At 74.3% G+C, this 57,671-nt stretch carries 47 protein-coding genes; 30 read left to right on the top strand and 17 right to left on the bottom strand.

Going from position 1 to position 57,671, the window contains the following annotated elements; translation table 11 throughout:
- Positions 1–325: 325 nt before the first annotated feature.
- Both ACWERV_RS05310 and ACWERV_RS05305 read left to right on the top strand, forming a co-directional pair.
- Entirely contained in the window at positions 326–1,228 is a 903-nt protein-coding gene (locus ACWERV_RS05310; protein ID WP_452929035.1) for a MurR/RpiR family transcriptional regulator, read from the top strand.
- A 355-nt stretch (positions 1,229–1,583) separates the two neighbouring features.
- Entirely contained in the window at positions 1,584–2,123 is a 540-nt protein-coding gene (locus tag ACWERV_RS05305; RefSeq protein WP_452929032.1) for a hypothetical protein, read from the top strand.
- Positions 2,124–2,148: 25 nt separating this feature from the next.
- Here ACWERV_RS05305 and ACWERV_RS05300 read toward each other — a convergent pair whose 3' ends face one another.
- Positions 2,149–3,498 carry a diaminopimelate decarboxylase gene (locus tag ACWERV_RS05300; protein ID WP_452929029.1) on the bottom strand — a complete coding sequence of 450 codons (1,350 nt, stop codon included), beginning with the start codon at positions 3,496–3,498 and terminating at the stop codon, positions 2,149–2,151.
- A gap of 121 nt (positions 3,499–3,619) precedes the next feature.
- On the opposite strand from ACWERV_RS05300, the gene hutU reads away from it, so the two are divergent.
- The 4 genes from hutU (at position 3,620) to hutI (ending at position 9,469) form a co-directional block, all read left to right on the top strand.
- Positions 3,620–5,281 (top strand): urocanate hydratase, encoded by a 1,662-nt coding sequence (gene hutU, locus ACWERV_RS05295; RefSeq protein ID WP_452929026.1) that lies wholly within the window; start codon positions 3,620–3,622, stop codon positions 5,279–5,281.
- Between the two features lie 131 nt (positions 5,282–5,412).
- Entirely contained in the window at positions 5,413–6,609 is a 1,197-nt protein-coding gene (locus ACWERV_RS05290; RefSeq protein WP_452929309.1) for an allantoate amidohydrolase, read from the top strand.
- On the top strand, positions 6,600–8,012 hold the full coding sequence (locus tag ACWERV_RS05285; RefSeq protein ID WP_452929023.1) for a formimidoylglutamate deiminase: 1,413 nt from the start codon (positions 6,600–6,602) through the stop codon (positions 8,010–8,012). Before ACWERV_RS05290 ends, ACWERV_RS05285 begins: the two co-directional genes overlap by 10 nt.
- Positions 8,013–8,137: 125 nt before the next feature.
- On the top strand, positions 8,138–9,469 hold the full coding sequence (hutI, locus tag ACWERV_RS05280) for an imidazolonepropionase (RefSeq protein ID WP_452929020.1): 1,332 nt from the start codon (positions 8,138–8,140) through the stop codon (positions 9,467–9,469).
- A gap of 164 nt (positions 9,470–9,633) precedes the next feature.
- Here the strand turns inward: hutI and ACWERV_RS05275 are convergent, their stop codons facing one another.
- Positions 9,634–10,494, bottom strand: coding sequence for an RNA polymerase sigma factor SigF (locus ACWERV_RS05275; protein WP_398177435.1), 861 nt, complete (start codon positions 10,492–10,494; stop codon positions 9,634–9,636).
- Positions 10,495–10,765: 271 nt separating this feature from the next.
- Here ACWERV_RS05275 and ACWERV_RS05270 point away from each other — a divergent pair, with 271 nt between their 5' ends.
- Both ACWERV_RS05270 and ACWERV_RS05265 read left to right on the top strand, forming a co-directional pair.
- The gene (locus tag ACWERV_RS05270; RefSeq protein WP_452929016.1) at positions 10,766–11,134 is read left to right on the top strand and encodes an STAS domain-containing protein; all 369 of its coding nucleotides are present in this window, start codon (positions 10,766–10,768) and stop codon (positions 11,132–11,134) included.
- A gap of 139 nt (positions 11,135–11,273) precedes the next feature.
- Positions 11,274–11,771 (top strand): ATP-binding protein, encoded by a 498-nt coding sequence (locus tag ACWERV_RS05265; protein WP_452929013.1) that lies wholly within the window; start codon positions 11,274–11,276, stop codon positions 11,769–11,771.
- A gap of 135 nt (positions 11,772–11,906) precedes the next feature.
- Here the strand turns inward: ACWERV_RS05265 and pdxR are convergent, their stop codons facing one another.
- Entirely contained in the window at positions 11,907–13,421 is a 1,515-nt protein-coding gene (gene pdxR, locus ACWERV_RS05260; protein ID WP_452929010.1) for a MocR-like pyridoxine biosynthesis transcription factor PdxR, read from the bottom strand.
- A 47-nt stretch (positions 13,422–13,468) separates the two neighbouring features.
- On the opposite strand from pdxR, the gene ACWERV_RS05255 reads away from it, so the two are divergent.
- The 3 genes from ACWERV_RS05255 to ACWERV_RS05245 all read left to right on the top strand — a co-directional run bounded on the left by ACWERV_RS05255 (position 13,469) and on the right by ACWERV_RS05245 (position 16,051).
- On the top strand, positions 13,469–13,972 hold the full coding sequence (locus tag ACWERV_RS05255; protein ID WP_452929008.1) for a carboxymuconolactone decarboxylase family protein: 504 nt from the start codon (positions 13,469–13,471) through the stop codon (positions 13,970–13,972).
- Between the two features lie 126 nt (positions 13,973–14,098).
- Positions 14,099–14,773, top strand: coding sequence for a response regulator transcription factor (locus tag ACWERV_RS05250; RefSeq protein ID WP_031519470.1), 675 nt, complete (start codon positions 14,099–14,101; stop codon positions 14,771–14,773).
- Positions 14,774–14,785: 12 nt separating this feature from the next.
- Positions 14,786–16,051 (top strand): ATP-binding protein, encoded by a 1,266-nt coding sequence (locus tag ACWERV_RS05245; protein ID WP_398177450.1) that lies wholly within the window; start codon positions 14,786–14,788, stop codon positions 16,049–16,051.
- 18 nt (positions 16,052–16,069) lie between these two features.
- Here the strand turns inward: ACWERV_RS05245 and ACWERV_RS05240 are convergent, their stop codons facing one another.
- Complete coding sequence (locus ACWERV_RS05240) at positions 16,070–16,588, bottom strand: GtrA family protein (RefSeq protein WP_398177453.1); 519 nt, start codon at positions 16,586–16,588, stop codon at positions 16,070–16,072.
- A 177-nt stretch (positions 16,589–16,765) separates the two neighbouring features.
- Between ACWERV_RS05240 and ACWERV_RS05235 the strand changes: the two genes are divergently transcribed.
- From ACWERV_RS05235 to ACWERV_RS05225, 3 genes are read left to right on the top strand one after another with little or no spacing between them, the layout of a single operon-like run.
- Positions 16,766–17,917 (top strand): 5-(carboxyamino)imidazole ribonucleotide synthase, encoded by a 1,152-nt coding sequence (locus ACWERV_RS05235; protein ID WP_452929003.1) that lies wholly within the window; start codon positions 16,766–16,768, stop codon positions 17,915–17,917.
- A complete protein-coding gene (gene purE, locus ACWERV_RS05230) occupies positions 17,910–18,467 on the top strand; it encodes a 5-(carboxyamino)imidazole ribonucleotide mutase (RefSeq protein ID WP_398177459.1) in 558 nt (185 codons plus the stop codon). Before ACWERV_RS05235 ends, purE begins: the two co-directional genes overlap by 8 nt.
- Positions 18,468–18,502: 35 nt before the next feature.
- A complete protein-coding gene (locus ACWERV_RS05225; protein ID WP_398177462.1) occupies positions 18,503–19,687 on the top strand; it encodes a dipeptidase in 1,185 nt (394 codons plus the stop codon).
- Positions 19,688–19,767: 80 nt separating this feature from the next.
- Here the strand turns inward: ACWERV_RS05225 and ACWERV_RS05220 are convergent, their stop codons facing one another.
- Positions 19,768–20,136 carry a VOC family protein gene (locus ACWERV_RS05220; protein WP_398177465.1) on the bottom strand — a complete coding sequence of 123 codons (369 nt, stop codon included), beginning with the start codon at positions 20,134–20,136 and terminating at the stop codon, positions 19,768–19,770.
- 107 nt (positions 20,137–20,243) lie between these two features.
- The gene (locus ACWERV_RS05215; protein ID WP_452928999.1) at positions 20,244–21,605 is read right to left on the bottom strand and encodes a UDP-glucose dehydrogenase family protein; all 1,362 of its coding nucleotides are present in this window, start codon (positions 21,603–21,605) and stop codon (positions 20,244–20,246) included.
- 299 nt (positions 21,606–21,904) lie between these two features.
- On the opposite strand from ACWERV_RS05215, the gene ACWERV_RS05210 reads away from it, so the two are divergent.
- The gene (locus ACWERV_RS05210; RefSeq protein WP_398177470.1) at positions 21,905–23,080 is read left to right on the top strand and encodes an acyl-CoA dehydrogenase family protein; all 1,176 of its coding nucleotides are present in this window, start codon (positions 21,905–21,907) and stop codon (positions 23,078–23,080) included.
- Positions 23,081–23,293: 213 nt separating this feature from the next.
- Entirely contained in the window at positions 23,294–24,004 is a 711-nt protein-coding gene (locus ACWERV_RS05205) for an LAETG motif-containing sortase-dependent surface protein (protein WP_452928996.1), read from the top strand.
- Between the two features lie 115 nt (positions 24,005–24,119).
- On the opposite strand, the gene ACWERV_RS05200 is transcribed toward ACWERV_RS05205, so the two are convergent.
- The gene (locus ACWERV_RS05200) at positions 24,120–25,364 is read right to left on the bottom strand and encodes an LCP family protein (RefSeq protein ID WP_452928994.1); all 1,245 of its coding nucleotides are present in this window, start codon (positions 25,362–25,364) and stop codon (positions 24,120–24,122) included.
- A 267-nt stretch (positions 25,365–25,631) separates the two neighbouring features.
- Here ACWERV_RS05200 and ACWERV_RS05195 point away from each other — a divergent pair, with 267 nt between their 5' ends.
- Complete coding sequence (locus ACWERV_RS05195) at positions 25,632–26,105, top strand: acyl-CoA thioesterase (protein ID WP_452929307.1); 474 nt, start codon at positions 25,632–25,634, stop codon at positions 26,103–26,105.
- 44 nt (positions 26,106–26,149) lie between these two features.
- Here ACWERV_RS05195 and ACWERV_RS05190 read toward each other — a convergent pair whose 3' ends face one another.
- Complete coding sequence (locus ACWERV_RS05190; protein ID WP_452929304.1) at positions 26,150–27,754, bottom strand: LCP family protein; 1,605 nt, start codon at positions 27,752–27,754, stop codon at positions 26,150–26,152.
- Positions 27,755–27,863: 109 nt separating this feature from the next.
- Here ACWERV_RS05190 and ACWERV_RS05185 point away from each other — a divergent pair, with 109 nt between their 5' ends.
- Positions 27,864–28,925, top strand: coding sequence for a glycosyltransferase family 2 protein (locus ACWERV_RS05185; RefSeq protein ID WP_452928992.1), 1,062 nt, complete (start codon positions 27,864–27,866; stop codon positions 28,923–28,925).
- Positions 28,926–28,997: 72 nt separating this feature from the next.
- On the opposite strand, the gene ACWERV_RS05180 is transcribed toward ACWERV_RS05185, so the two are convergent.
- The 5 genes from ACWERV_RS05180 to ACWERV_RS05160 all read right to left on the bottom strand — a co-directional run bounded on the left by ACWERV_RS05180 (position 28,998) and on the right by ACWERV_RS05160 (position 37,362).
- A complete protein-coding gene (locus ACWERV_RS05180; protein ID WP_452928989.1) occupies positions 28,998–30,959 on the bottom strand; it encodes an LCP family protein in 1,962 nt (653 codons plus the stop codon).
- A 177-nt stretch (positions 30,960–31,136) separates the two neighbouring features.
- Positions 31,137–32,879 (bottom strand): LCP family protein, encoded by a 1,743-nt coding sequence (locus ACWERV_RS05175; RefSeq protein WP_452928987.1) that lies wholly within the window; start codon positions 32,877–32,879, stop codon positions 31,137–31,139.
- A gap of 250 nt (positions 32,880–33,129) precedes the next feature.
- On the bottom strand, positions 33,130–34,749 hold the full coding sequence (locus ACWERV_RS05170) for an LCP family protein (protein ID WP_452928984.1): 1,620 nt from the start codon (positions 34,747–34,749) through the stop codon (positions 33,130–33,132).
- Between the two features lie 54 nt (positions 34,750–34,803).
- A complete protein-coding gene (locus ACWERV_RS05165) occupies positions 34,804–36,165 on the bottom strand; it encodes an LCP family glycopolymer transferase (RefSeq protein WP_452928983.1) in 1,362 nt (453 codons plus the stop codon).
- Positions 36,166–36,618: 453 nt separating this feature from the next.
- Complete coding sequence (locus ACWERV_RS05160) at positions 36,619–37,362, bottom strand: TIGR03089 family protein (RefSeq protein WP_452928980.1); 744 nt, start codon at positions 37,360–37,362, stop codon at positions 36,619–36,621.
- Positions 37,363–37,414: 52 nt separating this feature from the next.
- On the opposite strand from ACWERV_RS05160, the gene ACWERV_RS05155 reads away from it, so the two are divergent.
- Positions 37,415–38,386, top strand: coding sequence for a DNA-3-methyladenine glycosylase family protein (locus ACWERV_RS05155; RefSeq protein ID WP_452928976.1), 972 nt, complete (start codon positions 37,415–37,417; stop codon positions 38,384–38,386).
- Between the two features lie 103 nt (positions 38,387–38,489).
- On the opposite strand, the gene ACWERV_RS05150 is transcribed toward ACWERV_RS05155, so the two are convergent.
- The 3 genes from ACWERV_RS05150 to ACWERV_RS05140 all read right to left on the bottom strand — a co-directional run bounded on the left by ACWERV_RS05150 (position 38,490) and on the right by ACWERV_RS05140 (position 41,423).
- On the bottom strand, positions 38,490–39,797 hold the full coding sequence (locus ACWERV_RS05150) for a coenzyme F420-0:L-glutamate ligase (RefSeq protein ID WP_452928973.1): 1,308 nt from the start codon (positions 39,795–39,797) through the stop codon (positions 38,490–38,492).
- Positions 39,794–40,750, bottom strand: coding sequence for a 2-phospho-L-lactate transferase (gene cofD / locus ACWERV_RS05145; protein ID WP_398177504.1), 957 nt, complete (start codon positions 40,748–40,750; stop codon positions 39,794–39,796). The genes ACWERV_RS05150 and cofD overlap by 4 nt, the downstream gene beginning before the upstream one ends.
- A gap of 88 nt (positions 40,751–40,838) precedes the next feature.
- The gene (locus tag ACWERV_RS05140) at positions 40,839–41,423 is read right to left on the bottom strand and encodes a cysteine dioxygenase (protein WP_452928970.1); all 585 of its coding nucleotides are present in this window, start codon (positions 41,421–41,423) and stop codon (positions 40,839–40,841) included.
- Between the two features lie 734 nt (positions 41,424–42,157).
- Here ACWERV_RS05140 and ACWERV_RS05135 point away from each other — a divergent pair.
- The 3 genes from ACWERV_RS05135 to ACWERV_RS05125 all read left to right on the top strand — a co-directional run bounded on the left by ACWERV_RS05135 (position 42,158) and on the right by ACWERV_RS05125 (position 48,044).
- A complete protein-coding gene (locus ACWERV_RS05135; RefSeq protein WP_031519519.1) occupies positions 42,158–42,421 on the top strand; it encodes a WhiB family transcriptional regulator in 264 nt (87 codons plus the stop codon).
- A gap of 278 nt (positions 42,422–42,699) precedes the next feature.
- Positions 42,700–46,557 carry a glycosyltransferase gene (locus ACWERV_RS05130; protein WP_452928966.1) on the top strand — a complete coding sequence of 1,286 codons (3,858 nt, stop codon included), beginning with the start codon at positions 42,700–42,702 and terminating at the stop codon, positions 46,555–46,557.
- The gene (locus tag ACWERV_RS05125) at positions 46,554–48,044 is read left to right on the top strand and encodes a DUF5719 family protein (protein ID WP_452928963.1); all 1,491 of its coding nucleotides are present in this window, start codon (positions 46,554–46,556) and stop codon (positions 48,042–48,044) included. Before ACWERV_RS05130 ends, ACWERV_RS05125 begins: the two co-directional genes overlap by 4 nt.
- Positions 48,045–48,149: 105 nt before the next feature.
- Here the strand turns inward: ACWERV_RS05125 and ACWERV_RS05120 are convergent, their stop codons facing one another.
- Positions 48,150–48,593: a metallopeptidase family protein gene (locus ACWERV_RS05120; RefSeq protein ID WP_398441855.1), complete on the bottom strand. Its 444-nt coding sequence runs from the start codon at positions 48,591–48,593 to the stop codon at positions 48,150–48,152.
- A 333-nt stretch (positions 48,594–48,926) separates the two neighbouring features.
- Here ACWERV_RS05120 and ACWERV_RS05115 point away from each other — a divergent pair, with 333 nt between their 5' ends.
- The 8 genes from ACWERV_RS05115 (at position 48,927) to ACWERV_RS05080 (ending at position 57,240) form a co-directional block, all read left to right on the top strand.
- The gene (locus ACWERV_RS05115; protein WP_031519528.1) at positions 48,927–49,289 is read left to right on the top strand and encodes a DUF3499 domain-containing protein; all 363 of its coding nucleotides are present in this window, start codon (positions 48,927–48,929) and stop codon (positions 49,287–49,289) included.
- Positions 49,290–49,435: 146 nt separating this feature from the next.
- Positions 49,436–50,794 (top strand): phosphomannomutase/phosphoglucomutase, encoded by a 1,359-nt coding sequence (locus ACWERV_RS05110; RefSeq protein WP_452928959.1) that lies wholly within the window; start codon positions 49,436–49,438, stop codon positions 50,792–50,794.
- Positions 50,795–51,090: 296 nt separating this feature from the next.
- The gene (locus ACWERV_RS05105; protein WP_398177523.1) at positions 51,091–51,270 is read left to right on the top strand and encodes a Trm112 family protein; all 180 of its coding nucleotides are present in this window, start codon (positions 51,091–51,093) and stop codon (positions 51,268–51,270) included.
- Between the two features lie 128 nt (positions 51,271–51,398).
- Positions 51,399–52,550, top strand: coding sequence for an SIS domain-containing protein (locus tag ACWERV_RS05100; RefSeq protein WP_452928957.1), 1,152 nt, complete (start codon positions 51,399–51,401; stop codon positions 52,548–52,550).
- 5 nt (positions 52,551–52,555) lie between these two features.
- A complete protein-coding gene (gene manA, locus ACWERV_RS05095) occupies positions 52,556–53,785 on the top strand; it encodes a mannose-6-phosphate isomerase, class I (RefSeq protein ID WP_452928954.1) in 1,230 nt (409 codons plus the stop codon).
- Positions 53,786–53,883: 98 nt separating this feature from the next.
- On the top strand, positions 53,884–54,843 hold the full coding sequence (locus ACWERV_RS05090) for a cation diffusion facilitator family transporter (protein WP_398177532.1): 960 nt from the start codon (positions 53,884–53,886) through the stop codon (positions 54,841–54,843).
- 228 nt (positions 54,844–55,071) lie between these two features.
- Entirely contained in the window at positions 55,072–56,523 is a 1,452-nt protein-coding gene (ahcY, locus tag ACWERV_RS05085; protein ID WP_452928951.1) for an adenosylhomocysteinase, read from the top strand.
- Positions 56,524–56,625: 102 nt separating this feature from the next.
- The gene (locus ACWERV_RS05080) at positions 56,626–57,240 is read left to right on the top strand and encodes a hypothetical protein (RefSeq protein ID WP_452928948.1); all 615 of its coding nucleotides are present in this window, start codon (positions 56,626–56,628) and stop codon (positions 57,238–57,240) included.
- Positions 57,241–57,671 lie beyond the last annotated feature (431 nt).

The raw sequence follows: 57,671 nt of genomic DNA, 5'->3' as shown, positions 1-57,671 counted from the left end.
TCCACAGGGCCGGACAGGTGTCGATCACCTGTCCGGCCCTTTCGGTTACGCTGAGACAGCGGACAGTGACCGGTCGGTTGCGGAGAGTCGGAGCAGGGTGTCGGAGAGGGGTGGTGGGCCGTGCGGGGACGGTGAGAGAGGGGCGAGCCGGCGGCGGTACGGGCGCCGGAGCGGGAGCGGCCGGGGGGACCGGCGGGGCGGGCGCGGGCCTTGCCGGAATGCATACGGTCATGCAGAGTCAGGGATCGGTGAATAGGAGGCCTGAGAAGGGGGTCGGGGATGGGCAGTGGTGACGTGACGAGCCGCGGCAGATGAGCGGCAGCGTATGAACGGCGGTACGGCCCCGGGTGACGGCGGCCCCGCGGGCACGGCCGGCCCGGCGGGGGCGGGCGGCGAGAGCGCCGCGGGACGGCTGCTGAAGCTCTTCGAAGCGCACCGGCTGACGCCGACCCAGCGGCGGATCGCGCACTGCCTGGTGCGCCGGGCGGTGGACGCGCCCTTCCTGTCCAGCGTCGAGGTCGCCGAACTCGCGGGCGTCAGCCAGCCGTCCGTGACCCGCTTCGCGGTGGCCCTGGGCTTCGACGGCTATCCCGCGCTGCGGCGCCATCTGCGGGAGGTGCCCGCGGCCGCCTCCGCCGCGCAGGAGGCGGCGGGCGGCAACGAGTACCAGCAGGCCGTGCACGCCGAGATCGAGAACCTGCGGCACCTCGCGGCGCTGCTGGCCGACCCCGCGCCGGTCGCCCGTGCCGGGGCGCTGCTGGCCGCGTCGGTCCCGCTGCCGGTGCTGGGGCTGCGCGCCGCCGGTGCGCAGGCGGGGGGCTTCGCGTACTTCGCCGCCAAGGTGCACCCGGACGTGCGGCTGCTGGACGAGGGCGGCACGGTGCTCGCCGACCGTATCGACGCCGCGGTGCGGGCGGGGGCGAGCGCGCTGCTGTGCTTCGCGCTGCCGCGGCATCCGCGGGAGGTCGTCGAGGCGCTGGAGTACGCCCGCGGGGCGGGGCTGACCGTCGTGACGGTGGCGGACAGCGCCTTCGCGCCCGTCGCCGCGCACAGCGACCTGCTGCTGCCCGCGGCGGTCGGGACGGGGCTGGCCTTCGACACGGCGTGCGCGCCGATGCTGCTCGGCCGGGCGCTGCTGGAGGCCATGTGCGACGAGCTGCCGGACGCGCAGGCGCGGCTGGAGGAGTTCGACGCGCGGGCCGCGGCGCGCGGGGTGTTCGTGGAGTGAGCCGCGGCCGCCCGGCGGCGGGCGGAGCGGTGGCCTGGCGGTGCGCGCGGGGCCGGTGCGTGTCCGGCGCGTCGCGGGCCTGGCTGCGGGCCTGCCCCGGGCCGGTTGCCGTGGGTGCGGGGGCCGCGGGTGGCGCTTCCCGGACGCGGGCGGGCCGCCCCGGGTGGGGCTGCCGTGCGCGTCGGCTGCGGGCGCGGTCCGCGGGGGAGTGCGGGCCGGGCGCGGCGGGGGTTCGTCTTAACGAAAATCTGAGAATGCCGAAGTACCCTCCCGTCCACCTGGCATCCGACGCCGTGGGCCGGCCGCGGCGGACGGCGACGCGTGGCGGAACGGCCGGCGGAAGAGGAGGTGCGACGTGGTGCGCGGGGCCTACACATTGGCGCGGGTGGCCGTGACGGTGCGGACCGCGGGGGTGTGGCTGTGGTGGCTGGGGGTCGTCGCGGCGGCGCCCGGCACGGCCGTGACGTTCAGCCCCACCGGGCGGCGGATCGGTGTGACGGCGGGGGCGGCGCTGTTCGTCGTGGCCGCGTTCGCGGTCTTCTTCGTACGCGCCGGGCGGGCGCAGGCGCGGGCGCGGGCCGCGAGCCGGGCGGCGAAGTCGGTCTACCTCCAGGACCGCAAGGTGACCGCGCGGGCCTGGGTGCGGCGCCGCCGCTGGTGGCTGGCGCTCGCCTTCGTGGTCGCGCTGGGCTCGTCGGCGGGAATGCCGTGCGCGGGCGGGATGCTGCTGGCCGGGGCGGGCGCGGGGCTCTTCGCGCGGGCGCTGCGGATAGGCCGGATCGAGCGGAGCCGGGAGGCGCTGCTGTGGATACGCCCCGACGGCGACCCCGCCGCCTACCAGCTGACGGGCACGGGTGCGGGGGACGCGGTGCCCGGCGGCGGGCGGCGCCGCTGACGCCGGGCCGGGACCGCCGCGCGGCTCAGGGCTGGAGCGGCGGGAGGGCGGCGCCGCTCTCGGCGAGCAGTTCGCCGAGGGTCTGGGCGGCGCGCACGGGTGCGAAGACGGGCTCGGCGCCGGGCTCGCCGGTGTAGGCCCAGACGGCGGGGCGGGGCAGCGCGTTGTAGGCGAAGTGGGTCGAGAAGTAGTAGGCCCCGGTGTCCAGCAGGGCGACGTGGTCGCCCGCGGCCAGCAGCGGCAGGGCGCGGCCGCGCGCGACCAGGTCGCCCGCGAAGCAGCAGGGCCCGGCGACGTCCTGGACGACGGGTTCGCCGGTCTTGGACCGCCCCTGCGGGTCGAGGGCGAGAACGCGCAGCGGCCACGCCTCCGGCGCGAAGACGGTCCGGGTGGCGACCTGGGCGCCCGCGTGCGTGACGGCGATGGGCCGCCCCCCGGCGGACTTGGCGTACTCGACGCGGGCCAGCACCGTGCCGTGCTTGGCCAGCAGCGAGCGGCCGAACTCCGTGACGATGCCGTAGCGCCCGTCGAAGAGGCCGGGCACCTCGGCGCGCAGCAGGTCCGCGTAGGCGCCGAAGGTGGGGTCGGTCGCGTCCGAGGTGAAGTCGACGGGCAGCCCGCCGCCGATGTCGAGGGTCGTGACCTGCTGCCGTCCGGCGGCGGCGTTGACGCGCTCGGCGAGGTCGTAGGCGGCCCGCACGCCCGCGGCCATGAGCTGAAGCGGCACGCCCTGGGAGCCGGTGTGGGTGTGCAGCCGGGTCAGCCAGGGGCGTTCGGCGTAGGCGCGCAGCACCCACTCCTCGGCGCCCGGGTCGCGCAGCGCCACGCCGAACTTGGAGGTGGCGGTCGCCGTGCTCATCGCGTCGATGCTGCCGCCGCCGACCTGCGGGTTGACCCGCAGGCCCAGCGGTGAGGCGGACGGGGCGGCGGCCAGCAGGGCGTCGATGCGGGCGAGTTCCTCGGGGTTGTCGGCGTTGACGGCGACGCCGAGGGCCAGCGCCTCGCGCAGTTCGGCGGTGCTCTTGGCGGGGGAGTCCAGCACCGTCATCGCGGGCGGGATGCCCGCGGACCGGGCGAGGGCGAGCTCGCCGGGGCTGGCCACCTCCGCGCCGAGCCCGTACTCCCGCAGCAGGCCCAGGACGGGCACCAGGGACGCCGCCTTGACCGCGAAGGTGTGCTGCACGGCCACCCCGGGCGTGGCGAAGGCCGCGTGCAGGGCGGTCGCCGAGCGCCGGACGCCCACGGTGTCCAGCAGCCCGACCACCGGCTGCTCCTCGCTCACCAGCCCGCGCGCGACCGCCGCCCGCAGTGCCCCGCTCCGCCGCTGTGCCGCCTGCTCCGCCGCGCGCCCCGCCTCGTCCGTCATGGGCGCCATCCCACCACTGAGGTGCCCGCCGACGCCACTGCCCCGCCGACTTGTTGACTAGAGCTATTCAGCCCCCGAGGATGTGAATATTCGATGACGTAGGCAGTGTCGTGACGAGGAGGCCGCACCGATGACGGGACCGAGGCCGGTACGCGCGCCGCGCGGTACGGAGATGAGCGCGCTGGGCTGGCAGCAGGAGGCCGCGCTGCGCATGCTGCAGAACAACCTCGACCCGGAGGTGGCCGAGCACCCCGACCGGCTGGTGGTCTACGGCGGCAGCGGGAAGGCCGCCCGCGACTGGGCGTCCTTCGACGCGATGGTCCGCACCCTGCGCGGCCTGAAGCAGGACGAGACGATGCTCGTGCAGTCCGGCCGCCCGGTCGGCGTCATGCAGACCCACGAGTGGGCGCCGCGCGTCCTCATCGCCAACTCCAACCTGGTCGGCGACTGGGCCACCTGGGAGGAGTTCCGCCGCCTCGAAGCCCTCGGCCTGACCATGTACGGGCAGATGACGGCCGGTTCGTGGATCTACATCGGCACCCAGGGCATCCTCCAGGGCACCTACGAGACCTTCGCCGCGGTCGCCGCCAAGCGCTTCGGCGGCAGCCTCGCCGGCACGATCACCCTCACCGCCGGGCTCGGCGGCATGGGCGGCGCGCAGCCGCTCGCCGTCACCATGAACGGCGGCGTCGCCCTCTGCGTCGACTGCGACCCGCGCGCCATCGAGCGGCGCATCGCCCACCGCTACCTCGACGTCCGCGCCGACGACCTCGACCACGCGCTGCGGCTCGCCACCGAGGCCCGCGACGCCCGCCGGCCGCTGTCGATCGGCCTGCTCGGCAACGCCGCCGACGTGCTGCCGCGACTGCTCGCCATGAACGCGCCGATCGACGTCGTCACCGACCAGACCTCCGCCCACGACCCCCTCGCCTACCTGCCGCTCGGCGTGGACCTCGCCGACATGGCCGACTACGCGGCCGAGAAGCCCGCCGAGTTCACCGAGCGGGCGCGCGCCTCGATGGCCCGGCACGTCGAGGCCATGGTCGGCTTCCAGGACGCGGGCGCCGAGGTCTTCGACTACGGCAACTCGATCCGGGGGGAGGCCGAACTGGCCGGATACGAGCGGGCCTTCGCCTTCCCCGGCTTCGTCCCCGCCTACATCCGCCCGCTCTTCTGCGAGGGCAAGGGCCCCTTCCGCTGGGCGGCCCTGTCCGGCGACCCCGCCGACATCCACGCCACCGACCGCGCGATCCTCGACCTCTTCCCGGAGAACGAGTCGCTGGCCCGCTGGATCCGGCTGGCCGGCGAGCGGGTCCACTTCCAGGGCCTGCCCGCCCGTATCTGCTGGCTCGGCTACGGCGAGCGCGACAAGGCGGGCGAGCGCTTCAACGAGATGGTCGCCGACGGCACCCTCAAGGCCCCGGTCGTCATCGGCCGCGACCACCTGGACTGCGGCTCGGTCGCCTCCCCCTACCGGGAGACCGAGGCGATGCGCGACGGCTCCGACGCCATCGCCGACTGGCCGCTGCTCAACGCCATGGTCAACGTCGCCTCCGGCGCCTCCTGGGTGTCGATCCACCACGGCGGCGGCGTCGGCATCGGCCGCAGCATCCACGCCGGCCAGGTCACCGTCGCCGACGGCACCGCGCTGGCCGCAGAGAAGATCCGCCGGGTGCTCACCAACGACCCCGGCATGGGCGTCATCCGCCACGTGGACGCCGGGTACGAGCGGGCCGAGGACGTCGCCGGGCAGCGCGGCGTGCGCGTCCCGATGCGCGAGGCGTCCGCATGACCGGCGGCACGGGTCCGGACGCGGACGGCGGCACAAGTACGGGTACGGGTGCGAACGACGGCACAGGTACCAGCACGTGCCCGGACGGCGGCCCGGGTACGGCCACGGCCGCCGGTGACGGCTTCCACACCATGTGGCGCGACCTCGCCGGGATCGGCCGGCACGCCCCCTCCGGCGGCTACCGGCGGCACGCCTGGACGTCCGCCGACGCCGACTGCCGGGAGTGGTTCCGCGCGCAGGCCGCCGCGCGCGGGCTGGCGTACGAGACCGACCGCAACGGCAACCAGTGGGCCTGGCTCGGCGACCCGGCCGCGGGCGACGCCGTCGTCACCGGATCGCACCTGGACTCCGTGCCGGACGGCGGTGCCTTCGACGGCCCGCTCGGCGTCGTCTCCGCCTTCGCCGCGCTCGACGGTCTGTGTGCCCGCGGCGCCCGGCCGCGGCGCCCGCTGGGGATCGTCAACTTCACCGACGAGGAGGGCGCCCGCTTCGGGGTGGCCTGTGTCGGCTCCCGGCTGGCGGCCGGTCAGCTCGCCCCGGCCGACGCCCGTGCGCTGACCGGCGCCGACGGTGTGACGCTCGCGCGGGCGATGGAGCGCGCCGGGCAGGACCCGGACGCGATCGGGCCCGACCCCGCGCGCCTCGCCCGCATCGGCGCCTTCGTCGAACTGCACGTCGAGCAGGGCCGGGCACTGGACCTGGTCGGCGCGCCGGTCGGGGTGGCCTCGGCGATCTGGCCGCACGGCCGCTGGCGCTTCGACTTCCACGGCGAGGCCAACCACGCGGGCACCACCCGCCTGGAGGACCGCCGCGACCCGATGCTGACCTACGCCACCACCGTGCTCGCCGCGCGCAAGAAGGCCCGGCTGGCGGGCGCGCTCGCGACCTTCGGCAAGGTCGCGGTCGAGCCGAACGGGGTCAACGCCGTCGCCTCGCTCGTGCGCGGCTGGCTCGACTCGCGCGCCCCCGACGAGGACACGCTCGCCGCGGTCGTCGCCGCGATCGAGCAGGCCGCGGCCGAGCGCGGGACGCGCGACGGGGTGCGGGTGAGCGTCACCCGCGAATCGTTCACCCCCGTGGTGGAATTCGCCCACGAGCTGCGGGACCGCCTTGCCGCCCTGCTCGGAGCGGGTGCGCCGGTACCCGTTCTGCCCACCGGCGCGGGACACGACGCCGGAATCCTCTCCGCGGCCCTCCCGACCGCCATGCTGTTCGTACGCAACCCCACCGGCGTCTCGCACTCCCCGGCGGAACACGCCGCCGAGGACGACTGCGCCGCCGGAGTGTCCGCGCTCGCCGACGTATTGGAAGGTCTCGCGTGCAGGTGACGTACTGGCTGGAAAACGCGTGGCTCGGCACGCACGCCGCGCCCGGCATCCTTCTGACCCTGGCCGACGACCGGATCGCCGAGGTCCGCACCGGGGTCGAGCACCCACCGGCGGGCGCGACGGTGCTGCGCGGCCTGACCCTGCCGGGCCTGGCCAACGCCCACAGCCACGCCTTCCACCGCGCCCTGCGCGGTGTGGCCCAGATCGGCGCCCGCCCCGGCGCCCCGTCCGGCACGGGCCCGGACGGCGGTACGGGCGGCACGGGCGGGCGCTCGGCGCCCACCTCCTTCTGGAGCTGGCGCGACGTCATGTACGACGTCGCGGGCGCCCTCGACCCGGACAGCTACTTCGCCCTCGCCCGCGCCGTCTACGCCGAGATGGCGCTCGCCGGCATCACCTGCGTCGGCGAATTCCACTACCTGCACCACCAGCCGGACGGCACCCCGTACGCCGACCCCAACGCCATGGGCGAGGCGCTGATCGCCGCCGCGGGCGAGGCGGGCATCCGCATCACCCTGCTCGACACCGCCTACCTGCACGGCGGCTTCACCCGCACCGGCTACCGCCCGCTGGAGGGTGTGCAGCTGCGCTTCGGCGACGGCACCGCCGACCGCTGGTACGACCGCTGGTCGCGGCTCAAGGGCGAGGGCCACGCCAAGGTCGGCGCCGCGGTGCACTCGGTGCGCGCCTTCTCCGACCGCGACGGCTACCGGCTCTTCGCCGAACGCACCGCGGACGTGCCCGTGCACATCCACCTGTCCGAGCAGACCGCGGAGAACCGGGCCTGCACGGCGCTGCACGGCCGCACCCCGGCCCGGCTGCTCGCCGACAACGGCTTCTGGCGCCCCAACACCACCGCCGTCCACGCCACGCACCTGACCGCGGGCGACATCGCGCTGCTCGGCACGGGCGGCGGCACCGTGTGCATGTGCCCCACCACCGAGCGGGACCTCGCCGACGGCATCGGCCCGGCGCCGCAACTGCGCCGCGCGGGCGTCCGGATGAGCCTGGGCAGCGACAGCCACGCCGTGATCGACCTGTTCGAGGAGGCGCGCGCGGTCGAGCTGAACGAACGCCTCCAGGCCCGCACCCGCGGCCACTGGACCGCCGCCCAGCTGCTGCGCGCGGCGACCGACGACGGCCACGCGAGCCTCGGCTGGCCCGACGCGGGCCGTCTGGAGCCGGGCGCGCTCGCCGACTTCACGACGATCGCGCTGGACACCGTACGGACTGCGGGCCCGCCGCCCCGGCTGGCTGGCGAGACGGCCGTATTCGCGGCCACGGCCGCGGACGTGCGGCACACCGTGGTGGGCGGGCGGCAGGTCGTACGCGACGGGCGGCACCTGCTCGTCCGGGACGTGCCCGCCGCCCTGGCCACGGCGATCGGTGCCCTGCACCCCTGACCCCGGCCCGTACGCCCGGGACCCGCGGAGCCCCGGCGACCAGCGTCACGGCGACCAGCGAAACGGCCACCACGATCCCGGCCCCCCACGTCCCCCGCCCCCCGACGACCACGAGAGCACCCACGATGACGAGCAGCGGCACCGCGGAGGACCCGGCCACCCCGGCGGGCGCAGCGCACGCGACCGCTCCCGCGCCCGGCGCGGCCCCCGCCGCCTCCGCGCGCAGCCGCAGCACGCTCGTCACCGGCATCGGCAGCCTGCTCACCAACGATCCCTCCCTCGCCGCGGCCACGGGCGACGGCTCGCTCGCCGCCCTCGGACTCCTCCCGGGCCCGGCGGCGGTCGTGATCGACGGCGACCGCATCGCCTGGCTGGGTCCCTCCAGCAAAGCACCCGCCACTGACAACCGGTTCGACGCGGGCGGCCGGGCGCTGCTCCCCGGCTTCGTGGACTCCCACTCCCACCTGCTCTTCGCGGGCGACCGGAGCCCGGAGTTCGCGGCCCGGATGGCCGGCCGCCCCTACACCGCGGGCGGCATCCGCACGACCGTCGCGGCGACCCGCGCGGCCGGCGACGCCGAGCTGGCCGCGACCCTGGAGCGCTTCCTCGGGGAGGCGCTGCGGCAGGGCACGACGACCCAGGAGACCAAGTCCGGCTACGGCCTGACGACCCATGACGAGGCCCGTGCGCTCGCGGTCGCGGCCCGGCACACCGACGAGGTGACGTATCTGGGCGCGCACGTCGTCCCGCCGGAGTTCGCCGCCGACCCGGACGGCTACGTCGCCCTGGTCACCGGCGAGATGCTGGACGCGTGCGCGCCGCACGCCCGCTGGATCGACGTCTTCTGCGAGCGGGGGGCCTTCGACGGCGACCAGGCCCGTGCGGTGCTCACCGCGGGCGCGGCGCGCGGCCTGGTCCCGCGCGTGCACGCGGGTCAGCTGGGTCCCGGTCCGGGCGTGCGGCTGGCGGTGGAGCTGGGCGCGGCCTCGGCCGACCACTGCACGCACCTGACGGACGCCGACGTGGACGCGCTCGCGAGCGCCGCGGACACCACCGTGGCCACGCTGCTGCCCGGCGCCGAGTTCTCCACCCGCGCCCGCTACCCGGACGCGCGGCGGCTGCTGGACGCGGGCGCGACGGTGGCGCTGTCCACGGACTGCAATCCGGGCTCGTCCTTCACCACGTCGATGCCGTTCTGCGTCGCGGTCGCGGTGCGGGACATGGGCATGACCCCGGACGAGGCGGTGCACGCGGCCACCCACGGCGGCGCGCGCGCCCTGCGGCGTACCGACGTCGGCCGGATCGCGGTCGGCGCGCGCGCCGACCTGCTGCTGCTGGACGCGCCCAGCCACGTCCACCTCGCCTACCGCCCCGGGGTACCGCTGGCGGCGGCGGTGTGGAAGGCGGGCGCGCTGCGGTACGTCTCGCCCGCGCTGGACGGCGCGAAGCGCGGCTGAGAGCCGCGCGGCGGCCGGAAAGCCCTCAGCGGCGCCCACGGGCCGCGCGGGGCGCCCGGCGGCCCCGCGGTCACCCCCGGGCCGCCCCAGGCGCTCAGCGGCGCCCACAGGCCCCGTCAGGGCCGCGGAGCCGCGTGCCCCACTGCTCCTCGACTATTGCTCGGCTACTCCTCGACGAGCAGCCCGCGGCGCAGCCGTGACAGCGTGCGCGTGAGCAGTCGCGACACGTGCATCTGGGAGATGCCCAGCTCGTCGCCGATCTCGGCCTGCGTGAGGTTGCCGACGAAGCGCAGCGCCAGGATGGCCCGGTCGCGCTGCGGCAGCCCGGCGATCAGCGGCTTGAGGGACTCGACGTACTCGACGCCCTCCAGGTCGTGGTCCTCGTAGCCGATCCGGTCGGCGAGCGCGCCCTCCGGGTCGTCCTCGGCGGGCTGGGCGTCGAGCGAGCTGGCCGTGTAGGCGTTGCTCGCGGCCATGCCCTCGATGACCTCCTCCTCGGGGAGGTCCAGCCGCTCGGCCAGCTCGCGCACGGTGGGGGTGCGGTCCAGCCGCTGGGCCAGCTCGTCGCCCGCCTTGGCGAGGTCGAGCCGCAGTTCCTGGAGGCGCCGCGGGACGCGTACCGACCAGCTGGTGTCGCGGAAGAAGCGCTTGATCTCGCCGACGATCGTCGGCATCGCGAAGGTCGGGAACTCCACCCCGCGGCTCAGCTCGAAGCGGTCGATCGCCTTGATCAGACCGATCGTGCCGACCTGGATGATGTCCTCCATCGGCTCGCTGCGGGTGCGGAAGCGGGCCGCGGCGAACTTGACCAGCGCGAGATTGAGTTCGACCAGGGTGTTGCGTACGTATGCGTATTCCTGCGTGCCTTCTTCCAGGCCGTGCAGGCGGGCGAAGAGCGTCTTGGACAGGGCGCGCGCGTCGACCGGTCCGATCTCGTCGTAGGGGGGAATCTCCGGGAGCCCCTCAAGCCCCTCGCTTTGCTCCAGCGCTTGGTTCTCGTGATCCAGGCCGAGCCGGGGTGCCATCTGCTCCTCCTTGCGTGCGGCGGTCGGGCTGTGCCTCTGCCGTACCTCCACCCCTACGCCTGTTGTCCGGGGCGTCGCAAGTTCTCCGTCCGTCCTGGGTGTTTTGTCCGCATGTCATCGACTGCGCCGGGTAGGCGCCCGGTCATCGTGGGTGACCTCCGGCGTCCTGTCCAGGGCGGTGGTGCGCCGGTTCGCCGCGGGCGACTACCGTGCCACCCGGGAAGCGCGTAATCTCGTCAATCGCGTCACCACGAAGGGCGAAGGAGCGCACATGGACCGCGAGGCGGTCGGCACCGCAGGCCTCGGCAGGCTGCGGGTCGGGGTCGTGCAGCACGACCGCACAGCGGTCCTCACGCCTGCGGGCGAGCTGGACCACCACACCGCTGACCTGCTCAGCGAGCCGCTGGAGGCGGTCATCGACGCCGGTGCCCGGCGTCTGGTGGTCGACTGCTCGCAGTTGGAGTTCTGCGACTCGACGGGGCTCAACGTGCTGCTGGGCGCGCGGCTGCGGGCCGAGGCGCAGGGCGGCGCGGTGCACCTGGCCGCGATGCGGCCGACCGTCGCCCGGGTGCTGGAGATCACCGGCGCCGACGTGGTGTTCACGGTGCACGAGACATTGGACCAGGCACTTCGCGAGTAGCCGGAGCGGCCGGGGGGCGGACGGCGCGACGGGTGCCGTACGGGTGCCCGAGCTTTCCTGGACGCGGGACGTGTTCCGGGAGATCCTTCGGGCAGAAGACAGGACGGACCCAGACGTACATCCGTGAGGTGAGGCCTTGATGAGCACGACCCGGCCCTACGCCGCGGACGACCGTGGTCCGGAGACGGGCGCAACCGGCCGGAACGGGGGTACGGACACCGTGGACCCCGACAACGCGCGGCGGTTGCCGCTCACCGGCGAGAGCGGCATCGTGCCGAGGGCCAGGGACTTCACGCGGCAGGCACTGCACGACTGGGGGTGGCTGCCCGCAGCCAGCGGTGACCGAAGAGCGGCCGCGGAGGACGTCCTCCTCGTGGTCTCCGAACTGGTCACCAACGCCTGCCTGCACGCGGGTGGCCCGGAGGAACTGCTGCTGCGCCGCAGCCCCAAGTCGCTGCGCCTGGAGGTCGTCGACGGCGGCCCCGGCGATCCCGCCCCGCGCACCCCGCACCGCGCGGGCCGCCCCGGCGGCCACGGCATGTTCATCGTCCAGCGCCTGTGCCTCGACTGGGGCGTGGTGCGCAACGCCGACCGCCCCGGCAAGACCGTCTGGGCCGAACTCGCCGTCCCCTCCTGACCCCTGGCGTTTCTTCTTACGCGACCGGTCCGCCACCCCGCACTGCGCCGCGCTCCGCACCGCCGCCACGCCCTCCGTGCCGCGGCCGCGGACCCGGCCTCCTGCCACGGCGTGGCAATATGCCGCGCCGTCACCTCACCCCCGCAGCGCGCGGGCCAGGGCGTCGAGGGCCGCGGGGTAGCCGCCCTCGCCCGGGGTGCCGTAGCCGACCACCAGGCCCTGCGGGCGGCCCGGCACCTCCGGGGCGTGCCAGTGCCCGCCCAGCGTGCCGACGGCGAGCCCCCGCGAGGCCGCCGCCCGCAGCACCTCCGCCTCGCCGGGGCCCTCCGGCGGCAGCCCCAGCAGCGCGTGCAGGCCCGCCGCGACACCGCGGACCTCGGCGCCCCCTGCGCCCGCGAGCCGGGCCACCAGCAGATCCCGGCGGCGCCGGTAGCGCAGCCGGGCGGCGCGCACGTGCCGGTCGTAGGAATGGCTGCCGATCATGTCGGCGAGCGCCAACTGGCCGACCGCGCCGGTGTGGTAGTCGCTGTAGAGCTTGGCCTGCGCGACCGGCTCCACCAGGTGCGCGGGCAGCACCATCCAGCCGAGCCGCAGCGCGGGCCCGAGCGTCTTGGAGGCGGTGCCCAGGTACACCACCTGCTCGGGCGCCGTGCCCTGCACCGCGCCCACCGGCTGCCGGTCGTAGCGGAACTCGCCGTCGTAGTCGTCCTCCACGACCAGGCCGCCGGTCCGCCGCGCCCAGGCGGTCAGCGCGTGCCGCCGGGAGGGGTGCAGGGGGACGCCCGTCGGGTACTGGTGCGCGGGCGTGACCACGACCGCGTCCGGCCCGTCCGCCCCCGCGTCCTCCGGCGGCCGGGCGCCCGACGCGTCGACCGGCAGCGGCACGACCCGCCCGCCGGCCCGCCGCACCACCTCGCGGTGGAAGGGCAGCCCCGGGTCCTCCATGCCCACCACGGGACCGCCGGGCCGCCCGCCCCCCGCGCCCAGCACCCGCACCAGCAGCGAGAGCCCCTGCACATAGCCGGAGACGACCACGATCCGCTCCGGGTCCGCGGCCACCCCGCGGGTCCGCCCGAGGTAGCCGGCGAGCGCGCCGCGCAGTTCGGCGGTGCCCCGCGGGTCGCCGTAGTCGTAGCCCGCGGACGGGGCGGCGGCCAGCGCGCGGCGGGTCGCGCGCAGCCAGGCCGCGGTGGGGAAGGCGGTCACGTCGGGGCTGCCCGGCCGCAGGTCGTGCCGGGGGCGGGGCGCCGCCGCCGAGCGCCCGGCCGGTGCGTCCCGCGCATCCTGCGGGCGGGGCGCCACCACCGTGCCCGAGCCCTGCCGGGCGGTCAGGTAGCCCTCTGCGGTGAGCTGGTCGTACGCGGCCTTGACCGTGCCGCGCGACAGGCCCGTCTGCTCGGCCAGCCGGCGGCTCGACGGCAGCCTGCTCCCCGGCGCGAGCCGCCCGGCGCGCACCGCCTCGCGCAGCGCCCGCTCCAGCGCCGCGCGCCGCCCGTACGCCCCGCCGCCCGCCTCAGGGTCCGGGCGCGGGCCGAGGTCCGGACGCAGGTCCAGGTGCAGATCGACCCCGGCGGCACCCGCCCGGCCACGCGGCGGCACCTTTGCGCCGGGCTCCGGCTCAAACCCCGAAGTGGGCCAGGATTCATCCATGGAAGTGGACCTTATCCCGGGTCCACTGCGCCCGTACCGTCGACGGCATGAGCACTGAGACCACCCTCCCCGAAACCGCCGCCGCCCCCGCGTCCCCCCTCGTCGTCCCCACCGTCCGGCTCGCCGTCGACCGCCTCGTCCCGCACGTCAACCGCGCCATGAACGCGCTGGACGCCGCCGCTCGCCAGGTCAGCCTGGAGGCCCCGCTGCTGGAACTGGTGCGGGCCCGCGCCTCGCAGCTCAACGGCTGCGCCTACTGCGTCGACACGCACACCAGGGACGCCCGGGAGGGCGGGGAGAGCGAGCAGCGGCTGTACGCGCTGCCGGTGTGGCGCGAGACACCGTTCTTCACCGCGCGCGAGCGGGCCGCGCTGGAGCTGACCGAGGCGGTCACCCGGCTCGCCGACGGCCACGTCCCCGACGAGGTCTTCGCGCGCGCCGCCGGGGAGTTCGAGGAGGTCCAGCTCGCCGAACTGATCTGGGCGATCACCGTCATCAACGCCTGGAACAGGCTCGGCGCCACCGCCCGCCCCTGGCCGCTGGCGTCCTGACCTCGGCACGTCCGGGGCCGCCGCCGTGTCCCGCGCGCGCACCGCACGGGGGCCGCGCGCGGGGCGGCGGCAGCGGCCTGTGTACCACCACCTCGCGCCCCCGGGGCGCGGACTACCATCAAGCCCATGACCCGCGTACTTCTGGCCGAGGACGACGCATCCATCTCGGAACCCCTCGCGCGCGCCCTGCGCCGCGAGGGCTACGAGGTCGAGGTGCGCGAGGACGGACCCGGCGCGCTGGAGACGGCGCTGCTCGGCGCCGTCGACCTGGTGGTGCTCGACCTGGGCCTGCCCGGGATGGACGGCCTGGAGGTGTGCCGGCGGCTGCGCACCGAGGGCCACACCTTCCCGGTGCTGGTCCTGACCGCGCGCGCCGACGAGGTCGACACCGTGGTCGGCCTCGACGCCGGGGCGGACGACTACGTGACCAAGCCCTTCCGGCTCGCCGAACTGCTGGCCCGTGTCCGGGCCCTGCTGCGGCGCGGCACGACCGAGCCCGCGCAGGCCCCGACGCACGGCGTGCGGATCGACGTCGAGTCGCACCGCGCCTGGATGGGCGACGACGAACTCCAGCTCACCGCCAAGGAGTTCGACCTGCTGCGGGTGCTGGTGCGGGACGCCGGCCGGGTGGTGACTCGTGAGCAGCTGATGCGCGAGGTGTGGGACACCACGTGGTGGTCCTCCACCAAGACCCTCGACATGCACATCTCCTGGCTGCGCAAGAAGCTGGGCGACGACGCGGCGAACCCGCGGTACATCTCCACGGTGCGCGGGGTCGGTTTCCGGTTCGAGAAGAACTGACGCGCGGCACCCGTGCGCCGTCGTCTCATCTCCTCCACGCTCGCCGTGGTGCTGGCGGTCATCGCCGTCTTCGGGCTGTCCCTGGTGCTGGTGGAGTCGCGCACCATCGAGAGCAGCGCGCGCGACGGTGTCGAGTCCGAGGCGGTGCGGCTGGTCGGGATCGTCGAGAACCGCATACTGGCCGGTGAGAGCATCGACGCCAAGGGCCTGGACCGGCAGATCGCCGCGGACCGCTACGCCGTCGTCCGGGTGCCGGGCCGTCCGCCCGTCACCCTCGGCAAGCGCCCGCGCGGCGACGCCATCGCCTCCACCCAGCGCGGCGACCACGGCGAGTCCGTCACCGTGGAGCAGTCGCGCTCCACGGTCAGCCGGGAGATCTGGCGCAATGTGCTGGTGATACTGGCCGTCGCGCTGCTCGCCGTGCTGGCCGCGGTGGGCCTTGCGGTGTGGCAGGCGCGGCGGCTCGCCAGCCCGCTCAGCGACCTGGCGGCGACCGCCGAGCGCCTCGGCTCCGGCGACCCGCGCCCGCGCCACCGCCGCTACGGGGTGCCGGAGCTGGACCGGATCGCCGACGTGCTGGACTCCAGCGCCGAGCGCATCGGGCGGATGCTCACCGCCGAGCGGCGGCTCGCCTCCGACGCCTCGCACCAGCTGCGCACGCCGCTGACCGCGCTGTCGATGCGGCTGGAGGAGATCGTCGCCACCGACGACCAGGAGACGGTCAAGGAGGAGGCGTCGATCGCGCTCGGCCAGGTCGAGCGGCTGACCGACGTGGTGCAGCGGCTGCTGACCAACGCCCGCGACCCGCGCACCGGCTCGGCGGTCTACTTCGACCTCGACGAGGTCATCAAGCAGCAGGTCGAGGAGTGGCGCCCGGCGTACAGCAACGAGAAGCGCGCCATCGTCCGCTCCGGCACCCCGTCGCTGCGGGCGGTCGGCACGCCCGGCGCGGTGGCGCAGGTGCTCGCCACGCTCATCGAGAACTCGCTCATGCACGGCGCCGGCACGGTCGCCCTGCGCACCCGGGTGACCGGCAACCAGGCCGTCGTCGAGGTCACCGACGAGGGCCGCGGGGTGCCCCCGGACCTGGGCGCGCGGGTCTTCGAGCGCACCGTCAGCGGCCGCAACTCCACCGGACTCGGCCTCGCCCTGGCCCGCGACCTCGCCGAGGCGGACGGCGGGCGGCTCGAACTGCTCCAGCAGCGCCCGCCGGTCTTCGCGCTCTTCCTGGCCCGCGAGATGCAGCCCCCGCCGCCGCGCGAGGACATCGTGAGCTGAGGCCCGGGGCCGCGGCGGTCAGCGCGCCGAGCGCGCCCCGCCCTCGGTGCCCTCGGCCAGCAGCGACTCGGCCTCCTCCACCGTCTCGGCCATCGCCCGCTTCGCGGGCGCCACCCGGAAGACCCAGGTGCGGTAGGACCAGAAGCGGAAGAGGGTGGCCAGGCCCACGCCGAGGAACTTGAAGATGTTGCTCTGCAGCGTGCTGTCCCAGTGGAAGCCGTACGTCGCCACGTACAGGATGCCGTTCTCGATCACCAGGCCGACGCAGCTGAAGGCGAGGAAGAGCGCCATCTCGCGGGCCCGGCCCTCGCGGTCCCGGTCACGGTAGGTGAAGTACCGGAACCCCACGTAGTTGAAGACGATCGACACCAGGGTCGCGAGGACACTCGCGCGGACGGTCTGCAGGCCGGTGAGATGGCGCAGCAGGTTGTACACGCCGAAGTTCACCAGCAGGCCGGCCCCGCCCACCGCGCCGAACTTCACGATCTCGCGGTACATCAGCGCCAGCTGGGCGCGCAGCGCGTTGATTCCGCTCATGGTGATCGCTCGGCCCTGTCTGTAGGGGTCGTTGTGACGGTTGTGTGTCCTCATGCTAACGGGCCACGCCGGGCCACCGTGGAGCCGTCCGGCGTTCGGGCGCCCGTCGCACGGCGGATACCCTGGTAGGGCCCACCCCGGGGGATCCGCCCCCGCGCACCACCGGCAGGACGCATCGTGACATTCCCCGTAGTCGGCATGGTCGGCGGCGGCCAGCTCGCCCGTATGACGCACGAGGCAGGCATCCCGCTCGGCATCAGGTTCCGGATCCTCAGCGACACCCCGCAGGACTCCGCGGCGCAGGTGGTCTCCGACGTCACCGTCGGCGACTACCGCGACCTCGACACACTGCGGGCCTTCGCCCGCGGCTGCGACGTGATCACCTTCGACCACGAGCACGTCCCCGGCGAGCACCTGCGGGTGCTGGAGTCCGAGGGCGTCGTCGTACGGCCCGGGTCCGCCGCGCTGCTGCACGCGCACGACAAGGGCGTGATGCGCGCCCGGCTCGCCGAGATCGGCATCCCCTGCCCGCGCAACCGCATCGTCGCCGACCCCGCGGACGTCACCCGCTTCGCGGCCGAGGGCAGCGGCTACCCGGTGGTCCTCAAGACCGTGGTCGGCGGCTACGACGGCAAGGGCGTGTGGTTCGTGCGCTCCGAGGCCGACGCGGCGGACGCCTTCAAGGCGGGCGTCGACGTGCTCGCCGAGGAGCGCGTCGACTTCGTGCGCGAGCTGGCCGCGAACGTCGTGCGCTCCCCGCACGGGCAGGCCGTGGCCTATCCCGTGGTGGAGTCGGTGCAGGTGGACGGCGTGTGCGACACGGTGGTCGCGCCCGCGCCGGATCTGCCGGAGGAGCTGTCGGCGCAGGCCCAGCAGCTCGCCCTGACGGTGGCGCGCGAGCTGGACGTCGTCGGGCACCTCGCCGTCGAGCTGTTCGAGACCCGCGGCCCGGACGGCACACCGGGGATCCTCGTCAACGAGCTGGCGATGCGCCCGCACAACAGCGGCCACTGGACCATCGACGGCGCCGCCACCTCGCAGTTCGCCAACCACCTGCGGGCGGTGCTGGACCTGCCGCTCGGCGACCCGCGCCCGCGCGCCCGCTGGACGGTCATGGCCAATGTGCTGGGCGGCGACTACCCCGACATGTACGCGGGCTACCTGCACTGCATGGCCCGCGACCCCGGTCTGAAGATCCACATGTACGGCAAGGACGTGAAGCCCGGCCGCAAGGTGGGCCACGTCACCGCATACGGCGCCGACCTGCCCGCGGTGCGCGAGCGCGCCCGGCACGCGGCCGACTACCTGCGAGGGACGATCGATGAGTGAAGCGCCCGCCACGTCCGGTCCGAGCACCGCGGGGCCCGCGGTCGGCATCGTCATGGGCTCGGACTCCGACTGGCCGGTGATGGAGGCCGCCGCCGAGGCGCTCGGCGAGTTCGGCGTCCCCTTCGAGGTCGACGTCGTCTCGGCGCACCGCATGCCGCGCGAGATGATCGCGTACGGCGAGCAGGCCGCCGGGCGCGGGCTCAAGGCGATCATCGCGGGCGCGGGCGGCGCCGCCCACCTGCCGGGCATGCTCGCCTCCGTCACCCCGCTGCCGGTCATCGGCGTGCCGGTGCCGCTGAAGTACCTGGACGGCATGGACTCGCTGCTGTCCATCGTGCAGATGCCGGCCGGTGTGCCGGTCGCGACCGTCTCGGTGGCCGGCGCCCGCAACGCCGGACTGCTCGCCGTCCGCATCCTGGCCGCGCACGACACCGCCCTCCAGGACCGGATGCGGGACTTCCAGCAGTCGCTGAACGACCAGGCCACCGAGAAGGGCCGCCGGCTGCGCGGCAAGGTCGAGGGCACGGGCGGTTTCGGCTTCGGGCAGTAGCCGGCCGGGCGGGGCGGCCCGCATAGGGTGCGGTCATGGACTATCTCGCCCGCGCCCGTGACCTGCTCGCCGCCCATCCCGTCGTGGACGGGCACAACGACCTGCCGTGGGCGCTGCGCGAGCACGTCGCGTACGACCTGGACCGCCTCGACGTCTCCGCCGACCAGAGCGGCCTGCTGCACACCGACCTGCCCCGGCTGCGGGCGGGCGGCGTCGGCGGGCAGTTCTGGTCGGTGTACGTCTCCGTCGAGCTGTCCGGCGCGGACGCCGTCACCGCGACGCTGGAGCAGATCGACGTCGTCCGCAGGCTCGCCGAGCGCTTCCCCGACGACCTGGCGCTCGCGCTGACCGCCGACGACATGGAGCAGGCCCGCGCACAGGGCCGTATCGCGTCGCTGATGGGCGCCGAGGGCGGGCACAGCATCGACAACTCGCTGGGCGTCCTGCGGTCCCTGTACGCCCTCGGGGTGCGCTACATGACGCTCACCCACAACACCAACACCGCGTGGGCGGACTCGGCGACCGACGAGCCCGCCGCGGGGGGCCTGACCGCCTTCGGCGAGGAGGTCGTCCGGGAGATGAACCGGCTGGGCATGCTGGTGGACCTCAGCCATGTCTCGGCCGACACCATGCGCGCCGCGCTGCGCGTCACCGAGGCGCCGGTGCTCTTCTCGCACTCCTCGGCCCGCGCGGTGTGCGACCACGTCCGCAACATCCCCGACGACGTCCTCGCGGCCCTGCCCGGCAACGGCGGCGTGGCCATGGCCACGTTCGTGCCGAAGTTCGTGGCTCCCGCGGCCATCGAGTGGACGCTCGCGGCCGACGCCAACATGCGTGAGCACGGCCTGCACCACCTGGACACCACCCCCGCGGGGATGGCCGTGCAGCGGGCCTTCGAGGCCGCGCACCCGCGCCCGGTGGCCACCGCGGCGACCGTCGCCGACCACCTGGACCACATGCGCGCGGTCGCGGGCGTCGACCACATCGGCCTCGGCGGCGACTACGACGGCACCGCCTTCACCCCGCAGGACATGGCCGACGTCACCGGCTATCCGCAGCTCGTCGCCGAGCTGCTGCGGCGCGGCTGGTCCGACACCGACCTGGCCAAGCTGACCTGGGGCAACGCGGTGCGGGTGCTGCGCGACGCGGAATCCGCCGCGACCGCGATCCGGCGCCGCCGCGGCCCCTCGGCGGCGACCCCGGCCCGGCTCGACGGCTGACCGGCAGCGGCGGAGGGGATACGGGACACCGCCCCGGGCCCCTACCCGCGCCGCTCGGCCCGCATGTCCGGCCCGCGCGCTCAGCCCGCGCACAGGCAGAACGGATGCCCCGCGGGGTCGGCGTAGACGCGCCAGTTGCGCGAGCCGCCCAGGTCGTCCTCCAGCAGGGTCGCGCCGAGCGCGAGGACCTTCCGCTCCGCCTCGTCCATCTCGGCCCGCGGCACCCGCACGTCCAGGTGGAACTGCTGCGGGCGCTCGGGGTCGGGCCAGGCCGGCGGGCGGTGCCCGGTGGCGAGCTGGAAGGACAGGTCGGCGCCGTCCCCGCGCTTGAGGTCGATCCAGGTCTCGTCCTCCGCCTCCACCTCGCCGCCGAGCAGCTCGGCGTAGAAGGCGGCGAGCGCGGCGGGGTCGGGACAGTCGAGGACGACGGAGATCAGCCGGCCGATCATGGCGGGTCCTTTCAGCAGGTGTCGCCGCCCGGTCCGGGCGGCGCCGACCCGCCCCATCATGACGGGACCCACCGACAACCCGGCGGGTGGCCGGGCCGGGCTCGGCCTCAGGCGTTGGGGCGGCCCATCGCCCGGTAGGTCCAGCCCGCCTTGCGCCACAGCGCGGCGTCCAGGGCGTTGCGGCCGTCCAGCACGACGCGGCCGCGGGCGACCTCGGCGAGCGCGGCCGGGTCCAGCTCGCGGAATTCCCGCCACTCCGTCAGGTGCAGCACCACGTCGGCGCCGCGGACCGCGTCCAGCGCGGTGGGGGCGTAGCCGAGGGTGGGGAAGTGCAGCCGGGCGTTCTCCATGCCCTTGGGGTCGTAGACGGTGACCTGGCCGCCCTGGAGCTGGATCTGTCCGGCGACGTTGAGCGCGGGGGAGTCCCGTACGTCGTCGGAGTCGGGCTTGAAGGTGGCGCCGAGCACCGCGATCCGGCGGCCCAGGAAACCGGATCCCGGGCCCTGGGCGGAGACGGCGAGCGCCTCGCGGGCCATCTCCACCATCTGGGTGCGGCGGCGCATGTTGGTCGAGTCCACCTCGCGCAGGAAGGTCAGCGCCTGGTCGGCGCCCAGCTCACCGGCGCGGGCCATGAAGGCGCGGATGTCCTTGGGCAGGCAGCCGCCGCCGAAGCCGATGCCGGCCCGCAGGAACTTGGCGCCGATCCGGTCGTCGTAGCCGATCGCCTCGGCGAGCACCGCGACGTCGCCTCCGGCCGCCTCGCTGACCTCGGCCATCGCGTTGATGAAGGAGATCTTGGTGGCGAGGAAGGCGTTGGCCGCGGTCTTGACCAGTTCCGCGGTGGGGTAGTCCGCGACGACGAACGGCGTGCCTTCTGCGACGGGCGTGGCGTAAACCTCCCGCAGCAGGTTCTCCGCGTGCTCGCTGCGCACCCCGACCACGATCCGGTCCGGGTGCAGGGTGTCCTGCACGGCGAAGCCCTCGCGGAGGAATTCCGGGTTCCAGGCGAGTTCGGCGTCCGCGCCGGCCGGCGCCAGGGCGCTCAGCGTCTCCGCGAGCCGCGCCGCGCTGCCCACCGGGACCGTGGACTTGCCCACCACCAGCGCGGGCCGCCGCAGCAGCGGTGCCAGCCGCTCGAAGGCGCTCTCCACGTAGCTCATGTCGCATGCGTACTCGCCCTGCTTCTGCGGGGTGTTGACGCACACGAAGTGCACGTCGCCGAAGTCGGCGACCTCCTCCCACGACATGGTGAAGCGCAGCCGTCCGGTGGAGCCCTCGATACCGGCCACGTGCCGGGCGAGGATGTCCTCCAGGCCGGGCTCGTACATCGGCACCCGGCCCTGCGCGAGCAGCTCGATCTTGCGCGGGTCGATGTCGAGCGCGAGCACGTCGAAACCCAGCTCGGCCATGGCCGCGGCGTGCGTGGCACCGAGGTATCCGGTGCCGATCACGGTCAGCTTGAGAGGCATGGGCCGAGCATAGTCGGCACGCCCCCGGCCGAAGGAGGGGTGTGACCCGCCTTCCTGGCCGCCGCCGCGCCCCAGGTCACCACTGTGCTCACTCCCGGCGCTCACTCCCGGCTCACCCCCGTGCCCGCCCCGCACTCACCCCCGCGCTCCGAGTGGCGCGGGCCGGGAACGGGTAGGGGGCGCGGTGGTGGCCTTGTGCTGTCGTGAAGGTCACGTACGCCGGGCTGCGGAGGCGGCCCTAGGATCGTAGGATCAATCAGGTTACTTAACGGTAATTAGCACTCGGGGAGTGAGACTCTGTGGCCGGATCCTCCGACTTCGACCTTTTCCGGACCTCCGAAGAGCACGACATGCTGCGGGACGCCGTGCGCTCCCTCGCCGAGGCGAAGATCGCGCCCTTCGCCGCCGAGGTGGACGAGCAGGGCCGTTTCCCGCAGGAGGCCAGGGACGCGCTGGAGGCCAACGACCTGCACGCGATCCACGTGCCCGAGGCGTACGACGGGGCGGGCGCCGACGCGCTGTCGACCGTCATCGTGATCGAGGAGGTGGCGCGGGTCTGCGCGTCCTCCTCGCTCATCCCGGCGGTCAACAAGCTCGGCTCGCTGCCCGTGCAGCTGTCCGGCTCCGAGGAGCTGAAGGCGCGCTACCTCGGCGCGCTCGCCCGCAAGGAGGGCATGTTCTCGTACGCCCTGTCGGAGCCCGAGGCGGGCTCCGACGCGGCGGGCATGAAGACCCGCGCGGTACGCGACGGCGACACCTATGTGCTCAACGGCGTCAAGCGCTGGATCACCAACGCCGGGGTCTCCGACTTCTACACGGTCATGGCCGTGACTGACCCCGACAAGCGCTCCAAGGGCATCTCCGCCTTCGTGGTGGAGAAGGGCGACGAGGGCGTCTCCTTCGGCGCCCCGGAGAAGAAGCTCGGCATCAAGGGCTCCCCGACCCGCGAGGTCTACCTCGACAACGTCCGCATCCCCGCCGACCGCATGATCGGCGCGGAGGGCACCGGCTTCGCGACCGCGATGCGCACCCTGGACCACACCCGCATCACCATCGCCGCCCAGGCCCTCGGTATCGCCCAGGGCGCCCTCGACTACGCCAAGGGCTACGTGGCCGAGCGCAAGCAGTTCGGCAAGGCCATCGCCGAGTTCCAGGGCATCCAGTTCATGCTCGCCGACATGGCCATGAAGCTGGAGGCCGCCCGCCAGCTCACCTACTCCGCCGCCGCCCGCTCCGAGCGCGCCTCGGCCGGCAGCAAGGACGAGGACCTCACCTTCTTCGGCGCCGCGGCCAAGTGCTACGCCTCCGACGTGGCCATGTCCATCACCACCGACGCCGTCCAGCTCCTCGGCGGCTACGGGTACACGCGCGACTACCCGGTCGAGCGGATGATGCGCGACGCCAAGATCACGCAGATCTACGAGGGCACCAACCAGGTCCAGCGGATCGTCATGGCGCGGAACCTGCCCGCGTAGCAACTCTGTAACAGCCGAGGCGTGAGATGCGCGAAGAGCACCCTGCCCGGGTGCTCTTTGTGTGTCTGGGGTCGAGTTGTGGTCGGTTTGCGATCAATTGACAAGCCCGCGCGAGGACTTGTAGAGCTGTGGAAGCCATCAGCCGGACGGGGGCCGTCGTAGGAGCTGACCGGCGTCCACCACGCTTGTGATCCGATCCCGTGAAGGGAAGACGTGTCCATTAACCGCCGCACCGCCATAGCGGTGCGTTCCATAGGCGTCGCCTCCGCCGCTGCCGCTCTGGCGCTGGGCGTTGCAGGCAGCGCGTTCGCATGTTCCATCACCGAGTTCACGGCGTCCGCCGGGTGCGACAACGCCAACCACGGCTTCATCACCGTGGTCGACAAGGACAGCAGCACGGCCGTGGACATCACGGTCTCGCAGGGAACGACCCCGGTCGGCACCCAGACCGGCGTCAAGGGCACCCACAAGGGCACCGAGTTCACCTTCCCGGTGGAGTGGACGCCCAACACCGAGTACAGCGTCCACGTCGTGCGCTCCGCGGGCGGCAAGAACGCCGAGGTCGGCACCACCAAGGTGACGACCCCGGACAAGGCCTGCGCCACCGACACCCCGCCCGAGCAGGGCGGCAGCGGCGGCGACACCGGTGGCGACACGGGCGGCAGCCCGTCGCCGTCGACCAGCGCCACCGCCACGCCGACCGAGAGCGCCTCGGCCACGCCGTCCGCGAGCACCAGCGCCCCGGCCGCCCCGGTCGACGACACCAACGCGCCGAAGCCCGCCGCGGGCGGTCAGTCCAACCTGGCCGAGACCGGTGGCGGCAGCAACACCGGCATGATCGCCGGTATCGCCGCCGCGCTCGTCGTGGCCGGCGGTGGCACCGTCTTCTTCATGCGCCGCCGCAAGCCCGCCGCGCACAACTGACACCACCCGGCCGCACACACCGCAGCCCCGGACCCCCGTCGCAGGACGGGGGGCCGGGGCTGTCGGCGTACCGGGTGCCGGGCCGCTCGCGGGGCCCGGCGCGACACCGGCGGCGCTACTTGGCGGCGGTCACCTTGTCGTCGTTCTGCAGTTCGCCGAAGAGCGTCTTGGCCTTCGTCATGTCCCACTTGACGGCGTCGCCGTCGCTCGCCGTCCGGTAGTTGGCGTTGGATATCGGCACGGTCAGGGACTGGCCGTCGCCGCCGCTGACGCCCTTCATCGCGAAGAACATCGACGCGAGGTTGCGCAGGCTCATGTCCTTGTCGACGACCAGGGTGTCCAGGCCCGAGCCGATGACCGGGTAGAGCTTGAACGGGTTGAGGATCGTCCACGGCGAGGCCGCCTGGTGGGCGATGGCCGACAGGAACTGCTGCTGGTGCCGCATCCGGCCGAGGTCCTGGTCGGCCTCCTGGTGCCGCTCGCGGACGAAGGTCAGCGCCTGCTTGCCGTTCATCTTGACGTCGCCGGCCTTCGGGAAGTCCGCGCCGGACGCCTTGTCGACCAGCGGCTTGTCCAGGTGGATCGTCACACCGCCGAGCGCGTTCACCAGGTTGACGAAGCCCGCGAAGCCGATCTCCGCGTAGTGGTCGATGTGGATGCCGGTGTTGTACTCGACCGTCCGCGTCAGCAGCTCCGGGCCGCCGTCGGCGTAGGCCTTGTTGAGCTTGTGCTGCGAGGCGGGGTAGCGCTTGTGGGTGCGCGCGCCGGTGAAGGCGGGGATGGTCACGTAGGAGTCGCGCGGCAGGCTCAGCATCGTCGTGCCGTTGCTGCCGGTGTGCAGGATCATCATCGAGTCGGTGCGCTGGCCCTCGGCGGCGCCGGTGTGCAGGTCCTTCTCGTCCGCCTTGGTCAGCCCCTCCCGGCTGTCCGAGCCGACGATCAGATAGTTGGTGCCCTTGCCCGCGGCCGGGCGGTCCTCGACCTTGCTCAGATCGACCTCGCGCCGCACCTTGCCGTCGGCCCAGAAGTAGGTGGACACCGACACCACGATCAGCACCACGACCAGGCCGAGCGCGGTGTACGCGACCCGGCGCCGGGTGATCCAGCTCAGCCGGCCGCGCGGCCCGCCGGGGCCGCCGGGACCGGTGGACGGGGGGCCGTAGCCGCCGCCGTCCGGCGGTCCGGACGGCCGCGGGATCGCCCCCGGCGGCAGCCGGTCGCCGCGCTGCGGGGTGCGGGTCGGCTGCGGCGGGACCCCGCCTGCGGCGGCGGCCCGGCGCGGCGACAGTTCGGGCGGCAGCGGCGGCTCGTTGCGCCGGCGCTGCTCGGTGTCATCGCTCCAACCGTTCATCCCACTCATGTCGGCCAGTGTGCCCGGGTGCGGCGTGGGACCTTGAATCCAGGGCGGTTCTGTAGCAGACCCGATGCATTCGGCCACGAGCCGCAGCTGTTTCGTAACGGACATACAGTGGTGGTCATGATCCACGCATCCGAGGGCTCCGGAACCCCTGAGCCGCCCGCCCCGCCGCAGGTCACGCGGGGTGCCGGGAAGGCCGACGGCATACCCGCGGTCCCGGTCCTGCCCGGCAAGCCGACGTCCGCCGCCCGTATCACGCTGTCGCACATCATGAGCGCGCACGACACCAACCTGCTGGGCACCGTGCACGGCGGCGTCGTGATGAAGCTCGTCGACGACGCGGCGGGAGCGGTCGCCGGGCGGCATTCCGAGGGGCCCGCGGTCACCGGCGCGATGGACGAGATGGCCTTCCTCGAACCCGTCAGGGTCGGCGACCTGCTCCAGGTGAAGGCCCAGGTCAACTGGACGGGCAAGACCTCCATGGAGGTCGGTGTCCGGGTCGTCGCCGAACGCTGGAACGAGGCGGGACGGCCCGCCAAGCAGGTCGCGAGCGCGTATCTGGTCTTCGTGGCCGTCGACGCCGAGGGCCGCCCGCGCCTGGTGCCGCCCGTCGTCCCCGAGACGGCGGACGACCGGCGCCGCTGCCAGGAGGCGCAGATCCGGCGCACCCACCGGCTGGCCCGCCGCGAGGCCATCCTGGAGCTGCGCCGCGAGCGCGCCGCGGCCGACGCGCTGGACGACTGACCCGGCGGGCCGCGCCGGACGACCGGTCCGGCGGGCTCAGCCCGTCACGCGCACCCCACCCGGTCGCCGGTGAGCACACCGTCCTGCGGGCGCGTGCCCGGGTCCGGCGGCGGGGCGAGCACCGGCCGCACCCGGGCCAGCGCGAAGTCCGGCCCCAGCGTCACCCTCAGCACCGGGCCCAGCTTGGGAGTCGGCGCCAGTTGCGCGCCGGGCAGCGCCACCGCGAGCGCCTTCGCCGCGTCGCCGCGCTGCGGGTCGAAGCGGATGACCGTGTGGGGCACGTGGGCGTGCGCCGTCGCCGGGGTGCCGGTGGTGGCGAAGCCGGTGGCGTGCAGCGCCCGCTGGGTGTCCCCGGCGAGCCCCGGCACACCGGTGCCGTTCTCCACCGCGACCCGGACCGTCGCCGGGTCGACGGCGACGGGGGTCGCGGCGGGCGTCCCGGCAGGCGCGGCGGGGTCAGCAGGGGCGGGGGCGGCCAGCGGCCGGTCGGCGCGGACGTCCGCCCACAGCTTCCCGGCCTTCGCCGGATCCCAGCGCACCGTCGAGCCCAGGCCCGGCACCTCGACGCTGCTGCTGCTCAGCGGGACGGTGGTGTATTCCGACGAGCGCGGCGAGAAACCCTTCATGGCGCGGGCCAGGCCCAGCATGTCCCCGGTGTCCAAGCCCTGGTCGGCGCGTACCGAGCCGAGCACCGTGGAGACGACCTTGCTCAGCTTCAGCGGGTCGGTGAGCATGCCCTCGCTGGTGATCTTGCCCACGATCTGGGCGACGAAACGCTGCTGGCGCTGCATCCGCCCGAGGTCGGCGGCCGGGTCGGTGTGCCGCGAGCGCACGTACTGGAGGGCCTGCCCGCCGTTCAGGACGGTGGTGCCGGCCGGCAGGTTCAGGCCCGACCAGGGATCCTTGAGCGGCTTGGTGGTGCACACCGGGACGCCGCCGAGCACGTCCACGGTCTTCATGAAGCTCGTGAAGTCCACTTCCAGGTAGTGGTCGACGTGCACACCGGTGAGCTGCTCCACGGTCTGCACGGTGAGCTTGGGGCCGCCCTGCGCATAGGCCTGGTTGAGCTTGGCCGGGTGCGTCGCGGCGGGGGCGGCGGGCGGCCGGGGGTCGTGCCCGGCGGCGACTCGGGCGGCCCTGGCCGGGTCGCGCGGCGGGCGGGTGCCGGGCTCGGTGGCGGGGGAGGGGAGCAGGACGTAGGTGTCGCGGGGGATGCTCACCACGCTGGCCCGCGAGCGGTCCTGCGACAGGTGCACGAGCATGATCGTGTCCGTGCAGTGGCAGGGCGCTCCGCCGAGGTGGTACGCCTGCTTCTGCGCGGGTGCGAGGTCGTCGCGCCCGTCGGTGCCGACCAGCAGGAAGTTGGTGCCCTTGCTGCCGTTCGGCCGCCCCTGCATTCCGCCGAACGCGTCCACCCGGCCGATCGCGCCGCTCACCGAGGTGACGACCGTATGGCCCACCCCGCTCACCGTGATGACCAGCACCGCGAGCCCGCCCACGATCCGGGTGCTGAGCCGGACCGGCGGCCGCCGCCCCGGGCGCCCGCCCCGCGGCGCGGGCTTCGCGGGCACCGCCTGCCGCCCCCGCCCCCGCGGTGCGTGCGGCCGTACGGCGGTGGCGGGGTGTCGGCTGGTCGGCGGCACGGGAATCCCTCCCCAGCGGTACGGGCGGCTGGACCCGTTCAGGCTAGGGACAAATAGGACAGTAAGCCTTGCCCCCACGCGCTGGAGTCCCCCGTTGGCGGTAACGTTTGCCGCCATGAACGCCGTGAACACGCCCCCCGACCCCGCGCTCCCGGCCGTCTCCGTGATCATGCCGGTCCTCAACGAGGAGCGTCATCTGCGGAACTCCGTCCGGCACATCCTGGAGCAGGACTACCCGGGGGAGATGGAGGTCGTGATCGCGCTGGGCCCGTCGACCGACCGGACCGACGCCATCGCGGCGGAACTGGTCGCCGAGGACCTGCGGGTCCACACCGTGCCCAACCCCACCGGGCGTACCCCCGCCGCGCTGAACGCCGCGATCAAGGCCTCCCGGCACCCCGTCGTGGTGCGCGTGGACGGGCACGGCATGCTCTCCCCCGACTACATCGCCACCGCCGTCCGGCTGCTCGACGAGACCGGCGCGGCCAACGTCGGCGGCATCATGCACGCCGAGGGCGAGAACGCCTGGGAGGAGGCCGTCGCCGCGGCGATGACCGCGAAGATAGGGGTCGGCAACGCCGCCTTCCACACCGGCGGCGCCGCGGCCCCCGCCGACACCGTCTACCTCGGCGTCTTCCGCCGCGAGGTGCTGGAGCAGCAGGACGGCTACAACGTGGAGTTCATCCGCGCCCAGGACTGGGAGCTGAACTACCGCATCCGCGAGGCCGGCCACCTCATCTGGTTCTCGCCCGAGCTGCGTGTCTCCTACCGCCCGCGGCCCAGCGTGCGCACCCTGGCCAGGCAGTACAAGGAGTACGGGCGGTGGCGCCGGGTCGTCACCCGCTACCACCGCGGCTCGGTCAACCTGCGCTACCTGGCCGCGCCCGCCGCGCTGCTGGCCAATGCCGCCGGGATCGTCGTCGGCGCCGCGCTCACGCCGTGGGCGTTCGTGGTGCCCGTCGGCTACCTCGCCGCGATCACCGTCGGCTCGCTGCCGGCCGGGAAGGACCTGTCCGCCGCCGCCCGGCTGCGTATCCCGCTCGCGCTGGCGACCATGCACATGTGCTGGGGCTGGGGCTTCCTGACCAGCCCGCGCTCGCTGGCCCGCCGGGTCATCGCGAGCCGCCGCCCCGCGGTCCTGGCCGCCGCGCAGGAGACCGCGCCCGCGGACGCCTGACCTCGCGCTTCACACAGCAGGGGCCCGCCGGAAGCGTCCGGCGGGCCCCTGCTGCGCGTGCGCGTGCCGGGCTCAGCCCGCCCAGCGGTAGATCGGCTGGATCGGCATGCACTTGCTGTCGTCGGCGCCGTTGACCGCGTCGGCGTTGTCGGGCACCCCGCCCGCCTTCGGCAGTGTCGCGGCGTAGTCCGTGCCCTTGGTCCAGTCCGCGCCCACCGTGACGGTCACCGTCTGTGCGGTGGTGGAGGGCTTGACGTTGCTGACCGGGATCTTCAGCGCCTTGGCGACCGACGTGGCGTCCGCCTTGCCCTGGTCGCCGTCGCCCGCCGGGTAGACGACCGAGGTGCCGGGGCTGGGGGTCGTCTTCTGGCTCGGCTGGGCCTGGGTGAAGCCCGCGGTCTTCAGCGCGGTGGCGATGTCGGTCGCGCGGTGGTCGACCGCCTGCTTGCCCTCGGTGCCGGCCGTGCCGTTGACGACCGAGACCGGGATCGCCGCGGGGGCCGCGGCGGGCGGCCCGGACGCGGTGCTCGGCTTCGGGCTCGCGCTCGCGGTGCCGGGCGCCTTGGCCTTGCCGTTGGCGTCCATGGCGACGTCGTTGCGCATCAGCGACCAGACCGTGCTCGCGTTGTCGGCGGGCAGGTAGTGCGCGTCCGGGGCCTCCGGGTCGGCGATGTGCGGCATGGTCAGCATCGTCATCCGGTCCGGCGGGATGCTCTTGAGCTCCATGCCCAGGTCGTAGAGCTTCTTCGGGGTGCCGATCTCGGAGGACACCTCGAAGGCGCCCATCGCGGTGGTGGCGATCTTGTTCAGCCGGCTCGGGTTGGTGAAGAGGTTCTCACCGCGCAGCCTGCGGATGAGCGAGCTCATGTACATGTGCTGGGCCTCGGCGCGGCCGGCGTCGGAGCCGAAGGCGTCCCGCGTGCGCAGCCACTGGAGGGCCTGCTTGCCCTGGATGACGTGCTTGCCCTTGGTGAGCTTCAGGCCCGAGCCGCCGTGCTTGATGTACTTGGTGGGGCGGTCCCAGACGCTGTGCTGCACGCACACCTCGACACCGCCGAGCACGTCGGCCATCTTCACCACGCCGCCGAAGTCGATCATCAGCCAGTGGTCGATGTAGACGTTCGTCAGGTTCTGCACGGTGGCGAGCGTGCAGCCCGGTCCGCCACGGCCCAGTGAGGCGTTGATGATCGCGTTGACCGGCGGGTACGTCTTGTGGGTCTTGGGGTCCTCGCACTCCGGGATGTTGACCCGGGTGTCGCGCGGGATGCTCACGATCGACATGTTGCTGCGGTCCGCCGACAGATGGGCGATCATGATCACGTCCGCGCGGGCGCCCGAGCTGTCGGCCGCGCCGCCCAGCTTCTGGTCCTCCGCGCTCAGCCGGCTGTCGGAGCCGAGGATCATGATGTTCATCGCCGAGGTGCCGTTGGCGTTGGCCTTCGGTTTGGCGACCGTTGTCTTGCCGCTGACCCGCTCGCCCTTGCGGATCTTGCCCGACAGGTACTCGTAGTAGCCGAACGCCGCGCCCGCGGTGCCGAGCACCACGACCGCGAGGCCGATCGCCGTCCAGCGCAGCACCTTGCGCTTGCGGCTGCGCTGCTTGCGCCGCGGGCCGCCCCTGCGGTGACCCCCGGCGCGGTGGCCGGGTCCCGCGGGGGATTCCTCCGGGGCGCCGGCGGGGCTGCCGCCGTCGTCGTAGCCGTGGCGGCCGTAGCCGTCGTCGTCCCCGTCGAGGCCGCGGTAGCCGTCTTCGTAGCCGTCACGGCCGTCACGGCCGCCGGGTATGCCCCCGGGTATCCGGCCGGGGCCGGGGCCCTGGCCCGGGATGCGGCCGGGTGCCTGGTCGGGGGCGTGACCCGGACCGGGGCCGTACGGGCCGCGGGGGCCCGGCACCTGCCCGTGCTGCCGGCCGGGAGCGGGCTGCTGCGGCGGGTACGGCTGCCGGCCGTCCCCGTACAGGCTCTCGTCCCAACCGAGGTCACCGGGGTTCGGTACGGCCCCCTGGCCGCCACCACCCATTCCCCCGTCGCGCATGAGTGAACCCTCCCCCTATCCCTGTCGGTCGGAACTCGGTCGTCCTCCTCTCAGACGGCGACCGGGCGTCCGGAGTTGCATCTCCGGGCCCTGAGTTAACACGACCGGTATCACGGAAGGGTTTCGCGGGGGTGCCGTGGGGAACGTCACGGTCTGCCGCGGGCGCCGTCCCCGGGGCTACTTCACACAGGTGGCGTCGTCCGCCTGCGTCCTGTCCATGCCCGCCTCGTCGTCCGCGTCGGCGGCGTCCGGATCGGGTACGGGCACCCCCGCCCTGGTGAAGTCCGCGCCCAGGGTGAGCGACATGTCCGTCACCGCGGCCGTCCCCGGCGAGGGCTGCAGCGCCGAGCCGGGCAGCCCCAGCATCGCCGCGAGCGTACGGGCCTGGTCGGCCTGCTCGGGGGCGTAGACCAGCGTGGTGCGGGCGGCGGGGACGGGGGCGTTGCCGCCGTTCGCCGGGCCGCCGACGCCCTGGGTGCCGCGCAGCCAGTCCACCGTGCCGCGGGCGGCGCCGAGGATGCCGCTGCCGTTGTAGACCCGCACCCGCACGTCGGACGCCGGGGCCTTCGGGCCCACGAGCTTCGGGTCGGTCCGGTGCCTCCTCTTCTTGTGGCCGCTCAGCGACACATCGTCCTTGACCAGGGTGAAGAGCCGTTCCGCGCGCGGCCGGTCGACGACCACGGTGGCGTGCACCCGCTCGTTGGGGTTGTCGACGACCGGCAGGGTGACGAACGTGATGTGCTTGGTGTCCAGCCCGGACAGCCCCCGGGCCAGGCTCGTCAGCCGGGAGACGCTGCCGATCCCGGTGTCCACCGTGAGCGCCTTGGTCGCGGTGTCCGCGAGCGTGAAGAGCTTGCGCGGGTCGGTCAGGCTGCCGCTCGACTTGATCTTGCGGAACATGGCGGCGAGGAAGCGCTGCTGGAGCTTGATCCGGTCCAGGTCGCTCTGGTTGCGCAGCGCGTGCCGCGTCCGGACGAACTGGAGCGCCTGCTCGCCCTCGATACGGTGCCGGCCCGCCGCCAGGTCCAGATGCGACTTGGGGTCCACCAGCGGCCGGGCCAGGCACACGTCCACCCCGCCGACCGCCGTCGACAGCGTCTTGACCGCCTCGAAGTTGACCATCATGAAATGGTCGACGGGGATCCCGGTGAGCTGCCGCACCGCCCGCATCGTGCATCCCGGGTCCCGGCCCGCGACCCCCAGGCTCTCGTTGAACTTCGGCGTGGTCAGCCCCGCGGGCGTGCCGGGGATCGTCCGGAGCGTGCCGTCCGGCTGCCGCGTCGGGCAGTCCGGGATGGACGTGACGATGTCGCGCGGGATGCTCATGGCCGTCGCGTTGCTGCGGTCGGCCGAGACGTGGAAGAGGATCGTGGTGTCCGCGTGCCCGGTGTCGTCCGGGTCGCCGTATTTGCCGCCCAGCCCCTGGCGGCTGTCGGTGCCGATCACCAGCAGGTTGAGCGGGCCGTCGCCGAGCACGTCCTTGCTGCCCGCGTCGCCGACGTCGACGGTGGTCAGGTTGGCGTTGAAGTGCTCGTAGACCAGGTAGCCGCCGACACCGACGATCACCAGCACCAGCCCCATCGAGGCAGCCACCCACAGCAGCGCCTTCCTGCGCCGCGACAGCCGCCCGGACCGGCCCCGGGCCGCGCCCCTGCCCCTCCCCGGACCGCCGCTCCGGCCCTGCCCGCCGCGCCGGGACGGTCCCGCGGCGGGGGCCCGGTCGCGCGGACCCGGCACCCGGTCCGGGGGCGCCGCGGGCCGCGCAGGGGCGCCCACGGGCCGCCCGGTCTGCCGGGGCAGGCCGCGGGCCCGCCGCCGCCCCGGTGCGGGGGCGGCGGGGCGCCGCCGGTAGGGGCCGGCGGACGGGTCGCTCCGCCACCGGTCCGCCGGATCGATCTCGCCTCGGTCTTGCGTGTCCACGGTCGCTCGGGCCCTCCATCCGGTAACCGCCGAGTCGCTTACAGTAGCCGCCCGAGGTGACGCGAAAGGGGTGTACGGAAAGATCCGTTGCCCGAAAAAACGGGCAAACTCCCGCAATACCGCCGCAATTGGCGGGGTTTTTCATGAGCTTTTCATCAGACTTTGCCCGGATGTCCGAACTGGCGCCCGAGGCCTGCCCCTTGCGGAACGGTGGGACGTCCGCCCGCCCGCGACCTGGCGCGGGCGGGGATCAGCAGCGGGCGGAGGTCCCCGGGGCCGTCGTCACGCCCTTGGGTGCCGAGGTCGGCGGACCGACCGGGACACCGGGCGCCGTGTAGTCCGCGCCGAGCGTCAGCGTCATGTTCGCGCGCGGCGCCGCGTCCTTCGTCCCCTCCACCAGCGCCGAGGCGGGCAGGCCCATCATCGCTGCGAGCGAGCGCGCCTGGTCCGCCTGGTTCGGGGCGTACTCCAGCGTCGTCTTGGCGGCCTTGGCGTGCGCGTCGCCGCCGTTGGTGGAGCGGTCCACGCCCTGCGTGGTCTGCAGCCAGGCCAGCACGTCCTGGGACGCGCCGAAGACACCCGTGCCGTTGTAGATCATCACCCGGGTCTCGTGCGGCACCGCCTTCGGCCCCACCAGCTTCGGGTCCGGCGCCGCGGGCTTCGCCGCCGCCGTCAGCGAGACGTCGTTGGCCAGCAGCGCGTAGACCTGCGGCGCCTTGTCCGGGTCCGGCGCGCCGCTCACGACCGGCAGCGTGAGGAAGGTGGTGTTCTTCGGGTCGATCGCGCCGAGCGCCGCCGCCACGTTGCTGAGCGTCTCCGGGGTGCCGATCACGCTGTCCGCCGTGAGGGCGCCGGGCTTGCCGTTCGCCAGCGCGGTCAGCGTGCGCGGCACCGTGACCGTACGGTCCACGCACGTGTCGCCCGCCGCCACGCCCTTGACGCCCTTGGCCGCCGCGTAGTCGACCATCACGACATGGTCGACCGCGAGCTTGGTGAGCTGCCGTACGGTCAGCAGCGCGCAGCCCGCGTCCCGGCCGCCGCCGAGCGCCGCGGAGAACGGCTGGCCCTTGGCCCCGCCGACGGTGCCCTTGCCGCCCGCCGCGGGGCAGTCCGGGATGTCCGTGCGCAGGGTGGACGGGATCGCCAGCGCCGTCGCGCTCCCGCGGTCCGCCGCGAGGTGCACGAGCACGGCCGAGTCCGCGGCGCCCGCCGCGGGGTGCGCGCTCAGCAGCAGGACGTTCATCGCACCGGTGTGGGTGGGGGTCTTGCTCCCGGCCCCGCCGACGTCGACGGTGTGCATGCTGCCGCCGCCCCCGCCGCCGCCGAGCGTGGCGATCCCCACGATGCCGCCGACCACCAGCACGGCGGCCGCTGCCGCGCCCCACACCTTGGGCCCGCCCTTGAGGGGCAGCCCGGGGGACTTGCGCTTCTGTGCCTGCCGCGCCGCGCGCCTGCCTCCGGGGGCGGCCGCGGGGACGGGGGGCGCGGGGGGCGCCGCGGGCTGCGCTTCGGGGGCGTCGGCGGTGTCCGGGTCGGCGGAGGCCTCGTAACCGCCGTACTCCGGCGGGGCGTCGGGCGTGTCGCCGGTCCCGTAGCCGCTGTACGCCACGGGCGCGTCGGGGACCTCGTACGGCTGGTAGCCGGACGCCTCGTAGCCGGAGGCCTCGTAGTCGGGCGCCTGGTAGGGGGACTGCGCGGAGGGCTCGGCCGTGCCGCCGTACCCGTAGCCGTCGTAGCCGCCGAACTCCTGCTGCTGCTGGGGCTGGTACGACTGCTGCGGCACGTCGAGCCGCAGCTGGTACGTGCCCGTCTCCGGGTCCAGCACCCACTGGTCAGCCGGGTCGACGTACCCGGACTCCTCGGTGCTCACGGTCGTCGGGTCCTCCCTCCACGGCCGGCTGAGCGCTCACCTTAGTTCATCGCCTCAGTTCGTGGTTTTGCCGCAGATGTCGGCGGCCGCGGTCGTCCCGCGGTACGTGGGCGAGGTGGTGGCGGTGCCGGTGGGTGTGGTGGTCGGCGTTCCCGACGCCGCCCTGGAGCTGTGCGGGGACGTGGTCCCGGACCCGGAGTCCTGGTGGCCGTCCGCGGACACCGCCAGCGGGAGGTCGTCGCGCAGCGTCGCGAACAGCTCGTTCGCCGCGGGCTGCTTGAGCTGGTCGCGGTTGCGGTCGAGGACGTACTGCTCCCTCGGCAGCGTCAGGAAGTTCAGCTTGTCGGCCGGTATGCCCTGCACCTCGCGCGCCAGGTCGTACAGCTCCGGGAGCGAGTCCAGCCCCGGGTCGGCGGTCAGCGAGGACGTCGCGGCGCTCAGCACCGGGTACACCTTCGTGGGGTTCAGCAGCACGCCGTTGCTCGTCACCTTCGAGAACAGCGAGCCCAGGAAACCCTGCTGGCGGTCCATGCGCTCGGTGTCGCTGCCGTCGCCCAGACCGTGCCGGGCGCGCACATAGCCGAGCGCCTGCTCGCCGTTGAGCGTCTGCCGCCCGGCGGGAAGGTCCAGATGCGCCTGCTTGTCGTGCACCGGCTCGGGCAGGCACACGTCCACGCCGTGGATCGCGTTCACGATCTTCTTGAAGCCCGAGAAGTCCACGATCAGGTGATGGTCGATGCGGATTCCCGTCATGTCCTCGACGGTACGGATCGTGCAGGCGGCGCCGCCGAACTGGTAGGACCAGTTGAACTGCTCGAACTTCGGCGTCGTCTCCCCGCCCTGGGACTTGGTGCACGCCGGGACCTGCGCCATCAGGTCGCGCGGGATGCTCATCGCTGTGGCGCTGTGCCGGTCCGCCGCGATGTGCAGCAGGATGACCGTGTCGGAGCGCTGCGTGCCGCTGTCGCGGCCGTACTTGCTGTTGCCGTCGCCGCGGTTGTCCGAACCGATGAGCAGGATGTTCTCGGCGGACGTCGGCCCCGCGGAGGGCCGCTCCGACGCGTGCGCCTGGAGCTCGTTCTCCGTGACGTGGTCGGTGGTGATGTTGCCGTTGAGCTGCTGGTACAGATACCAGAGGCCTCCGGCGGCGAGCAGGACGGAGACGGCGGTGACCGCGCCGACGACCTTGAGCCAGGTGTAACGTCCGCGCGGCTTCGCCGCGGGTTCGGTGGGGGCGGGGGTCTCCGCGGGGCGCTCCGCCGGGGTTTCCGCCGGGCTCTCCGCGGGGCTCGGCTCTTCGGCTTGCGCCGGGGCGGTTGCCTCTGGCTGGGCGGGGGTTTCCGGCTGCGCCGGGGCTTCCGCGTCTGCGGGGGAATCCTCCGCGTTCTCCTCCGGAGGCTCTGCTGACGATGCCACGTCCCCGCCATTCTTCGCATAACCGGCATGCCGGGCCCGCGTGTGTGCGCGCTACTCGTTCAGACGGTCGAATCCGGGAATTGGTTGCGCTCGCAACCGCTCCGGGGTGCGGTGTGCGGTGTCCCGCGCGACCTTCTGCCGGTGGGGGGTTGCTCGCGCCGTTCCTCGCGCCCCTTACGCGGCGCGCCGCAGGCTGGGTCGGGGGCCGCCACGGGGCACCTCCTCGGAATGCGCCTTCGGCCTCGTACCGAGTTGGTGAGCTCCTCCCAGCGCATTCCTGCGGGGGCACCCCGCACCGCCCCCCTCCAGGCCGGTTCGGCGGCTGCCTGCCGGTGGGGGTGATCAGTGTGGGCGAGGGCACGCGTTTTGAGGGGCGCGGGGAACTGCGCGGCAAGCCCCCACCGGCGGACGGTCGCGGCGCCTACCGCACGAGGCACCCCGGGGCGTCCCCCCTCAGAGCGTGAGCGTCGTACGTTCGCTGGTCTCGCGGGCGGCGAGTCGGTCGGGGGGGAGAGTGGCAGCGTGCCGGCAGAGGACGGCGGAGCCGGCGGACGTGAGGGGGGCGAGGAGGCCCGCGGCGAGGCCTTCCCAGGTGGTGAAGGGGAGGCGGGACAGGACGCGGGCCCCGGGCGCCAGCCCGTACGCGTGGGCGCGTTCCACCACCTCACCGGCGGTGAGCGTGCCCTCGCCGGGGAGTTCGAGGGCGTCCGCGTCCGAACGCACCGGCGCGTACGGGGTGAAGCGGTCGCCCTGGCCCGGCACCTCCGCCGCGTAGTCGAGGAAGCCGGCGGGGGGTTGGGGGAAGCGTCCGCCGAGGGGGCGCAGTGCGAGGGCGACGCGTTCGCCGTTGCAGGCGCGGGCCTGGTCGAGGGTGTCGGGTCCGGTGACGACGAGGTCCGCGCCCGCGGGGTCCGCGCCGGGCGCGACGACGACCCCGGTGGAGAAGCCCGCGAGGATCCAGGCCGCGGTCTGCCAGTGCGCGGGCAGCAGCAGGGCGAGCCGGTCGCCGGGCTGCGCGCCCAGGTCGTCCTGGAGGAGGTTCGCGGTCTTGGCCACCCAGTTCGCGAAGGTCGCGACGGACAGTTCGACGCGTTCGCCGGTCGCGTCGTCGTAGAAGGTGAGGAAGGGCCGCGCGGGGTCGGTGCGGAGGGCGGCGGTGAGCAGGCCTGCGGGGGTGTCCGGGGTGGGTGACGTCACGCCGGTCAGGCTACCGGCCGGGTGCCGCGCCCCGGCCGGTTACCCTCGGCGGGTGCCTTCGCCCTCCTTCCGCCCGCGTTCGGGCGGCGCCGTGCCCGCGCCCCGGGTGGACGCGGGGCTGCGCCGTACGTGGGCGCCGCAGGGGCCGCTCGACGTCCGCCGCACGCTGATGCCGCTGCGCCGCGGCCCGGCCGACCCGGCGTTCCGTATCGACCGCGACGGCACGGTGTGGCGGGCCAGCCGTACGCCGGAGGGGGCGGGCACGCTGCGGTTGCGGGGCAGCGCCGCCCTGCTGGAGGCGGAGGCGTGGGGGCCCGGGGCGGCCTGGCTGCTGGAGGGGCTTCCGGCGCTGCTCGGCGGGCTCGACGACCCCTCGGCGTTCACCCCGCGGCACCGTGTCGTGCACGTCGCCCACCGCCGCAACCCCGGCCTGCGGCTGACCAGGACCGGGCTCGTCCTGGAGTCGCTGATCCCGTCGGTGCTGGAGCAGAAGGTGACGACGGACGAGGCGTACCGGGCGTGGCGGCTGCTGCTCCACCGGCACGGCGAGCCCGCGCCGGGTCCCGCGGGCGAGCTGATGCGGGTCATGCCGGACGCGCGCGGCTGGGCGCGGGTGCCGTCCTGGGACTGGCACTGCGCCGGGGTGGACGACAAGCGCGCCTCCACCGTCATGCGCGCGGTGCGCCTCGGGGCCCGTCTCGACGCGCTCGCGGCGCTGCCCGCGCAGGAGGCGGGCACCCGCCTGCAGACGGTGCCGGGGATCGGCCCCTGGACGGCGGCGGAGACCTTGCAGCGCAGCCACGGCGCCCCGGACGCGATCACCGTCGGCGACCTGCACCTGCCGCACCACATCGGCTACGCGCTGACCGGCGAGCGGCGGTCCGACGACGCGACGATGCTGTCCCTCCTGGAGCCGTACGCGGGCCAGCGCCACCGCGCCGCCCGCCTCATCCTCCTGGCCTCTCCCGCCCCGCCCCGCCACGCCCCCCGCCTGTCCCCCAACCCGCCCACGCCCCGTTTCTGACGCTGCGGTTGCCTGCCGGGCAACCGTCAGGGGCGCCTGGGAGGTGCCACACGCGCCCCTGGAAACAGCAGGGAAACCCTCACCCCCGAGCCGAGCGGCAAGCTCACCGCACCGCGATGAACGCCTCCGCCCCCCGGGCGGCCCGCGGCGGCGGGGAGGCGGCCGGGCGGCCGATCGCCACCGCGCCCATGGGGTCCCACTCGGGCGGCAGCCCGAGGACCTCGCGGACCACGTCGCGGCAGAACATCGTGGACGACACCCACGCGGAGCCGAGTTGCTCGCCGGCGAGGGCGACCAGGAAGTTCTGCACGCCCGCGCCGGTGGCGACCACGAACATCTCGCGTTCGGCGGCGGCCCGCCGGGCGTCGGGGTAGGGGTGGGCGCCGTCGGCGACGAGGCAGGGGACGGCGAGGTAGGGCGCCCGGCGCAGGACGTCGCCGCGGCGCAGCCGCTTGGTGATGCTGGTCTCGGAGAAGCCGTCGCGGCGCAGGTCCGCCTCCCAGGCGTCGCGCATGGCGTCGAGCAGGCGGGTGCGTACCTGCGGGGTCTCCAGGAGGACGAAGCGCCAGGGCGTGGTGTGGTGCGGGGCGGGCGCGGTGACGGCGAGGGCGACGGCGCGGCGGACGGCCGCGGGGTCGACGGGCTCGTCGGTGAAGTCGCGCACGGTGCGCCGCAGGGACACCGCCTCGCGGACGGCCTCGGAGGTGCCGAGCCGGAACATGTCGCTCGCGGCGTCCCGGACCAGTGCCTGGGCGCCGGGGTCGGCCGCGTCGGCGGGGAGGACGGCGTGGCCGAGGCCGCGGACGACGGCGACGGGGCGGCCGGTGGCCTTGCCCTTCACCAGGTCACCTGCGGCGGCCAGTTCGTCGGCGGTCGCGGTGACGGTCACGGCGAGGGGGTTGCCGTGGGTGTCCTGGGCGCCGCGCAGGTCGTCGAGGACGGCGACGCCCGCGGCGCCGATCGCGACGTCGGTGAGGCCCTGCCGCCAGGGCCGCCCGAAGGTGTCGGTCACGACGACGCCGACGTTCGCGCCCAGTGCGGCGCGCAGCCCGGCGCGGATGCGGCGGGCGGAGGCGTCGGGGTCCTCCGGCAGCAGCAGCACGGTGCCGGGCGCGGTGTTGGAGGCGTCGACGCCGGCGGCGGCCATGACGAAGCCGTGCCGGCTCTCCACGATGCGGGTGCCGCCGCGGCGGGCGACGAGCCGCACCATCTCCGCGTCGATGGCCGCCTCGCGGTCCTCCGCGGCGATCAACCGCCCCTCGGCCTTGCTGACGATCTTGGACGTGACGAGCACGATGTCGCCGTCCGTGAGCCGCGCGCCGGTGGCGGCGACGAGTTCGGCGATGTCCGCGCCCGCCTTGACCTCGTCGATGCCGTCGAGCGCGAAGACCTCGATGCGCAGCGCGCTCATGCCCGCACCTCCGCGGCGAGTGCGAGGGCCTCGCGGGCCATCTGCGTGGTCGCCTCCAGGCCGCTCATCATGAGCGGTACGGCGCGGCAGCGGATGCCGGCCGCCTCCACCTCGGCGACGGCGGCGGCGTCGACGGTGTCGACGAGCCAGCCGTCGAGCAGGCCGGAGCCGTAGTGCGCGGCCACCGCGGCGGCGGTGGACTCCACGCCGACGGCGGCCAGCACCTTGTCGGCCATGCCGCGTACGGGCGCGTCCCCGACGATCGGGGACAGGCCGACGACGGGCACGCCGGCCTCGGCGACGGCCTCCCGGATGCCGGGTACGGCCAGGATCGTGCCGATGCTCACCACCGGGTTGGAGGGCGGGAAGACGATGACGTCGGCCGCGGCGATGGCCTCCAGCACGCCGGGCGCGGGCTTGGCGGCGTCGGCGCCGACCGGCACGACGGCGTACGCGGGGACGGCGGCGCGCATCCGTACCCAGTACTCCTGGAAGTGGACGGCCCGGCGCTCGCCGTCGGTCTCGACCAGGACATGGGTCTCGACCCGGTCGTCGGACATCGGGATGAGCCGCACGCCGGGCTTCCAGCGGGCGCACAGCGCCTCGGTCACGGCGCTGAGGGGGTAGCCGGCCGCGAGCATCTGGGTGCGCACGATGTGGGTGGCGAAGTCCCGGTCGCCCAGGCCGAACCACTCCGGGCCGACCCCGTAGGCGGCCAGTTCCTCCTTGACGGTGAAGGTCTCGTCGGCCCGTCCCCAGCCCTGCTCCTCGTGGATGCCGCCGCCGAGCGTGTACATCACGGTGTCGAGGTCGGGACAGACCTTCAGGCCGAACAGATGGATGTCGTCTCCGGTGTTGCCGACGACGGTGATCTCCGCCTCCGGCGCCGCTGCCAGCAGGCCGCGCAGAAAGCGCGCCCCGCCGATTCCTCCGGCCAGAACCACGATTCGCATGGGCCCCAGTCTTGCAGCCCGCGTCCGGCGGCCGTACGGGCACCGGTGCGCTCACCGCCGCGGGTGACGGCCCGTCCGGGTGCGCGGCTCAGCGCGCGGGCTGCGGTACGGCGGTGTGGGCGGGGGAGTCGCAGTTGTGCGGGGTCATCGCGGTCAGGCCGGGGAAGTAGACGTGCAGGCTGACCGCGGGCTCCAGGCTGTCGTTGACGACCTCGTGCACGTAGCCGGGCGCGAAGGCGCGCTGTGCGCCGGGCGCGAGCACGCGGACGGTCTCACCGGCCGCGCCGCGCGCCCGCTCGCGCAGGCTGCCGGTGAGGACGGTCAGCACGCCGGAGGACGCGCCGTGGTCGTGCAGGCCGCTGCCCTGGCCGGGGAGCCAGCTGAGCAGCCACAGCTCGTAGCCGGGGCCGGTGCGCAGCCGGGCGTACCAGCGGCTGGTGGCGTCGTAGCGGACGAGCGGCTCCCACTGGGCCCGGTCGGCGGCGACGGCGCGGGCGAGCCCGGCGAACTCGGCCACCGTGGCGGGGTGCTGCGGCACGGGGGGCAGCAGGTGCGGCAGGGCGAGCGGGTCGCCGGCGATGGCGACGTCGGAGACCGCCGGGCCGTAGGCGCCGTAGGTGTCGGCGGCGGTGGAGGGCGCGGGGAGCGCGGGACGAGCGGGGTGCTCGGACATGTGAAGGGTGTCCCTGGAGGTGTGCGCGAGTGGCGTGGGCGGGGCGCCTGGGCCGCGGGTGCGGGCGGCGCGTCCCCTTGCGGGGGCTCAGCGACAGCGGCAGGGACAACAGCAGTTCTGCGCGAGCGCGACACGGCAGGACGCGCGGCGGCGGGTCCGGGTCGTCACGTGGGGCTCGGCAGGCATGCGTCAAGGAGACCGGTCCGGGAGACCCGCTGTCAAATGGATGTCCGGTTTGTCGCCTTCTTTCACCTGATCCGGCACCCTGCGTTGCCGAAAGGTTTGTGCGCGGGGGTGCGGGGATAGGTGCAGCGAGAACCGTGGCCCCGTGCCTCCGAGGCATTCCGATTGTCGGACGCGCCGGTCCCGGGGGAATTCGCCGACCCGTCGTGACGCCGTCGCGCACGAGGTCGAACGGTCTCCTCGGACGGGTGTTCCTGTGATCGAAATGTGATCCGCACCCCTTCATCCGTACGGGCGGAACGCGGCGTACAGCCGCAGCGTCTGACGGGGTGTGGGGGTTGGACGACCGGACGACGGTTGACGGTTCCGGTCTTTTGGTCTGATTACAGCACTTACCGTCACGCCTTGGTTCAGCGGAGTGAATAACGGGCTCAATAGCAGATCTCGGCTTGACTCGCCCGGATCGGCGCACTTGTAATTTCACTCGTGTCGTTCAGCCGCACGCGCGGACGGCCCACACCACGGGGAAGCACGACAGACGAGGGGCGCGCATGACCGAGCAGTTCCAGTTGCTGCTGGCCGAAGAGGCCGACGAGGAACTCGGCTGGCAGGAGCGCGCCCTGTGTGCGCAGACCGACCCGGAGTCGTTCTTCCCCGAAAAGGGCGGTTCCACACGTGAGGCGAAGAAGGTCTGTCTCGCGTGCGAAGTCCGTTCCGACTGCCTGGAGTACGCCCTCGCCAACGACGAGCGCTTCGGCATCTGGGGCGGCCTGTCCGAGCGTGAGCGCCGCCGTCTGAAGAAGGGCGTCGTCTGACCGCCGACGCACCCGCCCGCACCCCCGTTCCAGCCCCCTGACCAGCGGCCGGACGCCCGCGGGCACTCCCCGGCGGACCGCCGGGACCACCCGTCCGGCAGCCCGTCCGGCCTGCGTTCGCGCACGCCGGGCGGGCTGCCGTTGTTCTCACACCGGACTCCCGTCAGGCGGTGGCACCCGTGTGAGCCGTTAGTGTGGGGGGCCGTCCGAGACGCCACCCCCGCCGTACGCGGGCACCGGCGTCCACCGCAGTCCAGCGAACCGGGGCCGAAACCTCGATGTCCGTGAACAGCCCAGCACCGGCCGTCCATCCGGCCGGCACTCCTGAGTTCCCGCGCCATGTCGTCACCGCCGTGCTGGTCGCACACGACGGAGCTCGCTGGCTGCCCAAGGCCCTCGCAGGTCTGCTCGCCCAGGACCGCCCCGTCCAGGACGTCGTCGCCGCCGACACCGGCAGCGCTGACGACTCCGCCCGGCTGCTCGCCGAATCCCTCGGCGACCAGCGGGTCCTGCACCTCGCCCGGCGCACCTCCTTCGGCGCGGCCGTCGACGAGTGCGTCCGTGCCGCCGTCCCGCTCACCGCCGACGACCTGCCCTACCTCGCCCCGCGCGGCAGCGGCTGGGACCCCGTCGGCCGGCAGTGGAACGACGACCCCTACGCCGACGACCCGTTCGGCGACGGCGGCGCGTCCGAGCAGCCCCGGCACGGCGAGCCCGTGCAGTGGCTGTGGCTGCTGCACGACGACTGCGAGCCCGACCCCGGAGCGCTCTCCGGCCTGCTGCGGATCGCCGACAGCACCCCGTCCGCCGCCGTCGTCGGCCCCAAGCTGCGCAGCTGGTACGACCGCAGGCAACTGCTCGAGGTCGGCGTCAGCATCGCCCGCAGCGGCCGCCGCTGGACCGCCCTGGAGCGCCGCGAGCAGGACCAGGGCCAGCACGACCAGGTCCGCCAGGTGCTCTCGGTGTCCTCCGCGGGCATGCTGGTGCGCCGCGACGTGTGGGAGGCGCTGGGCGGCTTCGACCGCCGGCTGCCCCTGATGCGCGACGACGTCGACTTCTGCTGGCGCGCCCAGGCCGCCGGGCACACCGTCTACATCGCCCCCGACGCCGTGCTCTGGCACGCCGAGGCCGCCTCCCGCGAACGCCGCCCGGTCGACTGCGCCGGGCGCTCCGCCGCCAACCCGCACCGCGTGGACAAGGCCGGCGCCGTCTACACCCTGCTGGCCAACACCCGCGGCCCGCTGCTGCCCTACGTGGCCCTGCGCATCGTCGTCGGCACCGTGCTGCGCACCCTGGCCTACCTCGTCGGCAAGGTGCCCGGCCAGGCCGTCGACGAGATCGTCGGCCTGCTCGGCGTCCTGCTGCGCCCCGAGCGGCTGCTCGCCGCCCGCCGCCGGCGCGGCCGCGGCGCCGTCGAACCCGCGGAGCTGCGCCCGCTCTTCCCGCCACCCGGCGCGACCGTGCGCGCCACCGTCGACCAGGTCGTCAGCAACATCTCCGGGCGCGCCGACGCCTCCGCCGCCGCGGCCGGTCGGCACGGCGGCGCCATCGAGTCCGGACCCGGCGACGACGACGGCGACTTCCTGGAGGTCGAGCAGTTCGCCCGCCTCAAGCGCATCGCCCGCAAACCCGGGCCGATGCTCTTCGTGGTGCTGCTCGTCGTCTCCCTCGCCGCCTGCCGCTCACTGCTCGGCGGCGGCACCCTCTACGGCGGCGCCCTGCTGCCCGCCGGCTCCGGCGCCTCCGACCTGTGGCGCGCCTACGCCGGTTCGTGGCACGCGCTCGGCACCGGCGGCACCGAGTCCGCGCCGCCGTACCTCGCCGTCCTCGGGATCTTCTCGACCGTGCTGTTCGGCTCCACGAGCCTGACGCTCACGCTGCTGCTGGTCGCCTCCGTGCCGCTCGCCGGGGTGGCCGCGTACTTCGCCTCCCGTCCGCTGGCCGAATCCCGGCTGGTCCGCGCCTGGGCGTCGGTCGCGTACGCCTTCCTGCCCGCCGCCACCGGCGCGCTCGCCACCGGCCGCCTCGGCACCGCGGTGCTCGCCATCCTGCTGCCGCTGATGGCGCGCGCCGCCGTGGCCTCCGCCGGGCTCCAGCTCGGCGACGCCGCCCTGGACCGCGGCGCCCGGCCGAGCTGGCGGGCGACCTGGGCGCTCGCCCTGATGCTCACCTTCACCACCGCCTTCACCCCGGTCACCTGGCCCATCGCGCTCGTCCTCGCCGCCGCCGTCATCGCCTGGCGGCTGGTGGCCGGCCGTGGCGCGCTGCTCGTCCCGCACGTGCTGCGCTCGGCCGCGGTGCTGGTCACCCCGATCGTGCTGCTCGCGCCCTGGTCGCTGACGCTGCTCGCGCACCCCGGGCGGATGCTCGACGAGGCCGGGCTGCCGTACGGCGGCACGAGCGTGTCCGGCCTCGACCTGGCGCTGCTCAGCCCCGGCGGGCCCAAGGCGTCCGGCGGGCTGCTGCTGGTCGGCGTCGTGCTGGCCGCCCTCGCCGCGCTGCTGCGCGACAGCCGCCGCACCGCGGTGCTCGCCGCGTGGGCCGCCGCCGCGACCGGCCTGCTCTTCGCCGTGATCGAGAACGGCCACGCCTGGGCCGGCCCCGCCACGCTGGTCTACGGCATCGCGCTGCTGTCGGCTGCCGTGGTCGGTGCGGAGGGCGCCAACGAGCGCATCGCCGCGAGCGGCTTCGGCTGGCGGCAGCCCGTCGCGGGCCTCGTGGTGCTGGCCGCGGTCGCCGCGCCGCTGCTGGCCGCGGGCACCTGGGTCGCGCACGGCGCCGACGGCCCGCTGGCCCGCCGCGACCCGCAGCAGGTGCCCGCGTTCGTCGCGGAGGAGTCCACCACCAGCGACCACGCCCGCACCCTGGTGCTCACCGGGACGACCGGGCACATCTCGTACGCGCTGGTGCGCGGTGCGGGCGTGCACATCGGCGACGCCGAGATCGCCGCCCAGGCCCCGCGCGACAGCGACCTCGACTCGCTCGTCGCCAACCTCGTCGCCGGCTCCGGCGCCGACCAGGGCAGCCGGCTCGCCAAGTACGCCGTGCGGTACGTCCTGGCGCAGCGCGGCACCCCGCACGAGGTCGGCCGCGTCCTCGACGGCACACCGGGCCTGTCCCGCGTCAGCCAGGCCGACGGCAGCCAGCTGTGGCGCGTCGACACCGCGGTGTCGCGGGTGACGATCACCGCCAAGGGCGCCGCCCCGGTCTCCGTCCCCTCCGGCCTGGTCGAGGCGCACACCAAGGTGCCCGCGGGCCCGGCCGGGCGCGTGCTGCGGCTGGCCGACTCCGCGTCCTCCGGCTGGCAGGCCACCCTCGACGGCTCCCGCCTCACGCCGACCACCGTCGACGGATGGGCGCAGGGCTTCGAACTCCCCGCCTCCGGCGGCCGCCTCGACGTCACCTTCAAGGAGCCCGTCACCCACATCGGCTGGCTCGGCGTCCAGGCCCTCCTGCTGCTCGTCGTGCTCGTGCTCGCGCTGCCCGGAAGGCGCCGCGAGGTCGACGACGACCTGCCGGAGGCCGAGGCCGCCGCTGCCGCAGCCGCCGCGGACATCCCCGCGCAGGGCGGCGAGGGCGGCCGCCGCGCCCGCCGGCTCCAGGCCGCCGCAGAAGCGGAGGCCGCCGCGGAGGCCGCCGCCCGGGAAGACGCCGACCCGGACCCCGGCGACGAGGGGGCACAGCAGCCGTACGAGCCCGCTCAGGGCCCCTACGAGCCCGCCCAGGGCTACCAGGGCGCCGAGGGCGGCTACGAGGGCGCGGAGGGCGGCTACGAGCCCTCCGAGGCCGGTTACGACCCGTACGCCGTCCCCGCCCCCGGCGCCGCGCCGGACGCCGACCCGTACTACACCGGCTACCCCGGTGAACCGCAGTGGGAGCAGCAGCCCTACCCCGCGGGCCAGAACGCCGGCTACGACCAGCAGGGCGGCTACGGCGCCGACCCGTACGGCTACCCCCAGCAGGGCGTCCAGCAGCCCGGCTACGACGCCTACGGGCAGCCGGACGGCGGCTACGGCGAGCAGGCGCCCTACGGCGCCCAGCAGCCCGGCTACGGCACCGACCCCGCGGGCTACGGCGAGGGCGGGGCGTACTACGCAGAAGGCGACCACCGCCGCGACGGGAGCGACCAGCAGTGAACCGCAGCACCCTCTCCCTGGGCGGCGCCGTCGTCGTGCTCGCCGTCCTCGTCGGCGCCGCCTCGCTGAACGGCAGCGACGACTCGGTGGCAGCCCCCAAGGGCTCCTCGACCCGGCTTCCGGTGCAGCGCACCACCACGGTGTGCCCGTCCCCCTCGCCGTCGGAGTTCGCCGACACCACCTACGCGTCCTTCACCCCCGCGGCGTCACCGCTGCCCGGCCAGGCCGCGGGCAGCTCCGCCGGGGCCGCGGGCAGCGCCCAGCTGCTCACCACGGCGGCCAAGCCCGCCCCGCTCTCCCCGCCGCTGAAGCAGGCGGGAAGGACGGTCACCTACACCACCGACAAGGCCGACGCGCCCGCCCTGGTCGGCACCGCCGACGGGCCCCTCGCGCCCGGCTGGAGCGTCGGCGAGACCACCGTCGTCGACGCGGGACCCGGCCGCGCACTGCTCGGCACCTCCTGCGTCACCCCCGACAGCGAGTTCTGGTTCGCTGGCGCCAGCACCTCCGACGGCCGCCAGGACTACCTGCACCTGGTCGACCCCGACGACGCCCCCGCCGTCGTGGACATCGAGCTGTACGGCCCCGACGGGCTGGTCAAGACGTCCGGGGGCGACGGCGTCACGGTGCCCGGCAAGGGCGCGGAGCCGGTGCTGCTGTCCACGCTGACCGCCCAGAAGGTCCAGGACCTCACCGTCCACGTCGTCGTCCGCAGCGGCCGGGTCGGCGCCGCCGTCCAGGCGACGTCCGCGGGCAAGGGCGCCGACTGGCTCCAGCCCGCCGCCGAGCCCGCCACCACGCTGGTCATGCCCGGCATCCCCGCCGACGCCGTCTCGGTCCGCCTCGTCGCCTACGCGACCGGCTCCGACGACGCCGACCTCACCCTGAAACTGGCCACCGCCACCGGCATGATCACCCCGGCCGACCACGAGACGCTGCACGTCAAGGCGGGCATGACCGCCACCGCCGACCTCGGCGACGTGACCAAGGGCGACACCGGCTCGCTGCTGATCACGTCCAGCAAGGTGCACGCCCCCGTCCCCGTCGTCGCCGGGCTGCTCATCACCCGCGGCAAGGGCGACAAGCAGGAGCTGGCCTTCCTGCCCGCGACACCCCCCGTCGGCACCCGCGCCACCGCCGCCGACAACCGTGACAAGGCCGCCACGGTCGCACTGACCGCCCTCGACAAGGACACCCAGGTCAAGGTCACCTCGTCGCCCGGCACCGCGGGCGGCACACCGGTGACCCGCACCGTCGTCGTCAAGGCCGGCACCACCATGGCCGTGCAGCCCGTCGCCCCGGTCGCGGGCAAGGGCTCGTTCTCCGTGACCGTCGAGAAGCTCTCCGGCGGCACCCTCTACGCCTCGCGCGAGCTGGCGCTGCCACTGGACGGCGTGCCCATGTTCACCATCCAGCCGATGCCGGACGACCGCTCCACCGTCCAGGTGCCGCAGGCCGCGCCCGACCTGAAGATCCTCGGCAAGTAGCGGCCCGGCCACCGCGCGCCCCGGCACACGGGCGCGCGGACCGGCACATTGCCACGCGACCGGTACATTGCCACGCCGTGGCCTACTGCCACGGGCTGCGGCCGCTCAGTCCTCGCCGTACTTCGGGTCGACGTTCTCCGGGGACAGCCCCAGCAGCTCCGCGACCTGCTCCACGACCACCTCGTGCACCAGCAGCGCCCGCTCGTCGCGGCTCTTGGCGCGGATCTCCACCGGGCGCCGGTAGACCACGATCCGGTTCGGCCGGCCCTTGTCCGCGCCGACCAGCCGCCCCAGCGGCACCGCCTCGCCGTCGGTCCCCGGCCCGTCCTGCGGCCAGGGCACCTCCTGCACCGCGAACTCCACGTCCGCCAGCTGCGGCCAGCGCCGCTCCAGCCGGTCGGCGGCATCCCTGACCAGGTCGTCGAACGCGTCGGCGCGCGACACCGCGAGGGGCACCTGCGGCGGTGCGATGGGCCCGCGCATGCCGCGGCCGTGCCGGTCGCGATGCCGCGGACGCGGGTCGGAGGGAGGCGGAACCGTACTGTCCATCAGCGTGAGCCTAGCTCCCGGTCCGCACCGGTGTCGCGGCCCGCGGGCAGCGCGGTCCGCGCCGACCCCTTTATCGTCATCCAGCGCCGGGGATCAGACCGCATCAGGCCATGAATGCGACGGAATCACGCCAGCCGGAGGCCCGCGCCGGCACGTGCCGCCGTCACGTCCGCCCACGCCGCGTCCCCGTCCGCCGCCCGCCCCCGCCGTATCGCCGCAGGCCAGTGCCGCGACCGCACCCGTGCCCCGGGAAGGGCCCCGGCGACGACACGACCGGGTGAGCCTGCGGAGAGTCGTCGCGGCCCGCTCAAGAGTGCGGTACCGTCCAACGTCGTGAGCCCTGTACGTCGCTGTTCGCGCACCGCTTGCGGCCGCCCCGCCGTCGCGACGCTGACGTACGTCTACGCGGACTCCACCGCCGTCCTCGGCCCCCTCGCCACCTATGCCGAGCCGCACTGCTACGACCTGTGCTCCGAGCACTCCGAGCGGCTCACCGCGCCGCGCGGCTGGGAGGTCGTCCGGCTCGCCGTCGACACCGGCCCGGTGCGGCCCAGCGGCGACGACCTGGAGGCCCTCGCCAACGCCGTGCGCGAGGCCGCCCGCCCCCAGGAGCGCACCCGGCCCGGCGCCCGCGACATCGACCCGCTGGAGGTTGCCCGGCGCGGCCACCTGCGGGTGCTGCGCTCGCCGGAGTAGCCCCGCACCCGCCCCGCCGCGGGTCCGCCGGGTAGGTTGTGGGGCCACCGCGGCACCGCGCCGCGGCCCCGTCCGGGCCCCCGCGCCGGGCGCCGCCCGACGTGCGTGACCCGCACCGTCCGTGACCCGTACAGCAGAGGTGTGCAGTGGCCGATTTGTCGCAGCTGGTCAAGGCCTACGACGTCCGCGGAGTCGTACCCGACCAGTGGGACACCCCGCTCGCGGAGATCTTCGGCGCCGCCTTCGCCACCGTCACCGGCGCGGACGCGATCGTCGTCGGCCACGACATGCGGCCCTCGTCCCCCGCGCTGTCCGACGCCTTCGCGCGCGGCGCCGCCTCCCGCGGCGCCGACGTCACCCGCATCGGACTGTGCTCCACCGACGAGCTGTACTTCGCCAGCGGCCGCCTCGGCCTGCCCGGCGCCATGTTTACCGCGAGCCACAACCCGGCGCAGTACAACGGCATCAAGATGTGCCGCGCGGGCGCCGCCCCCGTCGGCCAGGACACCGGGCTCGCCGACATCCGCGCGCTCGCCGAGCAGTGGCTGGAGACCGGCGTCCCGGCCGGCGCCGCCACCCCCGGCACCGTCACCGACCGCGACGTGCTCGGCGACTACGCCGACTTCCTGCGCTCCCTCGTCGACCTGTCCGGCATGCGCCCGCTGAAGGTCGTCGTCGACGCGGGCAACGGCATGGGCGGCCACACCGTGCCGACCGTGCTCGCCGGGCTGCCCGTCGACCTTGTGCCCATGTACTTCGAGCTCGACGGCACCTTCCCCAACCACGAGGCCAACCCGCTCGACCCGAAGAACCTCGTCGACCTCCAGCAGCGCGTCCGCGAGACCGGCGCCGACATCGGCCTCGCCTTCGACGGCGACGCCGACCGCTGCTTCGCCGTCGACGAGCGCGGCGAGGGCGTCTCCCCGTCCGCCGTCACCGCCCTGGTCGCCGCGCGCGAGCTGGCCCGGTACCCCGGCGCCACGGTCATCCACAACCTGATCACCTCCCGGACCGTCCCCGAGGTCGTCATCGAGCAGGGCGGCGTCCCCGTGCGCACCCGCGTCGGCCACTCCTTCATCAAGCAGGAGATGGCCGCCACCGGTGCCGTCTTCGGCGGCGAGCACTCCGCGCACTACTACTTCCGCGACTTCTGGAACGCCGACACCGGCATGCTCGCCGCCCTCCACCTGCTCGCGGCCCTCGGCCGCCAGGACGGCCCGCTGTCCGCCCTCGTCGGCGCGTACGACCGCTACGCGTCCTCCGGCGAGATCAACAGCACCGTCGCCGACCAGGCGGGCCGCACCGCCGCCGTCCGCGCCGCCTTCACCGGCCAGGACGGCGTCACCTTCGACGACCTCGACGGCCTCACCGTCAGCGCCGCCGACTGGTGGTTCAACCTGCGCGCCTCCAACACCGAGCCGCTGCTCCGCCTCAACGTCGAGGCAGCCGACCCCGCCACCGTCGCCTGCATCCGCGACCAGGTCCTCGCGCTCGTCCGGGGCTGACGGCGGGGCGGACGATCCGGCTCGTGGCAGGCCGGGACGCGGTGGCCGGGGTACGTGGCAGAACGTGCGCTTCGGGCCGCGGCCGATCCCTCCTCCGCCGCTGGCACTAAGGGCCGTCGCCCGCCACGCCGGGCCCCGGGGGACCCGTCCTGTGTCCCCGCCCGGGGCGCGGCGATAGGCTGACGGGCACAGGCCGGGCCACGTACCCGGCGGCGGGGGCGCGCCCGATCCGCGCACCCGCGACCGCACACCGGCCCGGCCACCACCGGCCGCCCACCGCCCGGAGGACACCGCACATGCCGCTCGTGGAAGCCAGCCTTCTGGACATCCTCGTCTGCCCGGCCTGCCACGCCCCGCTCCGCGAGGACGAGGACGCGGCGGAGCTGGTGTGCACCTCCGCCGACTGCGGCCTGGCCTACCCGGTCAGGGACGACATCCCGGTGCTGCTGGTCGACGAGGCCCGCCGCCCCGGCTGACCGCCCGCGACCGCCGCCCGGCCCGCCCCCGGTGCACGGCGCCCGGTGTACGGGGCCGCCTCGCACCCGCCCGACGGGCCCCCGCAACAGGCCGCAGCCCGGCCCGCATCCGACCGACGGAGGTCGCCTTGTTCGACGAGTCGCTGCTGGAGGACCCCGACGGTCTCGCCCGCGCCGACACCCACGGGCTGCTCCGCGGGGTCGCCGCGGCCGGTGCCCGGGTCCGCACCGCACTGCGGCTCGCCGACGAGGCCGGGCTGGGCGCGCTGCGGCCCGACGGCCGGCCCCGCACCGTCCTGGTGGCCGGCAGCGGGCCCGACGCCGACGCCGTCGCCGACCTCCTCACCGCGCTCGCCTCCGGCAGCTGCCCGGTGCAGGCACTCGCCCCCACCGGGCCCAGCCCCGAACGCTCCCGCTGGACGCTGCCCGGCTGGGCGGGCTCCCTCGACCTGCTCGTGCTGATCTCCGCCCGGGGCACCGAACAGGGCCTCACCGACCTGGTCGAGCAGGCCTACCGGCGCGGCTGCACGGCGGTGGCCGTCACCCCGGCCAAGGCACCGCTCGCCGACGCCGTCGCCCAGGTCCGCGGCCTCGCCCTGCCCTTCGCGGCCGCCGCGCCCGGCGACACCGTCCCGGACTACCCCACCGACCCCGCCACCGACCCGGTCGCCGACACGGGCGCCTTCTGGGCGCTGCTCGCCCCGCTGCTCGCCCTCGCCGACCGGCTCGGCCTGGCCACCGCGCCCGCCGCCGAACTCCACGCCCTCGCCGACACCCTCGACGCGACCGCCGCCCGCTGCGGCCCGGCCATCGCCACCTACACCAACCCCGCCAAGACACTGGCCGCCGAACTCGCCGACGCCCTCCCGCTGCTGTGGAGCCAGGACCGAATCGCCGCGGCCTGCGCCCGCCGCTTCGCCGCCGTCCTCGGCACCCGCGCCGGGCGGCCCGCGCTCAGCGCCGAACTGCCCGCCGCGCTCACCCTGCACGGCCCGCTCCAGGCCGGCGCCCACGCCCTGACCGCCGACCCGGACGACTTCTTCCGCGACCGCGTCGAGGACGCCGACGGGCTGCGGCTGCGCATCGTCCTGCTCCAGGAGGCGCCCGACCGGCCCGGCTCCGCCGCCCCCGCGGCCCGCGAGCAGGCCTACGCGCACGACACCCCGCTCAGCGAGATCGCCGCCACCGGCGGCAGCGACCTGCAAACGGCCGCGGAGATCCTCGCCCTGACCGATTTCACCTCCGTATACCTGGCCGTCGCCTCGACCGAGAGAGCATGACCGGCATGAACCGCCTCCTCAACACCGTCCGCCCCTACGCCTGGGGCTCCACCACCGCCATCCCCGAACTGCTCGGCACCGAGCCGACCGGGGAACCGCAGGCCGAGCTGTGGATGGGCGCCCACCCCGGCGCCCCCTCCCGGCTCGACCGCGGCGCCGGACCCGAGCCCCTCGACGCCGTCATCGACACCGACCCCGCCGCCGAGCTGGGCGAGGCCACCGTCAAGCGCTTCGGCCCCCGACTGCCCTTCCTCCTCAAGGTGCTCGCCGCGGGTGCGCCGCTGTCCGTGCAGGTCCACCCCGACCTCGCGCAGGCCAGGGCCGGATTCGCCGACGAGGAGGCCCGGGGCGTCCCGCTGGACGCCCCGCACCGCAACTACAAGGACGCCAACCACAAGCCCGAGATGCTCGTGGCCCTGTCGCCCTTCGACGGCCTGTGCGGCTTCCGCCGCCCGACGGAGGCGGCCGCCCTCATCGACGCGCTCGGCGTCGGTGCCCTGGTGCCCTACGCCGACATCCTGCGCGCCCACCCCGAGGACCGGGCGCTGCGCGAGGTCCTCGCCGCCGTCCTGGGCGCCGACCCCGCCGAGATGGCCGACACCGTGCACGCCGCCGCCGAGGCCGCCGCCCGGCTCGCCGCCACCCCCGGCACCCCGTACGCCGCCGACTACGCCGTCTACGCCGAGGCCGCCCGGCACTTCCCCGGCGACCGCGGCCTCATCGCCGCCATGCTGCTCAACCACGTCCGCCTCCAGCCCGGCGAGGCCCTCTACCTCGGCGCCGGCGTCCCGCACGCCTACCTCGACGGCCTCGGCGTCGAGATCATGGCCAACTCCGACAACGTGCTGCGCTGCGGCCTCACCCCCAAGCACATCGACGTACCCGAACTCCTGCGCATCGTCCGCTTCGAGGCCGACGACCCCGCCGTGCTGCGCCCCGAGGCCGGGGCCGACGGCGAGGAGCTGTACGCCGCGCCCATCGACGAATTCCGGCTCTCCCGGTACGTCCTGGCCCCCGGCTCCGGCCCGCGCACCCTCGACCGCGACGCCCCGCAGATCCTGCTGTGCACCGCCGGCGAGATCCGCCTGCGCACCCCCGGCGCCACCCCGGCCGACGACGACGGCGCCGGTACGGAACTGGCCCTCGGCCCCGGCGAATCGTGCTGGATCCGCGCCGGCGAGCACACCGAACTCAGCGGCGAGGGCACGGTCTTCCGCGCCACCGTGGCCGCCTGACGCAACCACGGCGGGACGGACTGCAAGAATGTCCGACCGCACCCGCCCGGCACGGCGAGCCAGCCGCCCAGGGCCGACGGAAGGGACACCCAGCACACATGAGCGCCTCAGGCGGAACCAGGGCGATCGTCGCGGCACTGAGCGCCAACCTCGCCATCGCCGCGTCCAAGTTCGTGGCCTTCGCGTTCAGCGGCTCGTCGTCGATGCTCGCCGAGGGCGTGCACTCCCTCGCCGACTCCGGGAACCAGGCACTGCTGCTCATCGGCGGCAAGAAGGCCAAGCGCGCCGCCAACGAGGAGCACCCCTTCGGCTACGGCCGGGAACGCTATGTGTACGCCTTCCTCGTCTCGATCGTCCTGTTCTCCGTCGGCGGCATGTTCGCCCTCTACGAGGGATATGAGAAGGTCCGCCACCCGCACACCCTCGACCACTGGTACTGGCCGGTCGGCGTGCTGATCTTCGCCATGGCCGCCGAGGGCTCCTCCTTCCGCACCGCCGTCAAGGAGTCCAACCACACCCGCGGCTCGATGTCCTGGGTCGAGTACATCCGCCGGGCCAAGGCACCCGAACTGCCCGTCGTCCTGCTGGAGGACTTCGGCGCCCTCATCGGCCTGGTGCTCGCCCTGCTGGGCGTCGGCCTCTCCCTGGCCACCGACAGCGGGGTGTGGGACGGCGTCGGCACCCTGTGCATCGGCACCCTGCTGATCTGCATCGCCCTCGTGCTCGCGGCCGAGACCAAGTCCCTGCTCATCGGCGAGGGCGCCAACCCCGAATCGCTCGCCCGCATCCGCGCCGCCGTCGTGGACGGCGACACCGTCACCGCCGTCATCCACATGCGCACCCTGCACCTCGGCCCGGAGGAACTGCTGGTCGCGGCCAAGATCGCCGTGCAGCACGACGACACCGCCGCCGAGGTCGCCCGCGCGATCGACGCCGCCGAGGAGCGCATCCGCGCCGCCGAACCCTTCGCCCGCGTGATCTACCTCGAACCCGACATCTACAGCGAGGCCGCCGCCGCGGCGGGACCCGACCCCGACCAGACCCCGGGCGGGCGCTGACCACGCGCACCTGCGGGCGCAGGGGTCACCGGTGTAGATTCGTGGGGAGCCAGACGTCGCTGCTGATGGCGGTCGGGCGGTCGCCCCACGGTGACCGGCCGAGGGAGAGAGGGCCTCCGACGGATTGCGCTGCCGCAGGGGGACACATGTGCCCGCATCCGGGCGACACGCCGCCCCGCGGCCGCGCCGCGTCCCTGTCCACCTCGATCGCACCGAGGAGCAGCCCGAATGACCACCACCGCCACCGACTTCAAGGTCGCGGACCTCTCCCTCGCCGACTTCGGCCGCAAGGAGATCACCCTCGCCGAGCACGAGATGCCCGGCCTGATGGCGCTGCGCGCCGAGTACGGCCCCACGCAGCCCCTCGCCGGCGCCCGCATCACCGGCTCGCTGCACATGACCGTGCAGACCGCCGTCCTCATCGAGACCCTCGTCGCGCTCGGCGCGCAGGTCCGCTGGGCGTCCTGCAACATCTTCTCCACCCAGGACCACGCCGCCGCCGCCATCGCGGTCGGCCCCGACGGCACTCCCGACAACCCGCAGGGCGTGCCCGTCTTCGCCTGGAAGGGCGAATCCCTCGAAGAGTACTGGTGGTGCACCGAGCAGGCCCTGACCTGGCCCGGCACCGCCACCGGCGGCCCCAACATGATCCTGGACGACGGCGGCGACGCCACCCTGCTCGTCCACAAGGGCGTCGAGTTCGAGAAGGCCGGGTCCGTCCCCGCGACCACCGAGCAGGACAGCGAGGAGTACGGCTACATCCTCGCGCTGCTGCGCCGCACCGTCGCCGAGAGCCCGCAGAAGTGGACGCAGCTCGCGTCCGAGATCCGCGGTGTCACCGAGGAGACCACCACCGGCGTCCACCGCCTCTACGAGATGCAGCAGGAAGGCACGCTGCTCTTCCCGGCGATCAACGTCAACGACGCCGTCACCAAGTCGAAGTTCGACAACAAGTACGGCTGCCGGCACTCCCTCGTCGACGGCATCAACCGCGCCACCGACGTCCTGATCGGCGGCAAGGTCGCCGTCATCTGCGGCTACGGCGACGTCGGCAAGGGCTGCGCCGAATCCCTCCGCGGCCAGGGCGCCCGCGTCATCATCACCGAGATCGACCCCATCTGCGCCCTCCAGGCCGCGATGGACGGCTACCAGGTCGCCACCCTCGACGACGTGGTCGAGACCGCCGACATCTTCGTCACCACGACCGGCAACCGCGACATCATCATGGCCGCCGACATGAGCCGGATGAAGCACCAGGCGATCGTGGGCAACATCGGCCACTTCGACAACGAGATCGACATGGCCGGTCTGGCCAAGATCCCCGGCATCGTCAAGGACGAGGTCAAGCCCCAGGTCCACACCTGGACCTTCCCGGACGGCAAGAAGCTCATCGTCCTGTCCGAGGGCCGCCTGCTCAACCTCGGCAACGCCACCGGACACCCGTCCTTCGTGATGTCGAACTCCTTCACCGACCAGACCCTGGCCCAGGTCGAGCTCTTCACCAAGCCGGAGGAATACCCGATCGGCGTCTACGTGCTCCCCAAGCACCTGGACGAGAAGGTCGCCCGCCTCCACCTCGACGCCCTCGGCGTCAAGCTCACCACCCTGCGCCCGGAGCAGGCCTCCTACATCGGCGTCAAGGTCGAGGGCCCCTACAAGCCCGACCACTACCGCTACTGACCCACGGCACCCCGCCGCCCGGCCCCGTCCGGGCGGACCGCACCACGCGGGCCCCCGCCTCCACCTGGAGGCGGGGGCCTCGCCGGATCCAGAGAACCCACCATGCCCCGCGGCCGTTACTCGCTCCACGACACCCATGACCACACCCTCCTGGGAGAAGAGCACTTCCACTGCGCCACCGGTCCCTCCGGCTGGCGCTACACCGCACAGACCACCCACCCGGACGGCAGCCACGCCGGCTCCGTCGACCTGACCGTCGACGACCTCGGCCGCCCCGTCCGCCTCGAACTGCACGCGGCCTCGTGGCAGATCCGCGCCGCCGCCCTGGACGGCGTGACCTGGGTCCGCAGCGACCCCACCGGCGAGCACGCGCAGGAGGGGAACGCCCCCGCCCACGCCTTCACCGGTGCCTCGCCCGCGTTCCTGATCGCCACCGCGAGACTCCTCCGCCTCGCCCCGGGCGGTCCCGCCAAGCGCGTCCGTCTCGTGTCATTCCGGCCTCCCGTGCTCGCACCCCTGAACGTCGACCAGTCCTGGTCGCTGCAATCCAGGACAGCACATCCGGCCGACAGCGGTTTTCTGCCTGTGGACAACTTCCTGGTGTCCGACCTCGCGACCGGCGAGCAGCACGAGGTCCACCTCGCCGGCGACGTCGTCCTCGCGGCCCCCGGCATCGAGCTGGAAGACCTCGACACCCCGCCGTCCACCTTCCCCTGATTTGACGCGTGTGGGGGTGGGAGGTAGGTTAGAACGGTTGTCAGGAGCTGGCACGTCCAGCCGTGAACAATGCAGAACCTTGCCATTAGGCCAGAGGAAGACACCCAGTCTCGAGTCGGGAGAAATCCCGAGCGGGGCACCCGTGTCCCCGAAAGCCGGGTGGTAATTCCGACCGAAAATCTTCTGATAGAGTCGGAACACAACGAAGGAAAAGCCCGGAGGGGCCGGTGAAACGGTCTCGAAGGAAGCTTCCGTTCCTTGAGAACTCAACAGCGTGCCAAAAGTCAACGCCAGATATGTTGATACCCCGTCTCGTACCCGTTGTGGGTGCGTGATGAGGTTCCTTTGAAGAAAACACAGCGAGGACGCTGTGGACGGTCCGGATTATTCCTCCGGGCTGTCCCGCTCTTGCGTGTTGTTTCCGGGATGAC

Source organism: Streptomyces sp. NPDC004031 (genome assembly GCF_053604375.1).
The sequence above is the reverse complement of the archived record's forward strand: the minus strand, read 5'-3'. Positions and strand labels throughout refer to the sequence as shown.

Bases quoted from the DNA above. Each gene is read 5' to 3' on its own strand.
- ACWERV_RS05290 (WP_452929309.1), top strand. From the start codon at position 5,413: ATGTGGCGCGACCTCGCCGGGATCGGCCGGCACGCCCCCTCCGGCGGC.
- ahcY (WP_452928951.1), top strand. From the start codon at position 55,072: ATGACCACCACCGCCACCGACTTCAAGGTCGCGGACCTCTCCCTCGCC.
- ACWERV_RS05130 (WP_452928966.1), top strand. From the start codon at position 42,700: ATGTCCGTGAACAGCCCAGCACCGGCCGTCCATCCGGCCGGCACTCCT.
- manA (WP_452928954.1), top strand. From the start codon at position 52,556: ATGAACCGCCTCCTCAACACCGTCCGCCCCTACGCCTGGGGCTCCACC.
- ACWERV_RS05220 (WP_398177465.1), bottom strand. From the start codon at position 20,136: ATGATCGGCCGGCTGATCTCCGTCGTCCTCGACTGTCCCGACCCCGCC.
- ACWERV_RS05240 (WP_398177453.1), bottom strand. From the start codon at position 16,588: ATGAGCGGAATCAACGCGCTGCGCGCCCAGCTGGCGCTGATGTACCGC.
- ACWERV_RS05265 (WP_452929013.1), top strand. From the start codon at position 11,274: ATGAGCACGACCCGGCCCTACGCCGCGGACGACCGTGGTCCGGAGACG.
- ACWERV_RS05135 (WP_031519519.1), top strand. From the start codon at position 42,158: ATGACCGAGCAGTTCCAGTTGCTGCTGGCCGAAGAGGCCGACGAGGAA.
- ACWERV_RS05215 (WP_452928999.1), bottom strand. From the start codon at position 21,605: ATGCCTCTCAAGCTGACCGTGATCGGCACCGGATACCTCGGTGCCACG.
- ACWERV_RS05185 (WP_452928992.1), top strand. From the start codon at position 27,864: ATGAACGCCGTGAACACGCCCCCCGACCCCGCGCTCCCGGCCGTCTCC.
- hutU (WP_452929026.1), top strand. From the start codon at position 3,620: ATGACGGGACCGAGGCCGGTACGCGCGCCGCGCGGTACGGAGATGAGC.
- ACWERV_RS05300 (WP_452929029.1), bottom strand. From the start codon at position 3,498: ATGGCGCCCATGACGGACGAGGCGGGGCGCGCGGCGGAGCAGGCGGCA.
- ACWERV_RS05250 (WP_031519470.1), top strand. From the start codon at position 14,099: ATGACCCGCGTACTTCTGGCCGAGGACGACGCATCCATCTCGGAACCC.
- ACWERV_RS05150 (WP_452928973.1), bottom strand. From the start codon at position 39,797: ATGAGCGCGCTGCGCATCGAGGTCTTCGCGCTCGACGGCATCGACGAG.
- ACWERV_RS05080 (WP_452928948.1), top strand. From the start codon at position 56,626: ATGCCCCGCGGCCGTTACTCGCTCCACGACACCCATGACCACACCCTC.
- ACWERV_RS05275 (WP_398177435.1), bottom strand. From the start codon at position 10,494: ATGGCACCCCGGCTCGGCCTGGATCACGAGAACCAAGCGCTGGAGCAA.
- pdxR (WP_452929010.1), bottom strand. From the start codon at position 13,421: ATGGATGAATCCTGGCCCACTTCGGGGTTTGAGCCGGAGCCCGGCGCA.
- ACWERV_RS05120 (WP_398441855.1), bottom strand. From the start codon at position 48,593: ATGGACAGTACGGTTCCGCCTCCCTCCGACCCGCGTCCGCGGCATCGC.
- hutI (WP_452929020.1), top strand. From the start codon at position 8,138: ATGACGAGCAGCGGCACCGCGGAGGACCCGGCCACCCCGGCGGGCGCA.
- ACWERV_RS05310 (WP_452929035.1), top strand. From the start codon at position 326: ATGAACGGCGGTACGGCCCCGGGTGACGGCGGCCCCGCGGGCACGGCC.
- ACWERV_RS05200 (WP_452928994.1), bottom strand. From the start codon at position 25,364: ATGAGTGGGATGAACGGTTGGAGCGATGACACCGAGCAGCGCCGGCGC.
- purE (WP_398177459.1), top strand. From the start codon at position 17,910: ATGAGTGAAGCGCCCGCCACGTCCGGTCCGAGCACCGCGGGGCCCGCG.
- ACWERV_RS05105 (WP_398177523.1), top strand. From the start codon at position 51,091: ATGCCGCTCGTGGAAGCCAGCCTTCTGGACATCCTCGTCTGCCCGGCC.
- cofD (WP_398177504.1), bottom strand. From the start codon at position 40,750: ATGCGAATCGTGGTTCTGGCCGGAGGAATCGGCGGGGCGCGCTTTCTG.
- ACWERV_RS05225 (WP_398177462.1), top strand. From the start codon at position 18,503: ATGGACTATCTCGCCCGCGCCCGTGACCTGCTCGCCGCCCATCCCGTC.
- ACWERV_RS05255 (WP_452929008.1), top strand. From the start codon at position 13,469: ATGAGCACTGAGACCACCCTCCCCGAAACCGCCGCCGCCCCCGCGTCC.
- ACWERV_RS05270 (WP_452929016.1), top strand. From the start codon at position 10,766: ATGGACCGCGAGGCGGTCGGCACCGCAGGCCTCGGCAGGCTGCGGGTC.
- ACWERV_RS05140 (WP_452928970.1), bottom strand. From the start codon at position 41,423: ATGTCCGAGCACCCCGCTCGTCCCGCGCTCCCCGCGCCCTCCACCGCC.
- ACWERV_RS05195 (WP_452929307.1), top strand. From the start codon at position 25,632: ATGAGCGCGCACGACACCAACCTGCTGGGCACCGTGCACGGCGGCGTC.
- ACWERV_RS05090 (WP_398177532.1), top strand. From the start codon at position 53,884: ATGAGCGCCTCAGGCGGAACCAGGGCGATCGTCGCGGCACTGAGCGCC.
- ACWERV_RS05180 (WP_452928989.1), bottom strand. From the start codon at position 30,959: ATGCGCGACGGGGGAATGGGTGGTGGCGGCCAGGGGGCCGTACCGAAC.